The sequence below is a fragment of the Acinetobacter sichuanensis genome, from assembly GCF_003024515.2.
GTDB lineage: Bacteria > Pseudomonadota > Gammaproteobacteria > Pseudomonadales > Moraxellaceae > Acinetobacter > Acinetobacter sichuanensis.
The window spans coordinates 1-56,963 of the sequence record NZ_PYIX02000024.1 but is presented as its reverse complement, the minus strand read 5'-3'; the positions used below and the strand labels follow the sequence as shown (position 1 = coordinate 56,963).

The following is a 56,963-nucleotide window of genomic DNA, read 5'->3' as shown; positions in this document are numbered from 1 at the left end:
TGAATTGCCTGATTTACCTAAATATAAGCAATACGAAGGCAATCAGCCAAGTACTACATTGTTAATGAAAGAATTAAGTCCTTATAGTTTGGGAATGTTAATTGCTTTATATGAACATAAAGTTTTTGTGCAATCTGTAATATGGAATATTAATCCTTTTGATCAGTGGGGCGTTGAAAAAGGTAAGGAAATAGCTAATCAACTATTGCCTATTTTAAATCAACAACAACATGACTTATCAGCCTTAGATGCTTCGACACAAGGTTTAATCAAAATCCTTCTTCAAAAATAACAGAGTTTTATTATGGCAAACATTTTAGTGACAGGCGGCGCAGGCTATATCGGTTCACATACTTGTTTAGAAATTTTAAATGCAGGACACTCTGTTATTGTACTGGATAATTTATCTAATAGCTCTGAAGAAGCTTTGTTACGAGTACAAGAACTCACAGCAAAAAGTTTAACTTTTGTTGAGGGGGATATTCGGGATGCATCTGCTTTAGATCAAGTGTTTGCAGCACATCAAATTGATGCGGTGATCCATTTTGCAGGTTTAAAAGCTGTTGGCGAGAGTCAGCAAATTCCATTGACTTATTTTGATAATAATATTGCGGGTTCAATTAGCTTGGTGCAAGCTATGGAACGTGCTGAAGTCTTTCATTTAGTCTTCAGTTCATCTGCCACCGTCTATGGTGAAAGTAATCCTTCGCCTTATCAAGAAAATATGCCACTGGGTATGCCTACAAATAACTATGGCTATACAAAGCTTATCGTTGAACAAATGCTAGAAAAATTATCTTTAGCAGATGAGCGTTGGTCAATTGCATTATTGCGTTATTTTAATCCTATTGGTGCACATAAAAGTGGTCGTATTGGTGAAGATCCGCAAGGGATTCCTAATAATTTGATGCCATTTATTACCCAAGTTGCTGTAGGTCGTCGCGAAAAGCTTTCAATTTTTGGTCAAGATTATGCAACCCAAGATGGAACGTGTGAGCGTGATTATATTCATGTCGTAGATTTAGCTAAGGCACATTTATTAGCACTTGATCATCGGTTAAAGTCAAAAGGTTGTAGAGCTTGGAATATTGGTACTGGGCAGCCTATTTCTGTATTACAAATGAAAAATACTTTTGAAAAAGTGAATGACAGAAAAATTCCTTTTGAATTTGTTGAAAGACGTTTTGGTGATTTGGCGAGTTTTTATGCAGATAGTACACGAGCTCAAACGGAACTTGGTTGGATTGCAAAATATAGTTTAGAAGATATGCTTGTAGATAGTTGGAATTGGCAAAAGCAAAATCCTGAGGGATATAAAAAATAATTTTTAAGTATTTAAAAATGGGAGCTGATCGCTCCCATTTTTTAGTAAAATTTTTGATGAAAATCAGATTAGCCCTGAATTAAAGCTGTTAATTCATCTACATAAGCTTGCATTGGTTTTGGATTTTTATCTTTACGACTTTCAATGTTTAGTCGTAATAAAGGCTCTGTATTTGAAGCGCGAACATTTAAACGCCAAGCGCCAAAATCTAAACTCACACCGTCAGTTTGATCAATTTTTGGATTTTGATCCGTAAAATAGTCAAATATTTTTTGAATCGTCTGTTGAGTATCAGCGACTTTAAAGTTGATTTCACCACTACAAGGGAATTTTTCAATCATATCTTCAACCAGTGTGGATAAAGATTGATTGGTTTCTGAAACTACTGAAATTGCCAATAACCAAGGAATCATACCGCTATCACAATATGAAAAATCGCGGAAATAATGGTGTGCACTCATTTCTCCACCATAAACCGCATTATGTTCACGCATAACATCTTTAATAAAAGCATGCCCTGATTTAGATTGAATAGCTGTTCCTTGATATTTTTCAACAATATCAAACGTATTCCAAACTAAACGAGGATCGTGCACAATTTTTTCGCCTGACTGTTTCAGTAAAAATGCTTGAGCAAGTAAACCTACAATGTAATAGCCTTCGATAAATTGACCTTTTTCATCAAAAAGGAAGCAACGATCAAAATCACCATCCCATGCGATCCCCATATCTGCTTGATGTTCAATTACAGCATTACGGGTACTATCGCGGTTTTCCACTAAAATTGGGTTGGGAATCCCGTTAGGAAAGTGACCATCTGCATCATTGTGAATTTTAATGAATTCAACAGGAATATTGAGTTGTTTGAATTGTGCTTCAATGGCATCAACCACATGACCTGCTGCACCGTTGCCTGCATTCATGACTAATTTTAATGGGCGAATTTTACTTGGATCAATATAGGTGATTAAATGCTCAATGAACTCAGGTAAAATATTGTATTGTTGAGTTTTACCTTTTTGAGCAACATCTTTAAACTGTTCTGTTTCAGCTAAGGCTTGAATGTCTTTTAAACCAGTATCTGCACTGATTGGTCGTGCATTTTCACGCACCAATTTCATGCCATTATAATCCATTGGATTATGACTTGCTGTGATTTCAATCCCACCCTGAACATCTAAATGAAAAGCACCAAAATAAACCTCTTCCGTACCTGTCATACCTAAGTCAAGGACATCAACACCTGCATCATTTAAACCACGGATGGTGGCTTGTTTGAGTTCTTCACTGGTTAAGCGAACATCACAACCGACGACTACAGTTTTTGGTTGATAAATTTGCCCATAAGCACGACCGATTTTATATGCAATATCATTATTGAGTTCTGTGCCGAGTTTTCCACGGATATCATAAGCTTTAAAGCAAGTGAGTTGGCTCATATCTTCTCTCGTTTAGAAAGAAAAGGGCTGGTTAATCCAGCCCTTTCTAAGTATTTTCTATATTATTCTACAGTGACAGATTTTGCCAAGTTACGAGGTTGATCTACATCAGTACCACGTAATACTGCAACATGATAAGATAAAAGCTGCACTGGAATACTATAAACAATAGGGGCTAACCAATGATTTGTTGTTGGAATATGAACAACATGTTGGCGCTCTTTTTCTACAATACCACTGTTTTCATCTGCAAAGACAAAGAGTTCACCACCACGCGCTTGAACTTCTTCCATATTAGATTTTAACTTATCTAACATATCATCATTTGGAGCGAGAATAACCACAGGCATATCATTATCCACTAAAGCAAGTGGACCATGTTTAAGTTCGCCCGCAGCATAACCTTCAGCATGAATATATGAAATCTCTTTGAGCTTTAAAGCACCTTCAAGTGCAATTGGGAACTGAGTACCACGACCTAAGAATAAACAATGTTGTTTTTCTTTAAAGAGTTCTGACAAGCGTAAAATTGCTTTATCACCTTGTAAAGTATCTAAAATAACTTTTGGTGTATGCCATAAAGCTGCTGTAATTTCTGCTATGTTTTCAGCAGAAATGCTCTGTTTTACTTGCCCAATTTTTAAGATCAACAACATTAACGCAGCAAGCTGAGTGGTAAATGCTTTTGTTGAAGCAACCCCGATTTCAGGACCAGCAAGTGTAAGTAAATGGTGATTAGTTTCACGTACCATCGATGATGTTGCAACGTTACAAATCGTCATGGTTGAAATTGATAGATTTTTTGCTGCTGCACGTTTTTGAGTATCACGTAATGCAGCTAAAGTATCTGCTGTTTCGCCTGATTGAGAAATACATACATATAGTGTATTGCCTACAATGACAGGTGAGCGATAGCGGAATTCGCTTGCAATTTCAACTTGGCAAGGTAAATCAATAATTTGCTCAAACCAATATTTAGCAATCATGCCTGCATGGTAACTCGTACCACAAGCAATGATTTGAATTTGTTGAATATTGTTGAAATCAACTTCTGCATTTTTTAGGAAGTCATCACGCAGTGCATTACCATTAAGTGCTTGAGAAATGGTTTGCTGAATCGCTTCAGGTTGCTCATAAATTTCTTTGAGCATGTAGTGTTTGTATTCACCTTTTGATGCATTGCTGACAGTTGCATCTAGTTCTTTAACTGGGCGGTCAACCAACTGTCCATTTACAAATACTTCAATGCTATTGCGTGTTAAACGTGCAATATCACCTTCTTCAAGGTACATAAAGCGATTGGTAATCGGAAGTAATGCCAATTGATCAGAGCTAATAAAGTTCTCACCAATACCGACACCAATCACAAGTGGTGAACCTTCACGAACTGTGATCAATTCATCAGGATGTGCAGTATGTACAATACCTAAGGCATAAGCACCTTTCAGTTGAGGTACGATGCTCTCTACAGCTTTTAATAAATCTGGAATTGTTTTGAGTGCTTCATGGACTAAATGAGCAACAACTTCAGTATCTGTTTGTGAGGTAAATACATAACCTAAAGCTTCTAAGTCGTTTTTAAGTTCTTGATAATTTTCAATAATACCATTGTGAACGACTGCTACATCACCAGAAATATGCGGATGCGCATTATTTTCAGTTGGTTTGCCATGTGTTGCCCAACGTGTATGAGCAATACCAAGGGAACCTAAAATATTAGACTCATTAACTGCTTGTTCAAGATTAGCAACTTTACCAACACGACGTTCACGTAAAATTTGACCGTGATCAACGAGTGCGACACCCGCAGAGTCATAACCACGATATTCGAGGCGTTTTAGACCTTCGATTAAAATATTTGTAATACTACGTTCTGCAACGCCGCCAACAATTCCGCACATAGTTATATCCTCTTATTTCGTAGTCTTTTGGGGACGTTGATAATTTTCTTTAGAAATTTGTTTTGCACGCTCAAAGGCAAGGCTGTTGTCTGCTACATCATGTGTAATGACTGAACCTGCACCTGTCGTTGCACCATTGCCAATCGTTACAGGTGCAACCAATGAGTTATTTGTACCCACAAAGGCATGATTACCAATAATGGTTTTATGTTTATTGGCACCATCATAGTTACAAGTAATTGTACCTGCACCAATATTCGATTCAGCACCAATTTCAGCATCACCAAGATAAGCAAAATGATTTGCTTTAGATGCAAAACCAATAGACGTATTTTTTACTTCAACAAAGTTACCAATATGCACTTCATTTGCCAATTTTGCACCTGGGCGTAAACGTGCAAATGGTCCAATTTGAACGTGTTCTCCAACAATGGCATTGTCGAAAATGCTATACGGTTGAACTTTCGTGCCAGCAGCAATTTTAGTATTTTTAATGATACAGCCCGCACCAATTTCTACATTGTCACCAAATTCACAGTCACCTTCGATAATGACATTGATATCAATACGAACATCATTGCCTGTTTTGAGTTTTCCACGAAGGTCAAAACGCTGTGGATCAATAATATGCACGCCTTGTTGCATCAATAATTTTGCTTGGTGATTTTGGAATTCACGTTCTAATGCAGCAAGTTGTAGACGGTCATTTACACCTTCAACTTCAAAAGCGAGTTCTGGTTGAATTGAGGCGATTTCCATGCCATCTGCCAAAGCCATAGCAACAATATCAGTGAGATAGTATTCACCTTGAGCATTTTCATTGCTAAGTTTTGGTAACCATTCATGCAATTTAGCATTGCTTACACAGTAAATTCCTGTGTTAATTTCTTTGATTTGGCGTTGTTCGTCAGAAGCATCTTTATGTTCAACAATGGCTTGGATTTTTCCATCTTGGCGAACAATACGACCATAACCTGTAGAGTCTGCTAAAGTCAGTGTCACTAAACCAATGCCAGATATAGCAGAAGCATCAATAAGACGTTGCAAAGTACTTTGTTGTACGCAAGGTACATCACCTGACAAAATTAAAGACATACCTTCTGTAGGAAGTACGGGTAAAGTTACTTTTACCGCATGTCCTGTACCGAGTTGTTCAGTTTGTTCAACCCATTGTACATTTTCGTCAGCAAACGCATTTTGGACTAAGTTACCGCCATGTCCAAAAATTGTAATTATATTTTTTGCTTGTAATTGTTTCGCTGTTTCAATCACATGACCCAGTAAAGGACGTCCTGCTAAAGGTTGTAACACTTTAGGCAGGCTAGAACGCATACGTGTTCCTTTACCAGCAGCAAGAATGATTACAGTCGTTGACATATAACACCTGATAATAAATTTAAATCACATAAAATAAAAATAAATCACAATACACAACGCAGCCCAAATTCCAGCAATGATATCGTCAAACATGATACCGAAGCCGCCATCAACTCGACGGTCAATGACACGAATAGGCCAAGGTTTCCAAACATCAAACAAACGGAATAAAGCAAAGCCGATCAATGCCCATAACCAATCCATAGCTCCTAAATAAATCAGAGGTAGAAAAGTGATGGATTGACCTGCAAATTCATCCCAAACAATGCGTCCATCATCATGTACATGAATAATCTTTGCGGTTTGACCACAAATATAAATTCCAACGAGTGACATAACGATGATTGCAGCCAATGAAGCATAAAAGCCAAGCATTAGCCAAATGGGAATGAATAATAAAGCAAAGGCTGAACCGAAAGTACCCGGTGCTTTAGGTGCTAAACCTGAGCCAAAACCAACACCGCAGAACACAATAAAGCGTTCAGACCAAGTCATCTCTTTAAAGATAATAGGGGGGTTATGCAAAATGTTGATATCCGTGAAAGTGAAGAGGATGATCTAAGCCATCTTTTTCAAAAGTTAGTCCGTGTTGTGCCTTAATTTTCCCGATGATTGTAGTTTGTACATTGGGTTGTAATTGCAAAAGTTTTTGATAGTTTTGCGTGCTTATTGTAAAGCATAACTCATAATCATCGCCACCTGAAAGCGCATATTGCCATTGTTTTTCAGGTTTTAAAGTGTGAATTGTTGTGTTTATTGGTAAGTTATTGAGACTTATGACAGCGCCTACTTGTGATGCTTTTAAAATATGTCCTAAATCTTGTGCTAATCCATCAGAGATATCAATCATGCTGGATGCTAAGTCTTTTAGCATTTGACCCAGTTCACAACGCGGTGTTGGATAGTCCAAGCGTTGTTGTAAGGGATGCCCTAAATGCTCGAGTGCAAAAGCTGCATCACCGACAGTACCACTGACCACGATCAGATCATCAGGTTGTGCGCCAGAGCGTGCAATGGCTTTACCTTTTTCAATCCAACCCAGAGCTGTGACAGAGAGTGTCAAATGTGGGCTCTGTGTGGTATCACCACCGATTAAACGTACACCAAATTGATCGCAACAATCATATAAACCCTGACTAAAATCTTTTAACCAGTCATGATCAATTTGGGGTAGGCTCAATGCAAGTAAAATACTATGGGGCTTTGCACCCATTGCAGCAATATCAGAAAGGTTGACCGCAACACATTTCCAACCAATCGCATGAGGAGAAGTATCTAAAGGAAAATGTCGACCCGCAACTAAAGTGTCTGCACAAATCACCAGTTGGTGATCAGGTGGGGGAGTGAGCAGAGCTGAGTCATCACCCACACCTAAGTCAACATCATCTTGTTGACGGTTGAAATAGGTTTGGATAATTGAGAACTCAGCCATAATCAAACAACTTATTTCGCTTGTTGTTTTTCTGCTGCACGTAAGGTTGTTGCAAGACGATCTAATACACCATTGATGTATTTATGGCTGTCTGCACCACCAAAGTGTTTTGCCAATTCAATGGCTTCATCTAGTACGACGCGATATGGGATCTCAAGATGATCTTTAAGCTCGTATGCGCCTAAACGTAACGTCGCAAGCTCGACACCATCCAAAGCTTCAATTTCACGGTCAAGTACTGGAATAAGTAAAGCATCCAATGCTTCATGGTTTGCGATCACTTCTGTGAGCAACTCATGGTAATAGCCGAGATCCACTTTATGCATAGCGTTATCTGCACGCGTACGTGCTTCAATTTCATGCACAGGGTTGTGGCTCATTTGCCATTCATAAATCCCTTGTACAGCAAAACGACGTGCTTTGCGTTTTGCTGCATAAGTAGCTTGGAGTGTTTGCGACATGCTTTAAATTGCCTTTAACAGGTTAACCATTTCAATAGCAGTAAGGGCAGCTTCACCACCTTTATTACCTGCTTTTGTACCAGAGCGTTCAATCGCCTGTTCAATACTGTCCGTAGTCAATACACCATTAATTACAGGTAAGCCAGTATCTAAACCAACCACACCTAAACCTTTGGCACATTCACCTGCAACGAAGTCAAAATGTGGTGTACTACCACGAATAACTGCGCCAAGTGCAATGACTGCATCAAACTTACCTGAATTTGCGAGTTTTTTAGCAACAACAGGAAGTTCCCATGCGCCCGGTGCATGAACGACAGTGATATTATCGTCGCTAACACCATGACGATGCAACGTATCAATTGCACCTTCAAGTAAATGTTCAACAACAAAGCTGTTAAAACGACCAACTAAAATCGCGTAACGGTCTTCGCTCGCGAGATGTAATAAACCTTCAATTCGGCGAATCGCCATAGCAACCTCGATGATTTAACAGATAATTTATTTGTTTGAAAATAATAACTTAAACTTGATCAGCAGTGATGTATTCAACCACTTCCAAGTGAAAACCAGACAATGCATTGAAACGTAATGGAGAGCTAAGCAGCTTCATTTTTTCAACACCTAAATCACGTAAAATTTGTGCACCTACACCAATGGTTTGGTATTGTTGTGACAATGCTGCGTTTGATTTAGTTGGTTTTGGTTTAGCTAAAGCTTCTAAAGCAGGACCCAAGTCAGATAAATGACGTTGACCAATCCAGACTAAAACACCACGATCACTATTGGCAATCGTTTTAAGTGCTTTATCTAAGTTCCAAGCTGCTTCACCCTCTTGTTTGTTTAACTTGAGTAGATCGCGAGTTGGATTAAAACCATGTACACGAACAGTGGTAACACCTTCTTTCGGTTCACCTTTGACTAAAGCTAAGTGAATATCTGGATTACCAATTTCACGATAACGATAAAGTTCAAACGTACCATATTCAGTGTTAATACTTTGTTGATCTAGACGTTCAACAGTCTGTTCATTGGTCATACGATAATGAATCAGGTCTGCAATGGTACCCATTTTTAAGCCATGCTTTTCAGCAAAAACTTCAAGGTCTGGGCGGCGTGCCATCGTGCCATCTTCATTAATGATTTCACAAATCACAGAAGCAGGTTCTAAGCCAGCCAAACGTGATAAATCACAACCAGCTTCAGTATGTCCAGCACGGTGCAGTACGCCACCTGGCTGTGCCATAAGTGGGAAAATATGCCCAGGTTGTACAATATCAGTCGGTTTAGCGTGTGCAGCAACCGCTGTTTGAATGGTATGCGCACGTTCAGCCGCTGAAATACCTGTGGTAATCCCTTCAGCAGCTTCGATAGATAAGGTGAAGTTCGTACCATGCTGTGCGCCATTGGCGTCAACCATCAGCGGCAGATCGAGTTGTTTACAACGATCACGACTTAAGGTTAAACATACTAAGCCACGCGCATGAGTAATCATAAAGTTGATGTCTTCAGGGCGTACGTGGGTTGCAGCAATGACTAAATCGCCTTCATTTTCACGATCTTCATCATCCATCAGGATAACCATTTTCCCTGCACGGATATCTGCTACAAGCTCTTCAACTGTATTGATCGGCATCAAGCTTCACCTTTTTGTTCTGTCGTATGACATTTTCATTTAATTCATTGTGACATAGTCTACCGTGTTTTGTGGCAGTTTGCCTATGCTTATCACATTCCATTGAGAAACATAGTTATACACAAGCTCTAAGGTAAATGAAAAGCTAGATCTGTCATTTTTCGGTAGAATTCGCTTAATATTTCCACATTTGCTTAGCTTGATTTTATAATACATATTCAAAAAATATGATTTTTATAAAAAAAGCACTTTAAAAAAAGTGCTTTTAAAATATTGGGATGGATGGGATATTTTAATCTGCTGAAATTACTTCTTTCTTTTTACCTTTTAAAATTTCAGTACGAATAGTTTGAGCTAATTCTGCAGATTCAGCATTCATTCCGTTGATCATAAATGCATGACGCGTGAGTAAACTTGTTGGATTTGGCATAGCAACTAATTGATAGTTCTCACCAATTTGTTTAAGCAGCTCATTGCTGAGGTATAAAGCCATTTCTTTAGCAATTAAATGATTGGATAAGCGTTCTGCCGCTTGTAAGGCATCAAGCTGCATTGCTTCAACCTCAGTTGTTACAGCACAGCGTGTTTGTAAAACAAAGCGTTTGTCTTCACGGTAACGTTTATACAGAACTTCAGATAATAATTGAAAAACAGAACCAATCATTAAAATACAAGGTAAAGCATTGGGTTTTTCTGTAGGAACAGTAATTGTTGCCCCTTGTTGGCTAAACTCTTGATGTACTGTGAAATCTTTCGAGTTGAGTTTGAAATGTTGTGCTGATAATTCAATACTCTTATTTAAGAAAATTTGACATAAATTAAAATAAGGAACAGAAACAGATTGATTGACTGTATTCATCAATTGTTTAGGGTCATAATATTGAATGTTAAGCGCTATCGCTGATTGATTTTTATCAAACTCAACAGGTTTCTCAACTTTCATTGGTTTTGGTTTTGCTTGTTGTTTTGCTTGCGCAATTGCCAACATTTTATCGGCTTTTTCTGCTTCTAATGCTTCCATTAGTTGTTGAATTTCATGTTTTAAACGCGCTTCTTTGTTTAAACGTGCCAAAAATTCACTACGTGTAGGACGTGCAATGGCGCGATATGCTAGCCAAATTAAACTATGAATGATGAGTGAAATTAAAATCGCCAACCATTGGGTACGTAAAATTTCACCAATACTTGGTTTAATTAAAGTAATTTCGATGCTGCCAACTTTTTTCTCATTTTGTAATGCATCACGTACAAAAACTTCGCCTTGACGTGTTTTTGCTAAGCCACTGGTTGCGAGCACTTGTTTCTGTGCATCTAAAATGCGAATCGAAGCGACGCTAGGATTAGTCGCATAACGATTTGCCAACAGGGCTAAAGATACTGTATTGGCAGGTTCAAGCTCAGAAAGACTATCTGCAACCAACTGGCTGGTCATGAGTTGACCTTGGTTTGCGCGGTTTGCATTGAGTTGATGAGTTGTTGCAATTACCATCAAAAAAGTGTGTAAAGCAAAACTTATAATCAGTAGGCTAGCAAATAGCCCTTGTCTTGGCGCATTCAACTTAAACTTCCAAAGAAAAAATATTCGATTTCGATTATGATTCTAACAATAGTTGTAGCTCAGACCCGAGTCAATTCATGCGAGAAATCATTCTTATATCATTTTTAGGACCTGACCAACCCAATCAGTTTACTCGATTAATGCAAGTGTTGTCCGTACATTCTTTGCAAATATTAGATGTAGGGCAGGCAGTCATTCATAACCAGTTGACTTTAGGGATTGTAGTTTCGTCAGATGACCAAACCGCCACGGCTTTAGCCATGAAAGATATCCTTATTTTAGCACACGATATTGGACTCACTGTTCGATTTAAACCAATTACAGGTGCGGAATATGATCAATGGGTAAGTGAAGGTGGCAGAACACGTTATATTGTAACGGCTTTAGCACCTGAGCTTACGGCTGCTCATTTACAAGCAGTAACAAATATTGTGTCGAGTCAAGGTTTTAATATTGAAACTGTTACTCGTCTTTCGGGACGTCCTGAAAGAGAAGCACAAGACCATGAGCCAAAACGTTCATGTGTACAATTTGGCTTAAGTGGGCAAATGTTAGACGCTGCTGCCATGCGTGCGGCATGTCTTCGACTTTCAGCCGAGTCAAGCATTGATGTTGCTGTACAAGAAGACAATGCTTATCGCCGTAATCGTCGTTTGGTTTGTTTTGATATGGACTCCACTTTAATTGAACAAGAAGTCATTGATGAACTGGCAATAGAAGCAGGTGTTGGCGCGCAAGTCGCTGAAATTACTGAGCGTGCCATGCAAGGTGAATTGGACTTTCAACAAAGCTTCCGTGCGCGTGTTGCGTTATTAAAAGGTCTAGATGCTTCTGTTCTGCCTAAAATTGCAGAACGCCTGACTGTTACAGAAGGCGCAGAACGTTTAATTAAAACCTTAAAATCATTGGGTTATAAAACAGCAATTTTATCAGGTGGCTTCCAGTATTTTGCTGAATATTTACAAGCAAAACTTGGTATTGATGAAGTACATGCCAATATTTTGGATGTGCAAGATGGCATTGTGACAGGTGAAGTAAAAGGTCATATTGTTGATGGTGCACGTAAAGCATTGTTATTGACTGAATTGGCTGAAAAAATGGGCATTTCTCTAGAGCAAGCAATTGCAGTTGGGGATGGTGCAAATGATTTGCCAATGCTTTCAATAGCAGGTTTAGGCGTTGCTTTCCGTGCAAAACCCTTAGTTCGTCAAAATGCAAATCAGGCGATTTCTAGTGTTGGTTTAGATGGTGTTTTATATTTACTTGGTGTACATGATAAAGATTTAAACCGAGCTTAAGCACACAACAAAATTGCTATTTTTTAAAAGAAGAGTAACGCTAAGTTGCTCTTTTTTATTGATAAAATATATTTACATATGTGAATTACATCACACTTTATTTGGTTTTAAATTGTACAGTTGAAAAAAAACCTCATTTGTACAAAAAGTCACTTGATTTTTTTGTAATGACACGCAAAAGCTGAGTTTGATTAGAGTCGCTGAAAATAATCATGGTGAAAAGTGTAATGACAAAATACTATGACGACAAAGTGTGTCGTCTTACCTAAAAACAGGTATTTTCTTCTAAAAAAAATACGCCATAATGCAGCATATAAGCTTTGGTAAAATTGCAAAGAAAAAATATTGGCTTGATAAAAGTGGTTGTGTAAACGCCTCTATGAGGTTCACGTATCATTTTGATGGAGGTTTCTATGGTATCAGCGACATGGGCAACATTGATTGGATTTAGTCTAATTGCCGTAGCGTTGGCTACTGTGTTTTTTTCTCCTTATCGTCATTGGTTGGGATTTATGTTTGCTGGAATGGTCTTCTGGGGCATATTGGAGACGATACGGTTTAACGTACAGAATTTTTTTGATTTATCGGTTCCCTATAGTTATTTAACCGCAATTATTATTGCCATGAGTGCATTGATTGTTTTGCTGTTAAGAGCAGATCGTTTGGCACAAAAAACTTTGCAAAATCGTCAATATATTGAACATACCCCAGTATATGAAGAGGATTAGCAAAACTAAATGACTGACTTTAGAGTTCAATAAAATAATGAAAAAAGACATTTCAAAGGTATAGTGAATGATATACCTTTTTCTGAGTATAGTTTTGTTAGAAGTCTTGTATTGCAAATAACAAGTTATGCTAGGATGGTGAATAGATTTTTTTATATTAAAACAACAGGCTTAAATGTCATGAAACTTTCTTCAATTCCAGTTGTGAAGTTACCAATCGTAGATGCAAGTACAGATCCACTCGATCTACTCGTATTAGGTTTAGCACTTCGTATGAAGCAATTGGCACGTACGAGTCCAAAATTTATTGAGTTGACCCATGATCGTCAATTCCGTATTCAAATAGGGACAGATTTAGGAGTTGCACGTCAAATCCTTGTAAATAATGGTCAAATTGATACGGTTTCAGGTGCTGAGGAAAAGGCTGATTTCATTTTACAATTTGCTGATAGTGAGCAAGGTGTAAAAACTTTAATGAAAGGCGATCCAAGTGCATTTATGACAGGCATGCAAAACGGCACAATTAAAATGGAAGGTGATTTCAGCTTATTGGTTTGGTTTAACCAAGTGGCTAAATTGATTCCACCTAAAGTGCCAAAACCTGTCAAAGAGAAAATTGCATTGGCACGTCAGTTTCTTAAAGAAAAGACAGGTCGCTAATTTTGCTTGAAGTATAGAGACTGATGAATAAAACGCATCAGTTTCTTGCTATATAAAAGAATGAAAATAAAAAATATAAAAATACTGATTTTAAGTTTATTGGTGAGTAGCTTATTCAACGGATGTACTCAGTTAAAACCAACACCTGCCACAACTTTTATTGATCTCTATATTTTGAATAAAACCGTAACACGAGTTGTTGAAGTCAAAGTGACTTATAAACAAGGTCAGTTGTGCTTTAAACAGTTACCTGCATTTTCGACACTGCATCAGTATTTACCAAGTTCACAAGACACCGACCTCATGATTGATGTGATAGATCAACAAGGACAGGCGCATCGAACGCATATGGACTTTGTGATTGAAAAGGGCACAGTAGGTCAACTTCAACTGGAAATTGACCCAACATTGGAGGTGATGGCTTCAGGTAATTTTTCTATGCAATCGAAATAATATGAGTTACTCAACTTCTAAATTAAAGGTCACGGGTCCATCATTGACCAACTGAACTTTCATATCGGCAGCGAAAATACCCGTTTGTACATGTTCAAATTGTGTTTTGGCATACTCAACCAGTTGATTATAGAGTGCTTCAGCCTCACTTGGCGGCATCGCAGGACCAAAATCAGGACGTAGACCTTTTTGAGTCTGTGCCATGAGGGTAAATTGTGAAACCAGTAAAATACCACCACCAGCTTGACTAACATTCCAGCCCATTTTGCCTTGTTCATCATCAAAAAAACGATATTTCAAAATTTTATCAATCAGCTTTTTGCCTTTTTCAAAATTATCATCTTTGCCTAGACCTAAAAAAACCAAGATACCCGTTTGGATTTCACCTGTGATTTGACCATCAACAACTACTTTTGCTTCTAAAACTCGTTGTAATAACGCGCGCATATTTGAACCATGACTGATATTTTTTAACCATATGAATTTTATCAAATTTAGAGCTTAGATAATTGAAATGACTGAAAAAATATAATGTATTGAAAAATATGAGAATTATAGAAAGTAGATTTATTAATCTATTTATCCGATTATTTTTATAATAATAAGCGGTTTTATCAATTAACGATAAATGTGTAATTTAAGTATAGCAGGAAAGGTAGATATTTGAGAGATTAACATGTTTAAGCGTTCATTACTTGTTGCCATGCTCGCAGCAGCAACAGCAGTAGTTCAAGCAGCACCGCTAACAAAAGACAACGGTGCGCCAGTGGGCGATAACCAAAACTCAATTACAGCAGGTGAGTATGGTTCAGTTCTTTTACAAGATGTACAGTTAGTTCAAAAATTACAACGTTTCGGACGTGAGCGTATTCCTGAGCGTGTTGTACATGCACGTGGTACAGGGGCATACGGTGAGTTTGTTGCAACGAAAGATTTATCTGATTTAACCATTGCGTCATTGTTTAAAGCAGGAACAAAAACACCTGTATTTTTGCGTTTTTCAACGGTCATTCATCCTAAAGGTTCACCTGAAACATTGCGTGACCCGCATGGTTTTGGTCTGAAATTTTATACGCAGGAAGGTAACTGGGACTTAGTAGGTAACAACTTACCTGTCTTCTTTATCCGTGATGCGATTAAATTCCCTGATTTTATCCACGCAATGAAGCCAAGCCCAGTATCTAATGTTCAAGATGCCAATCGCGTTTTTGACTTCTTACAAAGTCAGCCTTGGGCAGTGAATATGCTGACTTATGTGTATTCAAACTTGGGTACACCAGCAAGCTATCGTAACTTGGATGGTTTCGGGGTACATGCTTTCAAATTGTACAATGCCAAAGGTGAGTATAAATATGTGAAATTTAATTTCCGTACTCAGCAAGGTTTAAAAGGCATGAACATGGAAGAAACCCAAGCGATGCAAGCGAAGGATTTCAACCATTTAACCAACGATCTTTACAATACAATCAATGCAGGTAAGTTCCCGAAATGGGACTTGTATATTCAGGTACTTGATCCAAAAGATCTAGATAATTTTGACTTCAATCCACTCGATGCAACCAAAATCTGGCCAAGTAATTTAATTCCTGAAACTAAAGTGGGTACGTTAACTTTAAACCGTATGCCAAAGAATTTCTTCAATGAAACTGAGCAATCTGCATTTGCGCCAGGCAACTTGGTACCAGGTATTGAACCGTCAGAAGATCGTTTGTTACAAGGTCGTATTTTCTCTTATTCAGATACTCAAATGTATCGTTTAGGTGCAAATCACCAGCAAATTCCAGTGAACCGTCCATTGGTTAAAGTGAATAACAACAACCAAGAAGGTTTTATGAACATATCTGAGCGTGATTCAGATGTGAACTATGAACCAAGCTTGAAATCACCTAAACCTGCAACTGAGCATGCTAAAGCAATCAATACACCATTGGGTGACAAAGTGCTTCAGCAAGCGATTCAGAAAGAGCAACCTTTTAAACAGGCAGGTGAGTTGTACCGTTCATATTCAGCCTTAGAAAAAACGGACTTGATTCGTAACCTTGCTGCGGACTTGGGTCAGGTTAAAGATGCTGAAACTAAGCATATCATGCTGTCTTATTTCTATAAAGCTGATGCTGATTATGGAACACGTTTAACGAAAGCGGTAAATGGTGATCTTAAACAAGTACAAGCAAAAGCAGCGAAATTGAAAGATTAATTTGGTCTAGTTGTGCGTATTGGTGACTAGGGCATCAAGGATGTCACCTCCGAAAAGTCCTGTAAAACTCGAATCCTTTCCTGCAACCCTAGGGGAGTTTTACAGGCATTGGTTATATTGATGAGGAGTGTTTGAAATGAAAATATATTTACAAGGGATCATGCTATCTTTGTTGAGTATTGTAATGATGACATTACTCACCTTAGGAATAAGTGCAGTTTCTGCACAAGAGATAGAGCAGGAACAAGCTAAAGTCACACAGCATGCACAAAATGAACTCATTGATTTATTTTTTGCAGCCGCACGTACAGGTAATAATGAAGTCATCAAAGAGTTTCTAGAGCATGGTTTTCCTGTTGATGTGCAAAATCAGCAAGGTTTTACTGCTTTGATGATGGCAACATATTATGGGCATCAAAATACGGTCACGACTTTATTGGAACATGGTGCAAATCGTTGTGTGCGAGATCAAAAAGGGCATACTGCGCTGATGGGCGCAATTGTTAAAGCAGAGTGGTTAATTGCGAAACAATTAAAAAAAGTCGATTGTGATGTTCAAGCTAAACAAACAGGTTTATTAACGATAGAAGAATTTGCAAAAGTGTTTGGGCAACTTGACCAACTGAAAAAACTGGATCGCTAACACTTTATTTCTGGTTTAGGGTCATGCTTTGGGTCTCGGCTATATGCAAAAAATGCAAAAAAAAATCCCTCAAGCCGAGTCAAGAGGGAAAGTGGATCAACTTTTTAAGGCGAATATCATCTGTTTTATGCAGATTTAGCAGTAATCGTTTGTTGTTGATTGGCTTCTAGTTCACGAACCAAAGGTAGTACTTTTTCACCAAAATATTCAACTTCTTCAATGAAGTGTAAAAAACCTGAAAGCACTAAATCAACACCGACATTTTTCAGCTCAAGAATACGTTCAGCAATTTGTTGCGGAGTTCCAATTAAGTTGGTTTTAAAGCCATCATTGTATTGGACTAAATCTTCAAAAGTAGATTTTGCCCAGTTTCCTTCACCTTCTTTAGATGCCGCACCTGCCTCACGTGTTGCATCGCCAAAGGCATGAACAGCTTCAACATTTGCTTTATCAACAATTTCTTGTAAAACAGCTTGAGCTTCTTCTTCTGTATCACGAGCAATAATAAAAGCATTCACACCAATTTTGACATGATGACCATTTAATTTCGCTTTTTCACGGATATCATCGATTTGCTTTTTCAGTTCTTCAGGACTATTCCCATTGGTAAAATACCAATCTGATACACGAGATGCCATATCTCGCGCAGCACGAGAACTTCCGCCTTGAAAAATCTCAATATGTGGTTTTTGAACAGGTTTTGGTGAAAGCGTGTAGTCTTTAAACTGATAATATTTACCATCAAAACTATAATTATTGGTTGTCCAAATTCCTTTTAAGGTACGAATAAATTCCTCTGAGCGCACATAGCGCTCATCATGCTCGGGCCAAGGCTCACCAATGGCATCAAACTCACCTCTAAACCAACCACTGACCACATTAATGGCAATACGCCCATTTGTGAGATGATCAATCGTTGCTAATTGTTTAGCGGCAAGCGCAGGTTTCCATGGACCAGGTAAAATAGCCGCGATCACTTTGAGTTTTTCTGTTTTTGCTAAAATTGCATGACTAAAGCTGACAGACTCATGTTGATTTTCAGCGTTATAACCTGCTGTAAAACGAATTTGTGTGAGTGCATATTCAAAACCACTTTTTTCAGCGGCTTGTGCCAAACGTACATTGTATTCATAGCTCCAATCTGTACGTTGTTCAATATTACTGACCACTAAACCGCCACTTACATTAGGTACCCAGTAAGCAAACGTGATATTTTGATTTTTTGACATGTTGCTTGCCCTCGCATTTTTAATACTTAAATTTTTAATAATAGATTTAAGCCACTTGTGTTTTTGGCTTTTTATGATGAAGTCGAGCTTCAGCAGCATCTAGGCTTGGCACTGCTGCGGATGGTAATACATCCTCTTGTTCAATTTGTTTATTAATACCAAGATTTTGTGCTGCTTGTTGAGACTTTTCTTTAATGACATTTGCACGTTGCCCTTTAGCAGGTGCCCATTCTAAAATTGGTAAGGCACGTGCAATTGCTAAGGTGATACGATCACGTAATAATTCACTATGAATGGTGTATTCAGGTGTAAAGTCGCGATCCGTGGCATAAACGCCAATAGGCAAAGTTTGTGCTTGAAAAAAACTAAACAATGGGCGTAGTTGATGTTCAAGTACCAGTGCATGACGGTCACTACCACCTGATGCTGCCAATAAAACAGGTACATCAACTAAAGCAGTTTGTTCTACAAAATCAAAAAAATGCTTAAATAATCCTGTGAAAGAAGCTCGATAAACAGGTGTACCAACAATGAGTGCATCAGCGGCTTCAACGGCAGCAAGATCATCTTGTACCCGTTGCGGAAGTTGATTACGGTAAATTGCACCTCCTAGTAGATGTGCAATTTCACTAAATTTAATGAAATGTACATTAATAGGCGTTGCTTCACTGAGCTCATTTAAAATTGCTTGGACTAAACTTTCTGTTTTTGATGGATTATTCAAACCACCTGATACAGCGACAATATTTAAGGGTTTCTGCGGGCTTAATGACATTTTAACGACCTAAAATTTTTAATCTCGGAATAATTCTTATTGAATCAATCTTTGTTTAAGTCTGTAAAATAAGCAAAAACATATTGTTTATCATAATTTTATATATAATAAAAAATAAACATTTTATCGAAGATTTTAAATATTAACTGACTGATATGCATAGATAGTTTTTTAGATTATAAGCAAAGCAACTTTAAGTATTTAATTTATATTTAAAAACGATAATGAAATACAAAAAATGATAAATAACATAAAATTTGTAGGGAATTTTCGTTTAAAACGACAAAACAGTTAAAAATTCGTTATATTTAATTATCTTTAACAGCAAGAGTGCGGTTAGAATGAAAGACTGTGCTAGAGAGCTCTCGCTTCGCTTATGAATATTTTAATCGTTGATGATCATCCACTGTTTCGCCATGCTCTAATTCAAGCGGTACGTTATAGTTTGCCGCAAGCTCAGATTCATGAAACTGCTGCAGTAAATGAATTTTATGAGCGTTTAGAAAATGGTCCTGAACCTGATTTAGTTTTATTGGATTTAAATTTACCTGGTGCATCTGGGTTCTCTGCACTAGTACATGTACGAGCGCAATATCCATTACTGCCAATCATTGTTGTTTCAGCACATGAAGAAACTTCAATTATTCAACGTGCAATTGCGCATGGTGCTATGGGGTATATTCCTAAATCAGCGCATCCGAGCCATATTGGTGAAGCAATTCGTCAAGTATTAGAGGGCGAAATTTGGTTACCACCAAATTTACCTGCCAATATGAGTTTTGATCCACGTGCAGCAGATGAAGCAGCCTTAGCTGAACGAATTCAGTCATTAACGCCGCAGCAGTTCCGTGTCTTGATGATGGTCGCGGAAGGTTTGTTAAATAAACAAATTGCGTATGAACTGGAAGTTTCTGAAGCAACCATTAAAGCGCATGTCACTGCAATTTTCCGTAAATTGGGCGTGCAAAATCGTACCCAAGCAGTATTGGCGATTAGTGCTTTAAATATTGAAGAAAAGAAAGTTTAAAACGATCTATCATAAAAATATATGTGATAAAAATGGATGCTTGAGCATCCATTTTTTTGATCATAAAAGAGGTGCTTTTAACGCTTCACAACAATTGAATCAATACCACTATGTTGCAAGGTTTGCTGTGCAATCACGGCAGCATTTTGTGATTCATAAGGTCCTGAAATAACACGATACCAAGTTTGATTTCCTTCAGTCGCTTGAACGACATCTGCGGATAAGCCATTCAAAATGATTTCAGCACGACGTGCGTCAGCACTATCTGGGTCTGGGTAGCTACGTACTTGTAAAATATATTCAGGCGCTGTTGGTGCAGGTGCTTGTTCAGATACATCTAAACCCGTATTCACCTCATTTGTAGCAGGTTTTTCAGGTGCTTCTACAATCACAGTTTGACTTTGAACACGAGTTTCAGGTACAGCCTGATCGGGAATAGGCGTTACTTGTTGATTTGGTAAAAGGTCATAAAAACGGTAGTCTTTATTGGTATCTTCTTGATAATGCTCAGAAGTGACTTCATTACTACGTGTTTTTACAGGAGCCCACGGTTTCCAGAGCATAAGTGCTACACCAAAACTGAGCACGATTAAAATAACCACAAGCATCCCTAGCCATTTTGGAACTAAGGGCTTTTTAGGCTTATTTGGTCGTTCAGACACGCCGCGTTGCGTTTTTCCAAACACGTGGAATTCCTCTTACTAAATAGTAACGTTATATGTGACAACGTCTTTGAGTACCGCTACGGTGAACGATACTCAATAGATTTTGAAAATAGATGGCTACTTTACATTGTCTCTGGTGCAGAAACACCAAGAAGCTCTAAACCATTATGTATAACTTGTTGAACATTTTGAGAAAGTAATAAACGTGCTTGAGTTAATTCAGCATCATCACCTAATACTTTATGTTCGTTGTACCAACCATGGAATAAAGCAGCGAGTTCTTTTAAATAATTCCCCACTTGATGTGGTTCATAATTGTTCGCAGCACGAATCACAATTTCTGGATAAGCTGCGAGTTTTGCTAAAATTTCTGTTTCTGCGTCTAGTTCTAATTTTGCAGCAAATTGACGTGCATTTACTGTATCAAAATTGATACCAGTTGCAGCCGCTTTTTCTAGCATACGACAAATACGTGCATGTGCATATTGAATGTAATACACCGCATTGTCTTTGCTTTGTGAAACAGCAAGGTCTAAGTCAAAGTCAATATGTTGTTCAGACTTACGCATGACGTAATAAAAACGAGCAGCATCATTGCCAACTTCTTTACGCAAATCACGTAAAGTTACAAACTGACCTGAACGAGATGACATTTGCACCATCTCACCGCTACGCCATAAGCTGACAAACTGTACTAACAATACAGTCAGTTTTTTCGAGTCATAGCCCATTGCATCAATCGCAGCTTTTACACGAGAAATATAACCGTGGTGGTCTGAACCCCAGATATCAATAATTTCGGTATAGCCACGTTGTAATTTATTTAAATGATATGCAATGTCAGACGCAAAATAAGTGGTTTGACCATTACGACGTTTAACCACACGGTCTTTTTCATCGCCAAATTCAGTCGATTTAAACCAGATGTTACCGTCTTTTTCATAGAGGAAGCCACGTTGATCAAGGGTTTGTAAGGCTTCATCAATTTTTTCAGTCAATGATGCTTCACTGAACCATTGGTCGAAAGTGACACCAAACTCGGCAAGGTCATCTTTAATGTCATCCAAAATGGCATGTAAAGCCGCCTGATGGAAAACACGATAACCTTCACCCAACGCATTTTGTGAATTGTGGATTAAGCCATCAATGTGTTTTTCTTTATCACCAGAAAGGATAACTTTGTTGCCGTCTGCATCAAGTTCTTCAGCATATTGCACATCTTCAGGAACATCCTGATAAATGTCAGCAACAGGGCGTACATATGCATCAGCATCTTGATCAATAATGCTCTGAGCAATTTCTTTGACATAGTCACCCTGATAAGCATTTTTAGGGAAAACCAAGGTTTGTCCTGTCAGCTCAAGGTAACGCAAATAAGTTGAAGTTGCGAGAATATCCATCTGACGACCTGCGTCATTGACATAATATTCACGGTCAACCGTTGCACCTGTTGCCTCAAGTAAATTTGCAACAGTCATACCGTAGGCTGCACCACGACCATGACCCACATGTAGACTTGATGTTGGATTTGCTGAAACAAATTCGATTTGGATTTTTTTTGCAGCATTTGCTTGGGTTTTACCAAATTGGTCTTTTTGAGCTTGAATGCGATCAAGAATTGCAAAACGTTGATCTGCATTTAAAAAGAAATTGATAAAGCCAGGACCTGCAATTTCAGCTTTGCTGATATCTGCAACTTCAGGTAAGTTCGCTAAAATTTTTTCTGCAAGATCACGAGGTTTCATTCCCGCAGCCTTAGAACTGATCATTGCGATATTTGACGCAAAGTCACCATGGCTTCGGTCTTTAGTTCGGGTCAAATGACCTGTGTTGTTCCAGTCGGAAGGAAGTACGCCTTCAGCTTGAAGGGCTTGTACCGCATGATCGAGAGCTGCTTGGATTGCCGTATTCATAATCAGTCGAAAAATAAATGTCGCAGAAAAACAACGAATATAGCAAATTTCCGCGTCTTTAGGTAAAACCATTTGTATGGATTCATCAAAGAGTGATGAATAACTTGATGAATGAAGTCTGTACGCTTAAGCGAAGTGTTTGATGTGGTCAAAATATAAAAAAATAAGGAGGTGTTCTAAATTGTGTACTGATTATGATGATACTGAAATGAATGAAAAAAATATTCAAGTACAGCCTCATTTATATTACAAAGTTTGTACTTCTTTTCGTAGGCGATGCCTTACTTTTTAAGGATAAAAAGTAATAAAAATCCTTTGTTGGACATGAGAAGCTAAGCTTCGCAAGATATCCGCCCTTGTCCAACGGCGACATCCATGTCGCCCTGCGATAGCACCACCACGTTAATTTTTAATTTTGGATAAGATCTACTACAAATTGGTGTGAAACTGCTCAGCATACTTTTGAAACATCGCCAAAACAATAATTGTTTAACGCATCAATATAACGCAAAAGCTTTTAAAAAAGCTGAGTTTCAATTATGGTGTGGTGCTTTAAAATGAAAGTCTGTCGTTGTCTATTATGCATCATAAACCAGCCATGATTGTTGGCAATATTCCTAAGCTTCCAGCTAAATACGCTGCTTGGATTTTACCTTTATTTTTATCTGGATTAATGAGTGGCATCATTTCATTGATAAATACTGTAAAGAACTTAGGCTGGACTGAAAATTTATTTTCAATTTTCTTATCTGCTTGGATGTTATCTTGGTTGGTTGCATATCCTATGATACTGATCATATTACCAATTGTGAAAAAAATAACCGCTTTATTTGTAGATATGTCGCCACCTTAAGCATCGAAATAAGCTGATCTATTGTTTTTTAAGCTCTATTAAATGTCTAAATCTATTTAATATCATTATAAATTTGCTAAATACCCCAAAGCCCTAAAAAAGGGCTAATCTATAGCCCGATATAGATGAAACTCTACTATTTTTGTCTAGATTTACATCTAAATCTACACATAATGAGATGGGATATGACCGCAGAAAACTTGAAAGCTAAAAAACCGTTATATACACCCTATGCAGGGAATACTTTACTTGAGCTTCCCCTTTTGAATAAAGGTTCAGCCTTTACCGAAGAAGAACGCAAAGACTTCAATCTGTATGGCTTAATTCCGCATGTTATTGAAACAATAGAAGAGCAAAGTCAGCGCTCTTATCAACAATATTGTGATTTTAATGATGCGATTAACAAACATATTTATTTAAGAAATATTCAGGACACCAATGAGACCCTGTTTTATCACCTGATAGAAAATCATTTAAGCGAAATGATGCCAATCATTTATACGCCAACCGTTGGTGAGGCTTGCCAACGTTTTTCAGATATTTATCGTCGTCATCGTGGCACATTTATCTCTTATCCTGATCGTGAAAATATCGATGACATTTTACATAATGTAAATAAAAAGAATGTCAAAGTGATTGTGATCACTGATGGTGAACGGATTTTAGGTTTAGGTGACCAAGGTATTGGTGGAATGGGGATTCCAATCGGTAAGCTATCCTTGTATACCGCATGTGGTGGTATTAGTCCTGCTTATACTCTGCCAATTACTTTAGATGTTGGAACAAATAATCAACAATTATTGAATGATCCAATTTATTTAGGTTGGAACCAACCTCGAATTAGTGGCGAAGAATATTATAACTTTGTTGATGAAGTGATTGCTGCTGTTCAGCGTCGTTGGCCAAAAGCATTGATTCAGTTTGAAGACTTTGCTCAAAAAAATGCGATGCCTTTACTTGAAAAATATCGTAATCAAATTTGTTGTTTTAATGATGATATTCAAGGTACAGCCGCAGTTTCAGTTGGTAGCTTAATTGCAGCAAGTCGTGCAGCAGGCAAGCAGCTTAAGGATCAGAAAGTTGCATTTTTAGGTGCAGGTTCAGCAGGGTGTGGTATTGCTGAGCAAATTGTAGCGCAAATGATTGCAGAAGGTTTAACTGATACTGAGGCTCGCGCGCGTGTCTTTATGGTTGATCGTTTTGGTTTAATTACTGAAAATCAGCCAAATCTTCTTGATTTTCAGCGTAAGTTGGCGCAAAAAACCGATGAGGTTGCACATTGGGGCAATGCTGATGAAGTCATTTCTTTACTTGATGTCGTTAAAAATGCCAAGCCAACAGTTCTCATTGGTGTATCTGGGCAACCTGGTTTATTTACTGAAGAAATTATTCGCACTTTGGCTGCCAATTGCGAGCATCCGATTGTTTTACCATTGTCAAATCCGACCTCTCGTGTAGAAGCTGTACCTTCAGATATTATTGAATGGACAGAAGGGCGTGCATTAATTGCAACAGGTAGCCCATTTACTCCAGTAAATTATCAAGGCAAGATTTTTAATATTTCACAATGTAATAACTCTTACATTTTCCCTGGCATTGGTTTGGGAATCGTGGCAGTACAAGCAACCCGTGTAACAGATAATATGTTGATGGCTTCAAGTAATGCTTTGGCAGATTGTTCGCCAAAACTACATGATATTGAAGCAGATTTATTACCTGATTTAGATGAGTTGCAAAGCGTATCTAAAATCATTGCTTTTAAAGTGGCTCAAGCTGCGATTGCAGATGGTGTTGCTCCTGCAATTAGTGATGAGCAATTGCAGCAAAATATTGAAAATAATTTCTGGAAGCCTGAATATCGCCGTTATAAACGCGTTCCTTTTTAATTTAAATTTTCAGTAAAATTACATAAAATGGAGTCTAATGAGGCTCCATTTTTTATATTTTAAGTGATCCCACAATGAAAAAAATAATCTTTGGCTTTTTAAGTTGTTTTTTAATATCTACAACACTCACTCATGCAAATGTATGTGAAAAGCAGTGGCAAGAGGAGAAGAAAAACACAGTTCAAATCAAAAAGTTAAAAAGTCAACAATGTGCTTATATTTGGGATGATGCCAAAGTGATTGCATTGCTCAAAAAGATGAATTTGAAGCCGAAAAATGGTCAATGGATGGCAATTGATGAGTGTGATGCGATCCAAGTGGGACAGCAAAAATATATTTTATATCAAGCTTATTATAAAAATGATTTGAGTGATTTATATGTGATTCGAGATTCGAACAATAACCTGTATGGGTTTTTTAGAGATTTAGGTAAATACTCTTTTGTAGATGATAAATTTATCCCGACAGCAACAGCAAATCAACATGGAGTCGACTTGAAATGCGCTGCTTTGGGCAATAATCCGAAATTATCGAATATTTTGATCCAAAATCTTTTCCAAAGAAAGATAGACTTAACCCATTATTCTTATGAAGATAGAAATAAATAAACAGAGACCATTCCCGTAAAATGAAAAAGTATTTAGGGTTATTTTTATTGCTGAGTAGTACACATGCTTCAGCACAAACGATGTATTGTGTACAAACGAGCCGTGATCTGATTTCTGAACTGTATCGAGATTATCCTGTGCAATCAACGAAAGATCTTGCAGGTGCAAGTCGACAAGTTTTGCGTCAGTATTTTGATAGCCATCTGGTGCAGCTTTTGTTACGCGAGCAAAAATGTGCGGCAAAAGTACATGGGCAATGCAATTTGGACTTTAATATTTTAAGTAATTCACAAGATGTGGCTGATGATGTGGCGATTCGTGTTTTAGCAGCGAACGAGCATCAGGCAAAACTAAAAGTGGGCGAACAAATCCTCAATTTTAAAATGCGGATGGAAAACAATTGTATGCGGATTCAAGATATTGAATATCAAGAAATAGGTCGCTTAAAACAAATTTTGAGTAGAAAATGAAAAAATATACGCTCTCAACAGTTGCTTGTTTGTTGTATGCCCATACTTAACGCTGAAAGCACAGCTCAAGCAGAGTTTAAGAAAGTTATGGTCAATGAATGGAAAGATCACGGAAGTTAAATGATAAAACTCAATAAATTAGCTCTCATTGTTGTAATGGTTTTAGGAATTGTGGCGTGTGATGATCAGTCAGAAAGAACAAGAGATGAGCAGTCAAAAGTCATACCACATACAGAAACTAAAGTAGAACAAATCAAACATTCAGAAAAAATATTACAAAAAGAAGCGCCACTAGATGCACAAAGTTTTTGTAAAACGATGAGTGTTGAAACATGGTTTGCTTTTGATGAAGCAAGTGCTGAACCAATTTGTCATCAAGTCAAGTTTTATCAACTCAAAGACTATCAATGTGATATTTCAAAACATGCTTTTGGTCTGCACGAAGATGCAATTTATATTGAAAAAGGTGCGCATCGCATTTTTGCTTATCCAATAGAAAAGCGATGTTTGGATGCCTTAGAGGTTCGTGATTCTAATGCACCTTAAAAGTATGAAAATAAGATCAAAGTGAGAAAATCTTTGATCTTATTTTTTGTGTATTACTCTGTTTCTAAAATTTGTGCCAATAAATCTTCACTAGGCGCAAAATAATAAGCACCATCGAGTGGTGTAACAAAGTGCAGTAAACGGTCATGAACACCATCACCACTCGTACCAAACATACGCTCTAACATACGATCAATACGCGTTAAGTCTTTGGTATAGGCAATGAAAAATAATCCTTGATCGCCTTTGCCATCACCATAAGGTAAAGAATGACGTAGGATTTCGAGTTCTTCGCCTTCATCATCTTCAATGACTGTTCTTGCAATATGCGCATTTTCAGGTTTTTGGTCATCTTCAAGCTCAATTGATTCAAGTTTAGTACGTCCCATAACTTGTTCTTGTGCATCAACTTTAAGGCGTTTCCATTTTTCTAAATCATGGGCATAGCGTTGTGCAAAAATAAACGAACCATCTTGGAAAATACCTGTCTCTTCACCTAATAAAGCTGTTTCCGCGCGATCATCCTTAAATTGTGGATTTTCAGTTCCATCAATAAAACCTGTGATATCACGACCATCAAAATAACGGAAACATACACGCTCATCTAAGACTTCAACACGTTCTTGAATACCTTCAAAAAAGGATTGGCTCAGTGCAAAACAAATATCAGCACGTGCACTTGCTAAGTGAATAAGAACGTCTGCTTGAACAGCGGGCATTGGAAAAGTGCCATCAATTGCTTCAAGAGAAGAAAAACCTTCAGGTGTATCAGCATAAAGTTGCTGCCAAAGATCTAATCCAAATGCGACAGCGGTTTTAATTTGGGCATCAGGATGTTGTGTGATAAGACGATCACGTGTTGAAAATAGATCATCTAGTTTTTCTTTTAATTCAGCGATGGCTAAATCTTTTAAACGTAAAACAATAAAACGGGCATGGTCTGATGGTAGGGGCAAAATTACAGATTGTGCTGTCATTTTAAAGATGGCTCCTCAATTATTGTTTATGCAATGAATCTATTGTGCATGATGGAAAAGTATCTCGGTAGAGCTTCGCTTATATTTTTTAGCGATAAAATAAATCACGAGAAAAGGCAATGAAATGTCTATAATAACGTCTTTCTGATTGTCTCCCCAATTTTATGTCTTATCAAGTTTGGTTTGCATTTATGCTTGCGTGTTGGGTGATTAGTATTTCACCCGGTGCAGGTGCGATCGCATCGATGTCAAGCGGTTTAAATTATGGCTTTCGTCGCGGTTATTGGAATGCACTAGGGCTGCAATTGGCTTTGCTTGTACAAATTGGCATTGTTGCTGCTGGAGTAGGAGTACTATTTGCGACGACTCCTTGGGCATTTCTAGTGGTGAAATGGTTCGGTGTTTTATATTTACTTTATTTAGCCTATATGCAATGGAGAGCACCAATTCAGAATATTGAAATTAAATCGGAAAATAAACCTAAAACCATTCCTATGCTCATTTTGCATGGTTTTTTGATTAATATGAGTAATCCTAAAGCGATTGTATTTTTGTTAGCGGTTTTACCTCAGTTTTTGGATGTAAACAAGGCACAACCGATTCAATATGTGACGATGGCTGTAACCATGATTACGATTGATTTAATTGTTATGGCAGCTTACACGGGTTTGGCTGCTAAAGTGTTACGCTTATTGAAGTCGCCTCAGCAACAGAAATATATGAATCGTACCTTTGCTATATTATTTAGTTGTGCCGCAGCTTTGTTGAGTTTGGTGCATCAGTGATCGAATAGATTTCAATTGTTATTTTGCTCTGGATTAATTGGTCTTGGTGTCAAAACTTCAGTCGATCATAATTTTTGATTGAGGCATAGATTGTAAAAGAAAAAAATAAAATCAAAAAACTACTTAACAATCTTACAGATCTTGCCCAATAGATTTGGTATTCAAGTTGACTGACTTCAGTTATAAAACGATTTCTTTCAAATAGATAATAAGTATTGGTAGCTTTTTCAACTCGAAAGTTCCCAACTAGTGTATAGAAAATAAAAAATTGAAGCAGTGCATAAATGAATAAAATTATAAATATAGATTGAAAATTTTTAGACCAAGTTGCAAAAGCCCAAGACTGATTTTGATTACTTTTCTGCTTCAGAATGAGCCAAAAGGTATTTAAAAATAAAGGTAAAACTAAACTGATGAGAATCTCAAAGGAAAAGGGGAGATAACTCAAAAAACTATACAGATGAATCAATACACAAATCATGAAACAGACAATATTGAATATTGCAAACAGGTTCAATGATTTAAAATCAGACATTCTCAACTCATTTTTTTAATTTTCTGAATGGTAAATACTGAAGCAAACAAAATCGACATGGTTAAAACAATACTTAAACCTGTTGAAATGTTTAAACCTGCACTTGACCACAAGCCAATACTGACACCAAGTTGAGCAATAATAAAAGCAGCAATGACCATTTGCTTAGGAGAATGCGAAACTAGACGAGCTGTCAAAGCTGGGATCACCAATAATGCCCCCATCAATAACGAACCGACGGCACGTAATGCCAAAACTGTAAATAATGCCAATAACAACATAAAAATCAAGCGTTGCCATTTAGCATTTACACCCTCACTCACGGCAATATCAGGGTCAATGGCGATTTGAATTTGCGCTTGCCAATGCCTAAACAATACAATCAATGCTGCAAAAATAATACCAACAAATACAGGCAAGTCCGACCATTCTATTGTCAGTAAATCACCAAAAAGATAGCTTAATAACTCAGGACGCAAGGCTGGTAAGTGTTGAATAACCAATAAGCCTGAACAAAGTAGAGTCGCAGAGCATAAAGCAAGCAATGCGTCATTTGGTAAACGAGGATCATGTAAAATCCATAATACGCCAACCAACAAAATTGCAGTAAAACTTACACCTACCCAAAGAGGTAAACTCACAACAGCGGCTAAAGCCACACCCAAGAGCGTACCATGCGCCATTGTGTCGGCAAAAAAAGACATACGACGCCACAACATGAGACAACCTAAGGGCGCGGTTAGAAAAACTAACAACGTTCCCATAATCCATGCAGGTAATAGGAGTTGTAACCATTCCATCATGGCTTAGGCTTCCGGTTCAGGGTGAATGTGTGGACGAGAATCATGTTCACAGGTTTTAGCTGAGTCACCATGCGCACAATGATCATGATGATGTTGATAAAGAACGCGGTTCGTTCCAAAAATTGCTTGATACTCAGGATGTTGCTGAATGTTTTCAGGTAAGCCACTACAACAAATGTGCTTATTTAAACATACAACACGTTGAGTACCTTGCATGACCCATTGCAGATCATGCGAAACGATTAAAATAGAACAACCATAACGTTCAGGTAAACTTCTAACATAGTCATACAGTTCAGCTTCAGATTGAATATCTAAGCCTTGCATCGGTTCATCAAGCACTAAAACATCAGGTTGGCGTAATAAGGCACGTGCCAATAAAACACGCTGACGTTCACCACCTGAAAGTTGTTGCACTTTCGAATGATTAAGCTGTGCAATACCTGTATCTCTGATAATTTCAGCTTTAATTGCTTTATCACATTTTTCTAAATTTAATAAATCTTTAACACGTAGAGGTAAACTATGTGAAGGATTAAATTTTTGCGGTACATAAGCTAATTTAAGCTTTTTAGTACTGATAATGCGCCCAGAACTTGGTTTAACAATGCCCAGTAACACTTTAATGAGTGTAGATTTACCCGCACCATTTGGACCAATAAGCGTGACAATTTCTTTTTCATGCAAAGAAAAATCGACATTTTTTAAAATATCACGCTCATCAATACGAACATTAATCTGCTGTAATTGAACCAATGATGGCGTTAGACCTTGTTCGAGCACTGCTGACATAGTCCTGAAATCTCAATAATACTGTGATGGGCTTTAAAATGGTCAGAGTCAGCCAACTGATCTAATTGTTCAATTAAGCCTTTTGCTGAAGCTTCTTTGACAGTTTGACATTGCGAGCAAATTAGAAAAGCAGCTTGGTGCCCTTCACGAGGGTGGCAACAAGGAATATAAGAATTAATCGAAGTTAAGCGATGAATAAAACCTTTCTCTAATAAAAAGTCTAAAGTTCTATATACAGTAGGTGGGGCAGCAGGGCGGTCAGATGTACCTTTTAACTTGGCTAATAAGTCATAAGCACCCACAGGACCTGTCGCATTTAAAATTAATTCTAAAACCTCTTTACGTAAGGGTGTGAGACGAGCACCGCCAGCAGTACAAATATTTTCTGCTTCTAATAGGCGAGCTTTGACATTTTTATGGTCATGTACGCCATGTAAAGTATCATGATGCTCGTGTGAACATAGGTTCATTGCACACCTCAAAAGACGTTTAAAATAATAAGACGATCGCAAATAGTAACATGAAGCCAGATCATGTTACGAATAGCATAGGTTTTTTTTAAATTTTGTTATATTATAACATTTAAATTATTTGGGTAAAATACTCTCCATGAAACGCTTCATTGCTTTGTGCTTTAGTGCATTATTTATCAGTGCAACTTGGGCACAATCGCCATTAGTAGTCTCAACACATGCCATCTATTTAATTTCTAAAAAAGTAACACAAGGAGTTGAAGAGCCTGTTTTACTTTTAGATAACCAAAGTGGACATGATGTACAACTCACCCCAATGAACCGTAAGACCATTAAAGATGCGTCATTGGTTATTTGGTTGGGCAAGGCGCATGAAGCACCTTTAGAAAAGGCATTGGAAGGAAATGCAAATGCAATTTCGATTTTAGATTCGGGCATTATTCAAGCATTGCCTTTGAGAAATACGCGCGGCGTTGCACTCAACAATACAATTGATACCCATGTTTGGCTTGATCCAAACAATGCTGTACGTATTGGTTTCTTTATTGCAGCATTACGCTCACAACAATATCCAGAAAATAAAACTGCTTATTGGAATAATGCGAAAAAATTTGCAAATGAAATGCTCTTGGTATCACAAAAATATATAGGTATAGGTGCAACACGACCATACTGGTCATATCATGATGCATATCAATATCTAGAGCGCTCTTTAAACTTAAAATTTGCAGGTGCAATGACTGATGATCCGCATGTTGCACCCACTATTGCACAGATTAAGTATTTGAATGATACACGTCCTTACAAAAAAATGTGTTTACTTGCAGAGGCGAATGCGAGCCCAAGTCAATATAAAAAGTTAGGTGAACTTTCATTTCAAACAGTTGATGAATCCTTAGCGAAACAACAAGATTTTGTGGTTGCATGGCAAGCTTTAGCAAGAGAAACACAAGATTGCGTACTAAATGCACGGAAATGATGCAAAAAATAAGCAACAATTGTATATATGAAAAGCAACGCTAATATTGAAAAAAACACGACTAAGGTCGGGAAAAGATTGCATGTTCAGGGGTGTAACTCTATAATGCCTGCGATTAAAAACGATCATCAGCTAAACTTGTCAAGCATTTGTGTTGTGAGTGGATAAAAAATGAGCCGAACTAGTCGCTTGATTGACCGACGATTAGCAAAAGCTTTGGTCTATTTACAAGCATTAATGATTCCTGTTTCAGCCTTGATAGCGTGGGTCTTGAAAGACTCAACTGCGGCTTTAAGTGCAGCATTAGGTGCATTTATTTGTTGGCTTGCCAGTTGTTATTTTTCTTGGCAGTCGTTTCGAGCAGCAGGTGCACGAGCTTCCAAGCAAGTTCTTTCGAACATGTATCGGGGCATGATGGGCAAATTTGCGATTGTGATTGTTGGATTCATTTTAATTCTAAGCAATGTGAAGCCATTGTCAGCGGTTGCATTGTTTTGTGGTTTCATTCTTGTTCAGTGTATGACGTGGTTCGCGCCGTTTCTGGCAGCACGTTTACAAAAATAAGTTTAGAAGCAACAAAAATGAAGTTTTTTTAGAACTTTAACGAGATATCAAGCAGCACGCGATGTTCGTTAAATTTCTAATTTAGTATTTGACATTAACCAGGTGTGATTTATGGCTGCTGAAGAACATACCCTTACATCGACTGAGTATATTCAGCATCACTTGACCAATATGACCTATGGCAAAATGCCAGATGGTACATGGAAGTTGGCTGAGACTGCTGCTGAAGCCAAAGAGATGGGGTTCACTGCTATTCACTTGGATTCAATGGGTTGGTCTATTGGACTTGGTCTGATTTTCTGTTTGTTGTTCTGGACGGTGGCGAAAGCTGCAAATGCTGGTATTCCAGGCAAGCTCCAGTCTGTAATCGAAATGATTATCGAGTTTGTTGACTCAAGCGTGCGTGATACTTTCCACGGAAAGTCACGCTTAATTGCACCTTTGGCATTAACCATTTTCGTGTGGATTTTCCTCATGAACTTGATGGACTTAATCCCTGTTGACTTTATCCCGTATACAGCTCAACAAGTGATTGGTTCTATGCTCGGTGTAGATCCGCATCATGTTTACTTTAAAATTGTTCCAACTACTGACCCTAACGTAACTTTAGGTATGGCGTTGTCAGTATTTGCATTAACTATTTTCTATAGTATTCGTGAGAAAGGACTTGCTGGCTTTGGTGCAGAATTTGCACTTAACCCATTTAACCCAAGTAACCCGATTGCGAAAGCGTTACTGATTCCTGTAAATATTTTACTTGAACTTGTAACCTTTATTGCACGTCCAATCTCATTGGCACTCCGACTGTTCGGTAACATGTATGCAGGTGAATTAATCTTCATTCTAATTGCATTATTACCATTCTGGATCCAATGGGCGTTGTCTGTGCCTTGGGCTATTTTCCATATTCTTATTATTACCTTACAAGCATTCATTTTCATGATGTTGACTATCGTATATATGAGTATGGCTACCGAAAAGCATTAATTAATTTGCTCAACTGCAACAGGGCAGTTGGGCTAAAGTTTTTTTGTTTGATTTAAACTCAACCTCTGAGGATTGTTTCATGGATTTAGTAGTTGGCTTATCTGCTGTCGCAGCTGCTCTTTTAATCGCGTTTGGCGCATTAGGTACTGCAATTGGTTTTGGTCTTTTGGGTGGTCGCTTCCTTGAAGCTGTAGCTCGTCAACCAGAATTAGCTCCACAACTTCAAACTCGTATGTTCTTAATCGCGGGTCTTCTTGATGCTGTGCCTATGATCGGTGTGGGTATCGGCTTATTCATCATCTTCGCTAACCCGTTCATCGGCTTATTGGGTTAATTCGCTACATTCCGAAATCAACTATTTGAGGAATAGCAATGAATATCAACCTCACATTGATTGGCCAAGCGATTGCATTTGCGATGTTTGTCGCATTCTGCATGAAGTTTGTATGGCCACCACTAATCAATGCGATTAGTGAGCGTCAGCGTAAAATCGCTGATGGCTTAAATGCTGCTGAAAAAGCGAAAGCTGATCTTGCTGATGCACAATCGCAAGTAAAGCAAGAAATTGATGCAGCAAAAGCACAAGCGGCTCAATTGATCGAACAAGCGAACCGTCGTGCGGCACAATTGGTCGAAGAAGCGCGTACTCAAGCATCTGCTGAAGGTGAGCGTATTCGTCAACAAGCGAAAGATGCTGTTGACCAAGACATCAATTCTGCTCGTGAAGAATTACGTCAACAAGTTGCTGCTCTTGCAGTTGCTGGTGCAGAGAAAATTCTGAACCAACAAGTTGACGCAGAAGCTCATAATGCCATGCTGAATCAGCTGGCTGCTAAACTTTAAGAGAGGCGAATATGGCTGAACTCTTGACGTTGGCACGCCCATACGCTAAAGCAGCATTTGCTTATGCATCTGAGCAAAATGCAACTGACACTTGGTCAAATGCATTACAACTGCTCAGTGCTGCGGTGCAAGATGAAGCATTCTCCGCTTATTTAAATCGCCCTGAGTTGACACCTGCTGAGCAGGTTGCACTTTTTGCGAAAGTTTTAGGTAATGAACAAACTGTAGCTGTGTCAAACTTTTTGACACTCCTTGCAGACAATGGTCGTTTGACATTGTTACCTGAAGTTGAAGCAGAATTTGAACAACTCAAATCGCAAAATAACAACACTGTAGATGTTGTAATTGAATCAGCTTTTCCGCTTGATTCAGTACAAGAACAGAAGTTGGCTCATGCGTTAGAAAAACGTTTGAACAGCGCTGTTAAAGTTACAGTTGAAGTAAATCCAGCACTTATTGCTGGTGTTGTTATTCGTGCAGGCGACCAAGTGATAGATGATTCTGCGCTTAGCAAGCTTGAAAAAATGCGTACTCGTCTTTTAGCATAATTGTAAACAATAATTGCATAAGACGAAGACTGAACTAATAAAAGATTGAGGTATAGCGCAATGCAACAACTGAATCCATCCGAGATCAGTGCGCTCATTAAACAGCGTATCGGCGATCTGGACACCAGCGCGACCGCTAAGAACGAAGGAACCATTGTTATGGTTTCCGACGGTATTGTGCGTATTCACGGCCTTGCTGATGCAATGTACGGTGAAATGATCGAATTCGACGGCGGCTTATACGGTATGGCACTGAACCTAGAACAGGATTCAGTGGGCGTCGTTGTTTTAGGTAACTACTTAAGCCTTCAAGAAGGTCAAAAAGCGCGTTGCACAGGTCGTGTATTAGAAGTTCCGGTTGGTCCAGAACTTTTAGGCCGTGTAGTAGATGCTTTAGGTAATCCAATTGACGGTAAAGGTCCAATTGATGCGAAATTGACTGATAAAGTCGAAAAAGTTGCACCTGGTGTAATTTGGCGTCAATCAGTGGATGAGCCTGTACAAACTGGTTATAAATCAGTTGATACAATGATTCCTGTAGGCCGTGGTCAGCGTGAGTTGATCATTGGTGACCGTCAAACTGGTAAAACAGCGATGGCGATCGATGCGATTATCGCTCAGAAGAATTCTGGTATTAAATGTGTTTACGTTGCAGTTGGTCAAAAGCAATCAACTATCGCAAACGTAGTACGTAAGCTAGAAGAAACTGGTGCTATGGCGTATACAACTGTTGTAGCAGCAGCGGCGGCGGATCCAGCAGCAATGCTTTTCCTTGCTCCGTATTCTGGCTGTACAATGGGTGAATACTTCCGTGACCGCGGTGAAGATGCGTTAATTATTTATGATGATTTGTCTAAGCAAGCAGTTGCTTACCGTCAAATTTCATTGTTATTACGTCGTCCACCAGGTCGTGAAGCATATCCAGGTGACGTATTCTATCTTCACTCTCGTCTTCTTGAACGTGCTTCGCGCGTTTCTGCTGACTACGTTGAGCAATTCACGAAAGGTGAAGTTAAAGGTCAAACTGGTTCTTTAACTGCATTACCGATCATTGAAACTCAAGCGGGTGACGTATCTGCATTCGTACCAACAAACGTAATTTCGATTACTGATGGTCAGATCTTCCTTGAAACTTCATTGTTCAACGCAGGTATCCGTCCAGCAGTAAACGCAGGTATTTCGGTATCACGTGTTGGTGGTTCTGCTCAGACTAAGATCATTAAGAAATTGTCTGGTGGTATCCGTACTGCTTTAGCGCAATACCGTGAATTAGCAGCATTTGCTCAGTTCGCTTCTGACCTTGATGAAGCAACTCGTAAGCAACTTGAACATGGTCAACGTGTAACTGAATTAATGAAGCAAAAACAATATGCTCCATATTCAATTGCTGACCAAGCTGTTTCAGTTTATGCATCTAACGAAGGTTATATGACTGACGTTGACGTGAAGAAAATCGTAGACTTTGATGCTGCATTGATTTCTTACTTCCGTTCAGAGCATGCTGCATTAATGCAAAAAATCGATGAAACTGGTGATTGGAACAAAGACATCGAAGCTGCATTTAAAGCGGGTATTGAAAGCTTTAAAGCGACTCAAACTTACTAAGATTCAACGATGTTGAATCTAGTTATGGTTTGGTTCACGGATCAACCTTCGAAGGCTCGAAAGGGCTTTCGAATACTAGGTTAAGCGTATGGCAAATTTAAAAGAAATTCGCGCCAAAGTAGCTAGTATCAAAAGCACGCAGAAAATTACTCGCGCGATGCAGATGGTAGCAGCTTCTAAGATGCGTCGTGCGCAAGAGCGCATGGCTCAGGGCCGTCCGTATGCCGAAAATATGCACCGTGTAATTGCTCATTTGGTACAAGCGAATCCTGAATATAAACATCGTTATATGGTTGAACGCCCTGTAAAACGCGTTGGCTATATTATTGTTTCTTCAGATCGTGGTCTTGCTGGTGGTTTGAACATTAACTTGTTCAAAAAAGTGGTTAAACACGTACAGCAGCAACAAGAGCAGTCAATTGAAGTTCAATTTGCTTTAATTGGTCAAAAAGCGGTTTCGTTTTTTAAAAACTACGGCGGTAAAGTACTGGGTGCAACAACCAATTTAGGTGATGCTCCAAGTCTTGAACAGTTAACTGGTTCTGTACAGGTGATGTTAGATGCATTTGATAAAGGCGAATTAGATCGTATTTATCTTGTGTCAAACGGCTTTGTCAATGCCATGACTCAAAACCAAAAGGTTGAGCAACTTGTTCCTTTAGCTGCGGCTGAGACACAAGAAGGTCTAAACCGTCAATACGGTTGGGATTACCTCTATGAACCAGAAGCTGAAGAGCTGTTAAATGGTTTATTGGTTCGTTATATCGAGTCTATGGTATATCAAGGTGTGATTGAAAACATCGCATGTGAACAATCTGCGCGTATGGTAGCAATGAAAGCTGCAACTGATAACGCAGGTGAGATCATCAAGAGCCTACAACTTATTTATAACAAGCTGCGTCAAGCCGCGATTACTCAGGAAATTTCTGAAATCGTTGGTGGTGCCGCTGCCGTTTAACATTATTTTGAATTGAGGAGACAGCAATGAGTAGCGGTCGTATCATTCAGATCATCGGCGCGGTTATCGACGTCGAGTTTGAACGCAACAGCGTTCCTAAGATCTATGACGCTCTACAGGTTGATGGCACTGAAACTACTTTAGAAGTTCAGCAACAACTTGGTGATGGCGTAGTTCGTACTATTGCAATGGGTTCTACTGAAGGCCTTAAGCGTGGTTTGAACGCAACGAATACTGGCGCTCCAATCTCTGTACCTGTAGGTACTGCATGTTTGGGTCGTATCATGGACGTTCTTGGTCGCCCAATCGACGAAGCTGGTCCAGTTGCAACTGAAGCGCGTTTACCGATTCACCGTCAAGCGCCTTCTTATGCTGAACAAGCAGCTTCTACTGACCTTTTAGAAACTGGTATTAAAGTCATCGACTTACTTTGCCCGTTTGCTAAAGGTGGTAAAGTTGGTCTGTTCGGTGGTGCGGGTGTTGGTAAAACCGTAAACATGATGGAATTGATCAACAACATCGCGAAAGCTCACTCAGGTTTATCTGTGTTTGCTGGTGTTGGTGAGCGTACTCGTGAAGGTAACGACTTCTATCACGAGATGAAAGATTCTAACGTTCTTGACAAAGTAGCAATGGTCTACGGTCAGATGAACGAGCCACCAGGTAACCGTTTACGCGTAGCGTTGACTGGTTTGACGATGGCTGAATATTTCCGTGACGAGAAAGACGAAAACGGCAAAGGTCGTGACGTATTATTGTTCGTAGATAACATCTACCGTTATACACTTGCGGGTACTGAAGTATCAGCATTGTTAGGTCGTATGCCGTCTGCTGTAGGTTACCAGCCAACTCTTGCAGAAGAGATGGGTGTTCTACAAGAACGTATTACTTCTACTAAGTCTGGTTCGATTACATCTATCCAAGCGGTATATGTACCTGCCGATGACTTAACAGATCCATCGCCTGCAACTACATTTGCTCACTTGGACGCAACTGTTGTATTGAGCCGTGACATCGCGTCGAGTGGTATTTACCCAGCGATCGATCCACTTGACTCAACTTCACGTCAGTTAGATCCGCTTGTAGTAGGTGCTGAGCATTACGAAATCGCTCGTTCAGTTCAAAACGTTCTTCAACGTTATAAAGAATTGAAAGACATTATCGCAATTCTTGGTATGGACGAATTGGCTGAAGAAGACAAATTGACTGTTTACCGTGCGCGTAAAATTCAACGTTTCTTCTCTCAACCGTTCCACGTAGCTGAAGTATTTACTGGTGCTCCTGGTAAACTTGTACCGCTTAAAGAAACGATTCGTGGCTTTAAAGGTCTTCTAGCTGGTGAATACGATCACATCCCAGAACAAGCGTTCTATATGGTTGGTGGTATTGACGAAGTGATTGCTAAAGCTGAGAAACTTTAATTAGTTCCCTAATTTAGGAGATTCTCATGTCTACGATGCAATGTGATGTTGTCAGTGTTAAAGAGTCTTTGTACTCAGGCACTGTAACAATGCTAATCGCTAAAGGTGCTGGCGGTGAACTGGGTATTATGCCTGGTCATGCTCCGTTGGTAACTTTACTTAAGCCGGGCGCGATTCGCGTTCTGCTTGAGAACGGTACAGAAGAGTTAATCTATGTATCTGGTGGTGTACTTGAAGTTCAACCGCATGTTGTTACGGTTCTAGCAGATACTGCTGTCCGTGCAGAAAACTTAGATGAAGCTGCAATTATTGAAGCACGTAAAAATGCTGAAAACTTGCTTGCAAATCAAAAGAGCGATTTGGACGCTGCTGCTGCTTTGGCTGCTCTTGCAGAAACTGCTGCTCAGTTGGAAACCATCCGCAAAATCAAAAACCGCGCTCAATAAGACGCAGTTGGAGATTGAAGAACCGTCCGAAAGGGCGGTTTTTTATTTATAAAAATTGTGTTTTTATAAACTGACTATACTCATCCCCTAAAGCCAATTCATAGTCTTTAAAAATTTTCCGACGAGTCGATACTGTTGGCTGTTTAGTTTTTGGATTAAATCCTACTTTTTCAACTTCTTGCCAATATAGACCAGTCCCTCTTTTTTGCCACGATGGCAATTCATTAAAATTAATATCTCGGTTAAACAGAAGATCATGCTTTTCTTGGCGAGATAAGCCTTTGACTTGATGGGTTGCTTTTTTAATAGTCTCACCTTCTTTACGTAACATCCAATAACAATGTGCATTTAAAGCATTACGATGAGCATCTTCATGTCGCCAACGAAAATAGTCTTCAACAATTTTTGCATTGGGTAAAATACAAATTCGAGCATCAAAAGTTGCCATTTGCCCATGTGAAATACTGAATTTTGCACTGGCTTCGGCTGCAAGAATAGAGATGATTTTGCGTGTTTTACGGTTGAAACTGTCATCCTTAAGATGAAAAAGCAGTGAAATTTCATCACTTTGTGTATAGCCATAAATAATGTTGAAACCACATTGCATTAAATGTGCAGTAGTTTCGACCATCAAATCTCTAAAGCGAATGTCAAAAGGTGCTTCAAATTGCCAAATTTCTTTAGTCAATCGTGTAAAACCCTTTCCATCAAGCCGTACCACAATATATTGTTCAGGAGGTACACAAAAATCATAAGCTGTTTCATATACACGTAAGCGAGTATCTAAATCATCAAATCTCATGAGGTTGTTCTCGAATTGCTAAAAGTTGTATGGAAAATTGCTGATTTTCTATAATTTTAACTTTATAAAGTTCATCAAAACCTTCCTGAAGTGAAGGCAGTTCAAATTTTTTAGCTGTTGCAAGTACACCTTGATCAGGAATTCGTTCTTTACCTAATCGTTGTCGGTTGCGTTCTAATGCGCTATCTAGCGATGTTTCAAAATAATAATTCACAATATGAAAACCTGCATTTTTCGCTTTTTCAATATAACGATGACGATCTATTTGGCTCATGTTGGTATTATCAATGACACATTTACTTTTACTTTCAAGACAGGCTTCAAATAGTATTTTTTCACGATGACGCGTTTTTAGCATGTCTAAATTTAGACGTAAGTGGGTTTTATAAAAATATTCTTTATAAAATGTCGATTTACCAGATGCTTGTAAACCTGTAAAAATAATCAGTTGCATATTTAAGTAGATAATTTTCAATATTTTTGATTAGAACATGCATTTCTGAATAAATATAGCGCAATATTTTAAGCACAAAAATGAATACAGCTAAAGTTGCATTCATTGCTGTTCTATTTTGCAGTATGTTAATGATCAAAATAAATTTTAGAATATTCACCATGAAAATGATTGAACAACAAGCCCATTTTTGGGAGCTTTATCAGGATAATGAACATTATTATCTCAGTGTTGCTATTGATATGAGCTCTGTTGTCTCTTGTTGGTACTTGTATTTAAGTCAAATAGAAGCCAACTTATATCAAAATGAAGGTCGGCAAATGGTCGATGATTTAGTGCAAAAAATTGTGCAAGAAACATATAGGGGTGATTTTTCATATGTAGAGATGAGACAAGTCTCAGATGTCACTCAACAAGCAATGCTAAATGCTTATAAAACCCAAAGCTAATTTGATGTTAAGAAAATTTTAGGACTTTCTTAACATCATGAGGCGTTGAGTTTGCTTGGAGCTTATTCGCTATTTTGTTCGTTATTGTTTGATGTACCTTTAGGAATCATCATTCCTGCAAGTTTGATCATTTCAGATTGGATTGTTCCCATTTGTTTTTCAATTTTATCAAAATCAATTTTTGTAAAATCAACTTCGCCATTGAGTAATGCTGAGTTTAAGACCTGTTTATTGGCTGCTAAAACTTGTTGGCGCATCTGGTCAATTTCTTGGCTTTTTAAATCTAAAGAAATCAAAGCAGTATTAAAACCTTGTAATTCACGACTTAGATTTTTAGCTGTTTCTTGCAGTTGTGTTTGGTCTTTTTGTTGAATTGCTGTTTCTAAATCAGTTTGTGCTTGTTGGAGTTTAGCGATGTAATCCCCAGTTTTTAACTGAACATTGGCAACATCACGTGCAATATAAAACATATTGCCACTTTTTAAATTTTCATTGTTTTTCGTTGTTTCAGAAGCAATGATTGCTTCTTCTTGTGAAGATTTTTGTTGGTTTTCCTCAGTATCATATTTGGATGAAACCTGTTCGGATGAGTCCGCATTTTGTTCAGGTTCAGCCGCTTGATTACACCCTAGCAATGTCATGCCAGAAGCAAAAATAAAAAAGGGGAGAATTGCACCTTGTAATAGCTTTTTCATTGCATCCAAATTCAAAAAATCTTATGAATTTCAATATAAGGCTGAAATATGGATAAATGTAGGATTGTTGCAAAGTGACAACAGTTTTCTTGGTTCAGCAATCATTTTTAAATAATAAAAAGAGATGAATATCGTCATCTCTAATGTAGAGCAGTATTTTAAATGATTGAACTTAGGCTTTGGCAAGTTCAGCTTCGATTGCCTGTAAGATACGAGGGTCATCAGCCGTAATATCAGGCGCAAAACGAGCGACCACTTCGCCATGTTTATTGACTAAGAATTTTTCAAAATTCCATAAAACTTCAGGTTTTGCATTTGGGGTTAAACCATAATCGACAAGGTCTTTCCACCATGGACCTTCACCAATACGTTCAGGAATAGCATGAATCAGTGTTTCATAGAGCGGATGTTTATCATCACCTGCGACTGAAATTTTAGCAAATAATGGAAAATGCACATCATAAGTGAGTGAGCAAAATTGTTGAATTTCTTCATTCGTTCCTGGTTCTTGTGCCAAGAAATTGTTTGCTGGGAAGCCTAAAATTTCTAAACCTTGATCTTTTTTACTTTGATACAGTTTTTCTAAGCCTTCATATTGTGGTGTTAAACCACATTTTGAGGCAACATTGACCAAGAGTAAAACCTTACCTTCATATTGGTTTAAACTGAGATCATTACCATCAATCGTTTTCACTGGAATGTCATAAACCGATGTGCTCATTTTATTGTCCTAATGTCATTTTAAAGAAATAGTCTTGTTTAATGTTGTAGCGATTATTCACATTTTCAGCAAGCTCTAATTTAGAGAATCTTACAATTTAAGACAAATAGATCAGATGATGATCTATATGGGTTAAGTCAAAATATTTATTTAAAATAAGCTTTTAACTTAAGCTGGCATTGAGCATAAAGTTTTTACCTCTCAAGTAGTTGAGTCGGTGTTTGTCCTGTATAACGCTTAAAAAATTCAATAAAACTTGAACTTTGCTTATATCCTAACTCTAAACTAATTTTTTTAATCGACTGTCCATGATGTAACTGCATGATGGCATAGACAATTTTACTGCGATTACGCCATTCTGAAATTGACATCGACAGTTCACGTTGACTTAGTCTTAAAATATGCCGTTCACTCAGCTCAAATTCTGCCAAAATTTGCTGTAGTGTTTCAGAAAATCGAGCCGAATCTGCTAGTTTTTTTAAAATCGGCTCTAAAATAGGATGATGACTTTGAGGTAAATATTGATCATAACATGGTGCAAAAGTCAGTTGATCTAACAGTACTTGTAATAAATGTTGATGATAATGTTCAAAATATTGCGAACTCTTTTGATGAGTTAAAATTTCATGAACAGTTTGCCTTAAAAATGGTTGTACAGTTAAGGTCTGGCAGCGTGTTGAAAATTGATCACATAACTGTGGATGCAAACGAATACAAATATAATGCATCACGTGTTGATCAAGCGCAATTGAACAATGCTCAGTTTGTGGTGGAATCCAAATGCCATAACTGGGTGGCGATAAATAGATTTTCCCATTGATAGAAAACTCTAATAAGCCATTGAGGCTAAAGTTGAAATCTCCCCATAAACAACTATGGGGAGTAATTACATCATTTTTTTTATAATGAAACTCTTCAATTTCAATCCATTGACTGAGCTGAAACATATTTTCAAGCACAAGTATATTTTCCAAAGTTATGAGTTTTCACAGCTAATTTTAGGATTGTTTAATCCACGTGACCAAGTGAAAATTGAAATGAGCGCTAAAATGATAAAACTCAGTACACTATATAATAAAATGTTGGCATTGAAATGATCGACAATATAACCACCAAACAAAGAACCTGTTGCGATCATAACTTGAAAGAAACCAACAAATAAAGGCATACCTTTTTCGACAGCCTGAGGTGCGTGTACAAACATCCAAATATTGGCTGTCGTTGGAAATGCGCCAAAAGAGAAACCCCATAATGCAGTAAAAATAATCGCCCCTATTTTATAGATGGCAAAAACAGGGAAGCAGAAATAAACAATAGCAAAACATAGGCTGACAAAAGCAAAGGTATAACGTACGTTAATATTGCTGCTATAACCTGCAAAGGCATTACCAAAAATACCTGCCACACCATAAAGTAATAACAAATAACTGATGGTTGAGCCGTCAAAGCCTGCTACATTTTTAAAGAAGGGTGCTAAGTAACTATAAGACGAAAAATGAGCTAAGCCGACTAAAAGTATAATAATTAAACCTTTACGTGCTTTGGGTTCTCGTAATAATGCAGGTAGGTCACGAAAATGGATAGCTGAGCTTGGTTTAAGTTGTGGTAAGAAAAAGATTTCTAAGGCTAAAACGACAGCTCCGACTATAGCGGTTAACAAAAATGCAGTTCGCCAACCAAAAAACTCGCTAAGCCATGTCCCAATAGGCACACCTAAAACTGTAGCCAAAGTGACACCTGCCATGACAACAGCATTGGCTTTGGCAATTGGTAAATGCAAAGGAGCTAATTTTCCACTGAGCGCAATTGCCGTTGCCCAAAAGCCACCAATGGCAATACCTAAAATAAAACGACTGATTAATAAGAGTTCAAAACTATGTGAAATTGCTGTTATTAAGTTAGCAATGACCATAATTGCGGTCAGCCCAATGAGTAAATAACGTCGATCTAAGGTTTTGACAGAAATAGGAACAAGAGGGGCGGCTAAAGCAGCCATAATACCGGGTAAGGTGATCACTAAACCTGCTGTACCTACTGAAATGTTGAGATCAGTAGCAATTGCATTTAAAACACCAATAGGTAAAAACTCACTGGTTACAAGAGCAAAAGCAGTGACAGCAACTGTAATTAAAGCAAGCCAACTCCCATTAGAGTGTGTGGCGGGAGAGTCCTGAGAGTTAGAGAGAGAAGGATGTGTAGATTGCGGCATGGTCGTAACTCCTATGCGATTTATTATTAGCTATTTAATAGTGATCATTACAAAAATAAAATATTTGATTGAAAATACGATGTCAATTAATTTAATAATGATCGTTATAAAAAAATGTGGGAAGTTTATGAGCGAGATGAAAATTGAAAAAGATCAATCACAGGAAGATTTGACGGCAAAGCGCAAACGTGGTCGACCAAAATGTTTTAATGAGCAAGAGGCGTTACAAAAAGCGATGTTATTGTTTTGGGAATATGGCTATGAAGCCACCTCCATGAGTGATTTAACTCAAGCTTTAAATCTATCAGCACCCAGCATTTACAGTACTTTTGGCGATAAAGCACAATTATTTCAACATTGTTTAGAATATTATTTGCAACATGAAGCTTGTCCTATTGAGCCGATTTTTCAAACTGCAAAAACTGCAAAAATTGCTATAGAGTTATATCTATATGAAACGGTAAAACGCTTAGTACAAGATCATAAGCCAACAGGTTGTATGTTGGTCGTTGCTGCGATGAATTGTTCCGAAGAAAATCAATCTTTACAACAAGATTTATTACTCAAACGTCAACAAGTAAAAGAGAAGATTTATCAACATTTACAACAAGGAAAAGCTACGGGTGATTTATCGATACATGCAAATGTACAGGAAATGACAGATTTTTATAGTACAGTGATTCAAGGTTTGACCATGCAAGCTAGAGATGGCGTCAGTAAGCAACAGTTAAACCAAGTCGTGGATTATGCCATGCAAACATGGCATGTCTTGATCAAAGAAAATTGATCTTGAGTAGGAATCGAAACGAAATTAGAGGCTAGTTGTCTAAATTTAGGTATAAATGTCTGAAATACGATATTTAAAACTTTTTAGACTTATCTACAATAAACCTTGCCTAACTTAGATAAGCTGAAGTGATGAACACAAAAACCACAACGATTTGGTGGGCATTTAGTTTGCCTATACTCGCTGTATTAATCTGGTCTATGAATATCGCAGTAACACGCTATGTTGCTGATTATATTACGCCTGTCAGTATTAGTTTTTATCGCTGGTTGGTTGCATTTATTATTTTAACTCCTTTTATGGCTAAAAAGGTGTGGCAAAACCGACATTTGATTCAGCAGCATTTTTGGCAATTTGCCATTTTAAGTGCTTTTGGTATGGTGTTATATCAAGGGCTTGCTTATTCTGCGGCACATCATACCTCTGCTACAAATATGGGAATTATCAATGCATTTATTCCCGTATTTACCATTTTTGTTTCTATGTTTATTTTACGAGAAATTCCAAATCGTTTCGCAGTGATTGGAAGTATCTTGTCATTTTTTGGCTTAATTTATGTCATGGCACAAGGTGATTTTGCGAGTTTGCTCGGTTTAAGCGGGCATTCTGGTGATTTTGTCATGATTTTAGCCGTTTTTTTCTATGCTTTTTATGGGGTTTTTCTCAAAAAATGGCAACTCAAAGTACCGCTTTTAATTAGTTTATACGTTCAAATTGGTTTTGCCTTGGTGTATCACTTACCTTTTATTTTTTGGTTTGGTTTACAAGGCATTGATGCAAACAACGTGGCGAGCGTGTTATATGCTGGCATGTTCCCATCTTTAGTTGCACCGTTCTTTTGGATGTTGGCGGTTCAGTATCTTGGACCGAATAGAACCAGTATTTTTATGAATCTAATGCCTGTCTTTACTGCAATTATTGCATTCTTTTGGCTTAATGAAGCATGGACGATATATCACAGTATTGGTGGAGTGATTATTTTATTGGGTATTGTGTTAGCACAGAAAAAGACTGCTGTTGTAAATCCAATGCAATCTGCAAAATAATGAGTGAAAAGTGGTCAATTGTTTAAGTTTTTTTAATACTATTTTTGTATTACTTGATACCTAAAAAGTATGATTTGAGGAGATATTAAACTTTCACTTTGCTGTTTTAATAAAATTTGGAGCAAATATAACCATTTAATTTTATTGAAGCCCTCGTGTTTTTGTCAAATTCATTTTGTATATAAGTCTCGTAAAATAAAGATGAAATTTGTATTAAATGGTGATTTGTAGCATAATAACTACATAGACAAGATATAGTGATTTTTCATTCATTATTGAATTGAGCTAAACAAATTTGTAATACCCTCTGGATGTGACAAACATCCTTTTTCATACTCAGCCTACCCTATATGGCTGAGTTTTTTTTTGCTTAATTTTGACCATGACTTAAATAAGAGCGCTTTTAAAAACGCTCCATTTGATACATTTATACGATAGGGCAAGACCAATTTAGGCGCGAATAACTTCACCTGTGATTGCATCTAAAATACGACTTGGTTCTTGGCTTAAGCCTAAGTCACCGTTGAGATAATTTGGTTCAGAACCAAAGTAACGGTTCACTTCTTGTAATGAGCGAGCTGGTTCTGCACCAGCAGCATTAGCGCTAGTCGACACAATAAACCCACCAAAAGCATTGCATAACGCGATACATAACGGATGTGTTGTAACACGAACAGCCACTTTAGGATGACTACCTTTGATCCATTGTGGAATATTATGATCAGCAGGAAGTAGCCAAGTTGTTGCGCGTTCATTTTGACTGCGATGTGTCCAAGTTTCAATGATTTGTGTACGAATTTTGGGGTCTAAGTTTTGCAATAAATGTTCTACTTGTGAAATTTGTCCTGCAAGTAAAATGACACCTTTTTCAATTGGGCGTTGTTTTAAACGTAAAATTTCTGAAAATGCTTGTTCATTCATTGGGTCGCAACCTAAGCCCCACACTGCTTCTGTTGGATAGGCAAGGACTTGACCTTGACGTAAAACTTGTGCAGCTTCAGCAACTGAGGTTGTAATCATGGATATTCACCTTGTCCTAGAGAAAGAACTATTGTGAACCTTAATGGCTAACTCGGCAACGTAAGTATAAACCTGATTGTTGAATACACATTCCTAATAGCTCTAATTCCATTAAATATCCAGTCAAAATAGCGACATCTAAATTTAATTTTTGATGCAAAGTATCGAGATCCTGCCCAATCCAATCAAGTTGTTGGTAAAGTTGAAAGAGATGTTCTTCTAAAATAGGATCTTGTTCAACTGTAGATTTTGGTTGATTATTTTGACAATGCCATTGAGTTGGAAGTGCTAAATCTTCAATAATTTGCTCAGGATGATCAACTAAAATAGCACCTTCACGAATGAGTTGATGACAACCTTGATGGTAGTCACTATAAATATGTCCTGGAATAGCAAAGATGACTTTTCCTTGTTCCGCCGCAGCTTGAGCAGTAATGAGCGAACCACTTTGTAGGGCAGCTTCTGCAACTAAAACGCCTAAACTCAACCCACTCACAAGACGATTTCTTCTTGGGAAATTTGCTTTTAATGGAGGCGTATTAGGTAAGAAAAGTGAAATAACTGTGCCTGAATTTTCTAAAATGTGGCTGTGTAACTGACGATTTTGGCTTGGGTAAATTTGCTCTAAACCTGTGCCAATCACCGCAATGGTACGTGAATTTTTGAGTGCGCCAGTGTGTGCGGCTGCATCTATTCCTTCGGCTAAACCACTGGTAATAAAAAATCCTTTTTCACTTAAATAATAAGCAAAATCATAAGCAACTTGTTTGCCATGTGGGCTAGGTTTGCGACTACCAACGATCGCAACTTGTGGTTGTGTTAAATTTTGCCAAACACCTTGACCAAATAAAATAGGTGGATGATCTGAATAGGGGAGTAACTGTTGAGGATAGTGGTGATCTGTATCTAGAAGAATAAAATCACAATATTGTTTTAATTTTTCTAAGCATTGTTCAAACGTAATTTGTCCTGAGTGTGTTAAAAAATCTGTGGCACGTTGAATATGATTTTTATGAATATGTGTTTCAGACCAACGCACCAGATTTTCAGGCGCAACCGCTTGAGAAATAGAACCAAAGAATATTTCTAATTTTCTAAAAGCGAGATTTGAATGTTGAACTAAATACCATAATTTGATGGTATCTAATTGCTCATCAGATATAAAGTTCAACATGGTCAAATCACATTTTTAGTTTTTATTAGTCTTCGGCAATAGCAGGTGTTTGAATTGCTGCACCGACTTTAATTGGTAAAGCACTGTCTAACACATAAGCATAGCTAAAACGGTCAAATGTTTTAAATATCATCACTGTTGCGACATTTTGGTTAGGTAGCTTCACTGTTTCTTTGGTTTTAGGATCACGAACAAGTTCACCTTGTTGGTATACACTAAACACTTGTCCAGCTTTTGCACCATCTTGACTACCACGATCAAGAGTGACTACACCATGTACTGCTGCTGTTCCAATAGAACCTTGAACACGTACAACTTTACCGCCTGTAAGCACTTCATTTTTTGCAGTTGGATAAAAAATAGTTGGCAAGCTAGCATCGTAAACAGGTAATACATAATCACCATTACGAACTTCAGCATTATAACTATCTGTTAATTCTAAGGTAGTAACATCATTTTCACCTGCAACAGCAACAGCTGAAGCAACCTCTGTGAGTTCTTGACCGGCATTATATTTTTTACCATTTGCATCTACAAATAGATAAGGTTCAGCTTGACGGTAAACACCATAACGTTGCCCAACATTTAAGCCATTTCCTCGTGCGTAAACAGTTTGCCCTGCGCCTGTGATCATACGATTATCAGCTGCACCTAAGATGTAAGGCACACCAACTAAGGATTCAGGAGAAATAATAATACTATGTTCTAACCAAGGTTTAATATCCGCACCTGAAATCACTGGAATTGTATTGCCAATAGATTCAACACGAACTTGTGGACGTATAGATCCTCCACCTTGATGGCGACGAATAATCCCTTCACAACCATCACCTTCATCTACGCCAATCAATGGGCGACCATTGAGTGTACAGAGAAGTAATTTATCACCAGGGTAAATCCAATGAGGATTTTTTACATGACGGTTGCTTGCCCAAATCTCACGCCAACGCCAAGGCTTGCTGAGAAAACGTCCCGAAATATCCCACAGTGTATCACCACGTTTCACCACATAAACATGTGGTGCATTGGCTTTAAGTGAAGGCGGATTTTGGTTTGGACTTGGTGCTGCGTGTGCAACATCTACTATAGCAACACCTGCGCTGACGCAGAGAGCCATAGCCAAAACCTGCTTTTTAAACCCCGTGGCATTAAACTTAGTGCCGTTGAAAAACTTTATCATTATCATAATTCCTGAAATTATGCGTATAAATACGTTATAATATGCATCTTACACATTTTTATTTGATGAAGCATATTCTTCATTTAGTATTTTAGATCAATGGCATAGCAAGTGAGGATAAGTATGGCCTTATTACCTATTTTAAGTTTTCCTGATCCCCGTTTGCGCACCATTGCAAAACCTGTCAATGAAGTGACGGAGGAAATCCGTCAGCTTGCAGCGGATATGTTTGAAACCATGTATGCAGCACCAGGTATTGGCTTAGCTGCAACACAAGTAGATCATCACATTCAGCTTATCGTTATGGATTTGTCTGAAAATAAAGATCAACCGATGGTATTCATTAACCCCAAAGTGACTCCGCTCACAGAAGACACTCTTCCTTATGAGGAAGGATGTTTATCTGTGCCCCAAATATACGATAAAGTTGAACGCCCGTCACGTGTCAAAATCGAAGCACTCAATTTAGAAGGTGAAACTTTTGAAATTGAGGCAGATGATTTGCTCGCTGTGTGTATCCAACATGAAATCGACCATTTAAATGGTAAATTATTTGTAGATTATTTGTCACCATTAAAACGTCAACGTGCACGTGAAAAAGTTGAAAAAGTGCTCCGTCAACGTGAAAAACAGAAAGTTCCTGCACGTCGCTAGTTGAAAGAATAGTGATTGATGAATAAAAACCCAATTTCGATTGGGTTTTGTTATACTGAGTAAGAGAAAATGTTGGGATAAACATGTTGTTGCGAAATGGGTTGCTGCTGAGTGCTTTAGCAGTATGTTTACAGATTGCTGTATTTCTACAGCCTTTATTGCCGAAGCAATATCAAATTGCACCGGTCTGTGAAACAATTTCGCAATTACTATTACAACCTGTTGCTCAGCAAAAGCATATAACTGCTCATTCTTCTTCTACACATCATCATATTTTACAGGTTGAACAACCTGTCCATGCGCATGATCACCATGATCCAAATCATCAATGCCAATACTGCACAGTATTTGGTAATTTGGTTTTGCCGCCTAATTTAGAAATTAAAGAAGTGCTTGTGCGTATACAAGTACGTTTAGTTGCATTTCAAAAAACATTTCGACATGTTTATTTTGTTTTACAACGTTTATTTCTGATTCCACAAGGTCGAGCCCCGCCACTTCTCGCTTAAATCTAATATTTTTTCTGGGTCTTTGTAGGCTCCAGTTTAGTTTTATTTAAAATTTAAGTGAGAAATTAAGATGGCTCAGCCAAAATTCTTTTTACAGCCTTTGACGGCTGCGATTTGTGTTGCGTGTTATTCTGGAAGTATTCAGGCACAACAAATAGATACTGAAGATAATGTCCAACAATTAGCCCCTGTTGTGATGACTGCACAAAAAGCCAATGATGCAAATGGTCTGATTGTCCGTGCAGATCCTAAACAGCCGATTCAGCCTGTGCCTGCAACAGATGGAGCAGACTATTTACAAAGTATTGCAGGCTTTAGTTCAGTTAAAAATGGTGGAACAAATGGCGATGTGACTTTCCGCGGTATGTTTGGGTCACGTATTAAAATCTTAACTGACGGAACAGAAAATTTAGGTGCATGCCCATCACGTATGGATGCGCCAACATCTTATATTCAGCCTGAAAGTTTTGACCGTATTACCGTCACTAAAGGTCCTCAAACAGTTCAATATGCAAATACAGGTTCTGCTGCAACGGTTATTTTTGAGCGCCAAAAACCTAAATTATCTGAAGATCAGTCTTATTTCGGGCAAGCGAGTGTATTGCTAGGTTCATATGGTCGTTTAGATCAAAATATTGAAGCAGTTGCAGGGGATGAGCAAAAATATATTCGCCTGAATGCAAATCGTTCAGAATCTAATAGTTATGAAGATGGAAATGGCGATAAAGTTCCTTCGGCATGGGAGCGTTGGAATACAGACTTGGCTTTAGGTTGGACGCCTGATGCAAATACATGGCTTGAGCTGAGTGCAGGTAAGTCAGATGGTGAAGCACTTTACGCTGGGCGTGATATGGACGGCTCACAATTTGCCCGTGAAAGTTTGGGATTGCGTTTTGAAAAGAAAAACTTGACTGATGTGATTAAAAAAGTCGAAGGGCAGGTGAACTATAGTTATAACGACCATGTGATGGATAACTTTAGACTACGTACTCCACCATTGATGGAAATGGAGCATGATGGGCATAAAATGAATATGCCGAATCCTTCTGAAATGCAAGTGACACGCCGTACGCTAAATTCACGACTTGCAGTAACGTCTGAATGGGACAAACTGAGTTTAATTACAGGTGTAGATACGCAACAAAATCATCATGCAGGCAGTATGAAGTCGATGATGATGAATATGCCTTTAACAACCAACATGAAATTTAACTCTTATGGTGCTTTTGGTGAACTTGGTTATAAGTTGAATGACCGCTATAAATTGGTGTCTGGTGTGCGTATTGACCAAGTTAAAATCGAGGCATTACAGTTAAATGAGGATCGTAAAGAGACTTTACCAAGTGCATTTATCCGTTTAGAAAGTCAACATCCTGAACATGATGCTAAAACTTATATTGGTTTAGGTTATGTTGAGCGTGTTCCTGATTATTGGGAGTTGTTTAGTACTGCGCATGGTAATTCAGGCATGCCAACACCAACTTTTAATGATTTGGATACTGAAAAAACCTTGCAATTAGATCTCGGTTATCAACATCAACATGGTGCATTAAAGTCATGGGCATCGGCTTATGCAGGCTTGGTCAATGACTATATCTTAATGAGCTATCATAATCATGCAACAGGTGGACATGGGCATGGATCATCATTTAGTGCCAGTGCTAAAAATGTTGATGCAACCATTGCAGGTGCAGAAGCAGGTATCGGTTATGACTTTACTGATGCGATCCAAGCAGATGTAAGTGCTATGTATGCATGGGGTGAAAATACCGATACGCATAAGCCATTACCACAAATTGCACCTTTAGAAGGGCGTTTAAATGTTCGCTATGTACAAGATAAATATACATTTGGACTACTTTGGCGAGTTGTTGCAAAACAGGATCGTATCAGTCTACACCAAGGTAATATCGTCGGTTATGATATGAATGAAAGCAAAAGTTTTAATACACTTGCCCTCAATGCCTCTTATAACCTTGCTAAAGACATTAATATCGCTGTAGGTGTAGATAATGTTTTTGATAAAGCCTATACAGAACATTTAAATAAAGCTGGAAGTTCAGGTTTTGGTTTTGCCAGTGAAGAGCAGTTCAATAATATTGGACGTAATTATTGGGCACGTATGAGTATGAAATTTTAAATCAGTTTTTCCTAAACGCTAGAAAAAGAAGCCATTGTTTTTAAATGATGGCTTCTGTCACAATAGATAAAATAAAGTATTCAAGTAAAAATATGACGATCAATATTGATGAAATCGCACGTGTACTCGCATCTTGTAAAGAATATGAAATTTTAGAATTACATTGGGATGAACATCGTAAACAGCAATTAAAGATCGCTTTACAACAATATACTTCAGAACCTTTTTGTGTTTATCGCCTAATTCGCAAAGAACAGGGCAATACAATTTATTTATTATGCTTGGCATCATATCAGCCTACAAAAGCTTGCGAGTCAGAATATAGTCCAGTCAGTTTTTTTAGGCGAAGTGTGCCTTTTCTTTTATTATTTGCTATTTTTTTAATGACAGCATTTTTTGCCAGATACAAAGATTCATTTTTATCCGCGACCTTTTTGATTAGCCTGCCTTTTGTGATGGGCGCTTTATTTGAATATCTACGCAGCATAAGTAGTAAACGTGTTGCAAGCATTAAAAATGTCTTAAAAACTCAATTGTGGGTTATGTTTATTTTATTGATCACCAGTGTTTTTGTCCTGAAAGAAGGGACGATTTGTGTGATCATGGCATTTCCATTGCTTTTTTTGGCTCTTGTAAGTGGTGCATTACTCATGCGAAGTGTGTGTAATTATCTCTGGCAGCCAACAAAAAAAATCTATTCTTTGGCTTTGCTGCCATTTTTATTGCTTTATTTTTTACCACAACATGCCAGTGATCATTTTGGAACTGTTGAACGGGAAATGATTATTTATGCGCCTCAAACAGAGGTTTTTCGTGCAATTCATCAGATTGGTCAGATTAAAGCTGAAGAAGTTCCTAAAAGCTTTATTTTTACCATGGGATTTCCAAAACCGATTTTCGGTAAGACGGAACAAAAAGCTGAAGGAATTGTACGTACGATCGAATGGGAGCGTGGCGTTAAATTTGAAGAAAAAGTATTAGCAAATTATCCACCTTATTTACTGAGTTGGGATTACACATTTAACAAAGATTCATTTCCTAAAGGTTCTTTGGATGATCATGTTGAAGTTGGTGGACAATATTTTGATTTGCTTAAAACAGATTATCAGCTTGAAAAAATTGATGATCAAACAACCAAACTCATTTTAACAATAGATTATCGAGTTTCAACTGAGTTTAATTGGTATAGCAAAGTTTGGATTGATTATGTTTTAGCTGAATTTAGTGATGTGGTGATGACCATTCATAAAAATAGATTGGAGCATCGTTAATTCAGTCATACGACTGTAGTAGAAAACTTACAGTCGTATCATTACCTAAAACGATTCACTATTGATGCATACTTGCAAGTTGTTTGCTTTGTTCTTGATAAAACTCAAGACCGACTTTTTGCATTGTGCGACCATGATGACGTAAGAAGTGATCTAAGCGTTTAGATTTCTTAGCGCCTGTATAAAGTAAAACATTTTTAATCAACAGATAATAAGCAAACCAAGAAGCTGAACGTGGTTTCAAACCTAAACTTTGCATTTTATTTCGACCAATAAAAAATTGGGTTAATTGAAGATGCTGTCGATATGCCAGCTTTTGTTGTAAAAGCGGAAAATAACGATATTGACGTTCAAACGGTTCTTTGGACAGACTAGACCCTAAAGCACGGCTTGATTCATCTGCTTGAGGATGGGCGAAACGCATCCAGTACATCAATTTCCAACCTTGGTATTCCTGATCAACCAACCATTTTTCATCTATGCCCATTAACCAACCTGCATATTTCCAAAAATGTAGAAAACTTTCTTTCTCTTCTTGATTTGGAAATATACCTAAAGCACGAATACCAATTAATACGACACCACTAAATGCAATATTCGTCATGGCTTGATCATACTGATTAATCGGAGTCCCCCAAGTTTTTGCATCCCATTTTTCTGACTGACTTAAGTGATAACGGACTAAAGCGTGAATAAAACGCACATAAATTGTAGAAGTAAAGCCTGCATTAAAACGTTCAAAGGCATGAGGTTCTGTAATATCAATCCACCATTTATTGGTTTCAGCCAATCGTTTACCTGCATATTTTTTTAATGCACCTGTTAAAATCAACGGTTGATTAAATCCAGGATATAAATAACCTGTCATTAAAGCCAAATCACGCAAGATAAAACTATTGTTGACTCCAAGACGATAAGTAAACTCTAAAGCCTGATCTATTTTCTTTTGATCATACCAAGAGGGTTTTGCTTGAACTATATCAAAAAAATGAGTGAGCTCAGGGATCTCGTGAGGTAAATGATCCAAACCTTGATATAGAGCAGTTTCAAAATATTGACGATGTTGATGAGGTTTTAATATGACCCATTTTATTAGGTGATCCATCTCTACATCACCTGTATGCAAGGCTTTCGCTAAAGACAGATACTCTTGGTATGACGGTTCTACTTTTTCACCGATCAAATAACTTATCATTTTAGCTTTTAAATGAGGTGTTACCATTGCTTGAAATGGCATTAAACGTTTAGGAATTGTTATTGTTTGCATTTTCTCAGAATTCCACTTATTGTTTGATTTAACTCTAATATGAATAATTATTCGCATTCAATTCGCATTTGGAAAATGTGTTTATGAGAAAAAGACCACAACAACAACGAGCTAAAATTATTGTTGAGACGATTCTTGAAGCAACACAATTATGTATTGCTGAGCAAGGTTTACTACAAGTTACAACACCTAAAATTGCTGAAAGATCAGGTGTGAGTGTTGGTTCGATTTATCAATATTTTGAAAACAAAGATGAGATTATCCAAGAATTATTAAGTCGAAAAAGTGAAAGTTTAGGTTTAGCGTTAAAGCAAATTGCGATGTCACAAAAAGGGCAAGTCTTAGAAGAAATCATTCCTCTTAGTATTCAATTCGGTTTTGACATGATGAAAGCCGATAATGGCTTTTTTATGGAAATTTTGAAAAATTGGCATGGTTACAACAATTCAGAGGCCTCACAAATTTTAGAAAAACACTTCTATGAGGTAGGACTTTATGTGTTTAGCCGTTTTTTTACTCATTGGGATTTCGAAACTTTAAAAAATAAATCCTTTATCATCATTAATAGTACGCTTTTTACCATGATGAGATATGCAAGTCACAATAATTTTTTAATTACAGAACAACAACTTAAGCAAGAATTAGCCTTAATGATTTTGGCATATTTAAAAGAAAAATAACGAAAATAAAATTTTAAAATATATTTTCTATATAAAACAATGACTTATATTTTTGTTGGTTTGAAATATAAACACATAGAAAATTAAATTTCCAAAAGGGGTTGCGTCTC

General features: G+C 37.8%; 61 protein-coding genes (1 of these 61 running past the window's edge). 33 read left to right on the top strand and 28 right to left on the bottom strand.

Annotated elements, in window-relative coordinates; all coding sequences use genetic code 11:
* Together pgi and galE are read left to right on the top strand one after the other, a co-directional pair.
* Nucleotides 1-292: the 3' end of a glucose-6-phosphate isomerase gene (gene pgi, locus C9E89_RS13985; protein ID WP_107008952.1), read on the top strand. The gene continues 1,364 nt to the left of window position 1, outside the view; the window shows 292 of its 1,656 coding nt (coding positions 1,365-1,656); its start codon lies beyond the left edge, outside the window; it ends in the stop codon at nt 290-292.
* A gap of 12 nt (nt 293-304) precedes the next feature.
* Nucleotides 305-1,324: a UDP-glucose 4-epimerase GalE gene (galE, locus tag C9E89_RS13980; protein ID WP_107008951.1), complete on the top strand. Its 1,020-nt coding sequence runs from the start codon at nt 305-307 to the stop codon at nt 1,322-1,324.
* A gap of 68 nt (nt 1,325-1,392) precedes the next feature.
* On the opposite strand, the gene C9E89_RS13975 is transcribed toward galE, so the two are convergent.
* The 9 genes from C9E89_RS13975 to C9E89_RS13935 all read right to left on the bottom strand — a co-directional run bounded on the left by C9E89_RS13975 (nt 1,393) and on the right by C9E89_RS13935 (nt 11,128).
* Nucleotides 1,393-2,763: a phosphohexomutase domain-containing protein gene (locus C9E89_RS13975; RefSeq protein ID WP_107008950.1), complete on the bottom strand. Its 1,371-nt coding sequence runs from the start codon at nt 2,761-2,763 to the stop codon at nt 1,393-1,395.
* 62 nt (nt 2,764-2,825) lie between these two features.
* Entirely contained in the window at nt 2,826-4,664 is a 1,839-nt protein-coding gene (gene glmS, locus C9E89_RS13970; RefSeq protein ID WP_107008949.1) for a glutamine--fructose-6-phosphate transaminase (isomerizing), read from the bottom strand.
* A gap of 12 nt (nt 4,665-4,676) precedes the next feature.
* Nucleotides 4,677-6,041 carry a bifunctional UDP-N-acetylglucosamine diphosphorylase/glucosamine-1-phosphate N-acetyltransferase GlmU gene (glmU, locus tag C9E89_RS13965; protein ID WP_107008948.1) on the bottom strand — a complete coding sequence of 455 codons (1,365 nt, stop codon included), beginning with the start codon at nt 6,039-6,041 and terminating at the stop codon, nt 4,677-4,679.
* 24 nt (nt 6,042-6,065) lie between these two features.
* Nucleotides 6,066-6,536, bottom strand: coding sequence for a phosphatidylglycerophosphatase A family protein (locus tag C9E89_RS13960; protein WP_107008947.1), 471 nt, complete (start codon nt 6,534-6,536; stop codon nt 6,066-6,068).
* A gap of 22 nt (nt 6,537-6,558) precedes the next feature.
* Nucleotides 6,559-7,473 carry a thiamine-phosphate kinase gene (gene thiL, locus C9E89_RS13955; RefSeq protein ID WP_107008946.1) on the bottom strand — a complete coding sequence of 305 codons (915 nt, stop codon included), beginning with the start codon at nt 7,471-7,473 and terminating at the stop codon, nt 6,559-6,561.
* Between the two features lie 11 nt (nt 7,474-7,484).
* Nucleotides 7,485-7,934: a transcription antitermination factor NusB gene (gene nusB, locus C9E89_RS13950; RefSeq protein ID WP_107008945.1), complete on the bottom strand. Its 450-nt coding sequence runs from the start codon at nt 7,932-7,934 to the stop codon at nt 7,485-7,487.
* A gap of 3 nt (nt 7,935-7,937) precedes the next feature.
* Entirely contained in the window at nt 7,938-8,408 is a 471-nt protein-coding gene (gene ribH, locus C9E89_RS13945) for a 6,7-dimethyl-8-ribityllumazine synthase (RefSeq protein WP_107008944.1), read from the bottom strand.
* Nucleotides 8,409-8,457: 49 nt separating this feature from the next.
* On the bottom strand, nt 8,458-9,570 hold the full coding sequence (gene ribBA, locus C9E89_RS13940; protein ID WP_107008943.1) for a bifunctional 3,4-dihydroxy-2-butanone-4-phosphate synthase/GTP cyclohydrolase II: 1,113 nt from the start codon (nt 9,568-9,570) through the stop codon (nt 8,458-8,460).
* Nucleotides 9,571-9,862: 292 nt separating this feature from the next.
* On the bottom strand, nt 9,863-11,128 hold the full coding sequence (locus C9E89_RS13935; protein ID WP_107008942.1) for a hypothetical protein: 1,266 nt from the start codon (nt 11,126-11,128) through the stop codon (nt 9,863-9,865).
* A 77-nt stretch (nt 11,129-11,205) separates the two neighbouring features.
* Here C9E89_RS13935 and serB point away from each other — a divergent pair, with 77 nt between their 5' ends.
* From serB to C9E89_RS13915, 4 genes are all read left to right on the top strand, one after another.
* Nucleotides 11,206-12,426, top strand: a complete 1,221-nt coding sequence (serB, locus tag C9E89_RS13930; protein WP_107008941.1) for a phosphoserine phosphatase SerB — start codon at nt 11,206-11,208, stop codon at nt 12,424-12,426.
* 413 nt (nt 12,427-12,839) lie between these two features.
* The gene (gene aciT / locus C9E89_RS13925; protein WP_107008940.1) at nt 12,840-13,154 is read left to right on the top strand and encodes a ciprofloxacin tolerance protein AciT; all 315 of its coding nucleotides are present in this window, start codon (nt 12,840-12,842) and stop codon (nt 13,152-13,154) included.
* Between the two features lie 180 nt (nt 13,155-13,334).
* The gene (locus tag C9E89_RS13920; protein ID WP_107008968.1) at nt 13,335-13,814 is read left to right on the top strand and encodes an SCP2 sterol-binding domain-containing protein; all 480 of its coding nucleotides are present in this window, start codon (nt 13,335-13,337) and stop codon (nt 13,812-13,814) included.
* A gap of 60 nt (nt 13,815-13,874) precedes the next feature.
* Nucleotides 13,875-14,267 (top strand): hypothetical protein, encoded by a 393-nt coding sequence (locus C9E89_RS13915; protein ID WP_107008939.1) that lies wholly within the window; start codon nt 13,875-13,877, stop codon nt 14,265-14,267.
* A gap of 6 nt (nt 14,268-14,273) precedes the next feature.
* Here the strand turns inward: C9E89_RS13915 and dtd are convergent, their stop codons facing one another.
* Complete coding sequence (gene dtd, locus C9E89_RS13910; RefSeq protein ID WP_107008938.1) at nt 14,274-14,714, bottom strand: D-aminoacyl-tRNA deacylase; 441 nt, start codon at nt 14,712-14,714, stop codon at nt 14,274-14,276.
* A 229-nt stretch (nt 14,715-14,943) separates the two neighbouring features.
* On the opposite strand from dtd, the gene C9E89_RS13905 reads away from it, so the two are divergent.
* Nucleotides 14,944-16,464: a catalase gene (locus C9E89_RS13905; protein WP_107008937.1), complete on the top strand. Its 1,521-nt coding sequence runs from the start codon at nt 14,944-14,946 to the stop codon at nt 16,462-16,464.
* 136 nt (nt 16,465-16,600) lie between these two features.
* The gene (locus tag C9E89_RS13900; protein WP_378227070.1) at nt 16,601-17,107 is read left to right on the top strand and encodes an ankyrin repeat domain-containing protein; all 507 of its coding nucleotides are present in this window, start codon (nt 16,601-16,603) and stop codon (nt 17,105-17,107) included.
* A 125-nt stretch (nt 17,108-17,232) separates the two neighbouring features.
* On the opposite strand, the gene sfnG is transcribed toward C9E89_RS13900, so the two are convergent.
* Both sfnG and msuE read right to left on the bottom strand, forming a co-directional pair.
* A complete protein-coding gene (gene sfnG, locus C9E89_RS13895) occupies nt 17,233-18,336 on the bottom strand; it encodes a dimethylsulfone monooxygenase SfnG (protein ID WP_107008936.1) in 1,104 nt (367 codons plus the stop codon).
* Between the two features lie 46 nt (nt 18,337-18,382).
* Nucleotides 18,383-19,111 carry an FMN reductase gene (gene msuE, locus C9E89_RS13890; RefSeq protein WP_107008935.1) on the bottom strand — a complete coding sequence of 243 codons (729 nt, stop codon included), beginning with the start codon at nt 19,109-19,111 and terminating at the stop codon, nt 18,383-18,385.
* A gap of 376 nt (nt 19,112-19,487) precedes the next feature.
* Here msuE and C9E89_RS13885 point away from each other — a divergent pair, with 376 nt between their 5' ends.
* The gene (locus C9E89_RS13885) at nt 19,488-20,138 is read left to right on the top strand and encodes a response regulator (protein WP_107008934.1); all 651 of its coding nucleotides are present in this window, start codon (nt 19,488-19,490) and stop codon (nt 20,136-20,138) included.
* 77 nt (nt 20,139-20,215) lie between these two features.
* Here C9E89_RS13885 and C9E89_RS13880 read toward each other — a convergent pair whose 3' ends face one another.
* Complete coding sequence (locus C9E89_RS13880; RefSeq protein WP_107008933.1) at nt 20,216-20,824, bottom strand: SPOR domain-containing protein; 609 nt, start codon at nt 20,822-20,824, stop codon at nt 20,216-20,218.
* Nucleotides 20,825-20,925: 101 nt separating this feature from the next.
* Nucleotides 20,926-22,716, bottom strand: a complete 1,791-nt coding sequence (argS, locus tag C9E89_RS13875) for an arginine--tRNA ligase (RefSeq protein WP_107008966.1) — start codon at nt 22,714-22,716, stop codon at nt 20,926-20,928.
* A gap of 580 nt (nt 22,717-23,296) precedes the next feature.
* Here argS and C9E89_RS13870 point away from each other — a divergent pair.
* The 5 genes from C9E89_RS13870 to C9E89_RS13850 all read left to right on the top strand — a co-directional run bounded on the left by C9E89_RS13870 (nt 23,297) and on the right by C9E89_RS13850 (nt 27,079).
* Nucleotides 23,297-23,569, top strand: a complete 273-nt coding sequence (locus tag C9E89_RS13870) for a DUF2798 domain-containing protein (protein ID WP_107008932.1) — start codon at nt 23,297-23,299, stop codon at nt 23,567-23,569.
* A gap of 185 nt (nt 23,570-23,754) precedes the next feature.
* Nucleotides 23,755-25,455, top strand: a complete 1,701-nt coding sequence (locus C9E89_RS13865; RefSeq protein WP_107008931.1) for an NAD-dependent malic enzyme — start codon at nt 23,755-23,757, stop codon at nt 25,453-25,455.
* Between the two features lie 74 nt (nt 25,456-25,529).
* Nucleotides 25,530-26,063 carry a hypothetical protein gene (locus C9E89_RS13860; protein ID WP_107008930.1) on the top strand — a complete coding sequence of 178 codons (534 nt, stop codon included), beginning with the start codon at nt 25,530-25,532 and terminating at the stop codon, nt 26,061-26,063.
* Between the two features lie 20 nt (nt 26,064-26,083).
* On the top strand, nt 26,084-26,533 hold the full coding sequence (locus C9E89_RS13855; RefSeq protein WP_107008929.1) for a hypothetical protein: 450 nt from the start codon (nt 26,084-26,086) through the stop codon (nt 26,531-26,533).
* 120 nt (nt 26,534-26,653) lie between these two features.
* Nucleotides 26,654-27,079, top strand: a complete 426-nt coding sequence (locus tag C9E89_RS13850) for a hypothetical protein (protein WP_107008928.1) — start codon at nt 26,654-26,656, stop codon at nt 27,077-27,079.
* A 53-nt stretch (nt 27,080-27,132) separates the two neighbouring features.
* Here C9E89_RS13850 and C9E89_RS13845 read toward each other — a convergent pair whose 3' ends face one another.
* Complete coding sequence (locus C9E89_RS13845) at nt 27,133-28,056, bottom strand: Dyp-type peroxidase (RefSeq protein WP_107008927.1); 924 nt, start codon at nt 28,054-28,056, stop codon at nt 27,133-27,135.
* Between the two features lie 164 nt (nt 28,057-28,220).
* Between C9E89_RS13845 and C9E89_RS13840 the strand changes: the two genes are divergently transcribed.
* Complete coding sequence (locus tag C9E89_RS13840; protein ID WP_107008926.1) at nt 28,221-28,841, top strand: LysE family transporter; 621 nt, start codon at nt 28,221-28,223, stop codon at nt 28,839-28,841.
* A 537-nt stretch (nt 28,842-29,378) separates the two neighbouring features.
* On the opposite strand, the gene znuB is transcribed toward C9E89_RS13840, so the two are convergent.
* From znuB to C9E89_RS13820, 3 genes are read right to left on the bottom strand one after another with little or no spacing between them, the layout of a single operon-like run.
* Complete coding sequence (znuB, locus tag C9E89_RS13830; RefSeq protein ID WP_107008924.1) at nt 29,379-30,179, bottom strand: zinc ABC transporter permease subunit ZnuB; 801 nt, start codon at nt 30,177-30,179, stop codon at nt 29,379-29,381.
* Between the two features lie 3 nt (nt 30,180-30,182).
* Nucleotides 30,183-30,971 carry a zinc ABC transporter ATP-binding protein ZnuC gene (gene znuC / locus C9E89_RS13825; protein WP_107008923.1) on the bottom strand — a complete coding sequence of 263 codons (789 nt, stop codon included), beginning with the start codon at nt 30,969-30,971 and terminating at the stop codon, nt 30,183-30,185.
* The gene (locus tag C9E89_RS13820) at nt 30,944-31,441 is read right to left on the bottom strand and encodes a transcriptional repressor (protein WP_107008922.1); all 498 of its coding nucleotides are present in this window, start codon (nt 31,439-31,441) and stop codon (nt 30,944-30,946) included. The genes znuC and C9E89_RS13820 overlap by 28 nt, the downstream gene beginning before the upstream one ends.
* Before the next feature lie 139 nt (nt 31,442-31,580).
* Here C9E89_RS13820 and C9E89_RS13815 point away from each other — a divergent pair, with 139 nt between their 5' ends.
* The 10 genes from C9E89_RS13815 to C9E89_RS13770 all read left to right on the top strand — a co-directional run bounded on the left by C9E89_RS13815 (nt 31,581) and on the right by C9E89_RS13770 (nt 39,795).
* Nucleotides 31,581-32,423 carry a metal ABC transporter substrate-binding protein gene (locus C9E89_RS13815; RefSeq protein WP_107008921.1) on the top strand — a complete coding sequence of 281 codons (843 nt, stop codon included), beginning with the start codon at nt 31,581-31,583 and terminating at the stop codon, nt 32,421-32,423.
* A gap of 171 nt (nt 32,424-32,594) precedes the next feature.
* Entirely contained in the window at nt 32,595-32,987 is a 393-nt protein-coding gene (locus C9E89_RS13810; protein WP_107008920.1) for an ATP synthase subunit I, read from the top strand.
* 111 nt (nt 32,988-33,098) lie between these two features.
* Nucleotides 33,099-33,974: a F0F1 ATP synthase subunit A gene (gene atpB / locus C9E89_RS13805; protein ID WP_107008919.1), complete on the top strand. Its 876-nt coding sequence runs from the start codon at nt 33,099-33,101 to the stop codon at nt 33,972-33,974.
* 79 nt (nt 33,975-34,053) lie between these two features.
* On the top strand, nt 34,054-34,308 hold the full coding sequence (gene atpE / locus C9E89_RS13800; RefSeq protein WP_107008918.1) for a F0F1 ATP synthase subunit C: 255 nt from the start codon (nt 34,054-34,056) through the stop codon (nt 34,306-34,308).
* 38 nt (nt 34,309-34,346) lie between these two features.
* On the top strand, nt 34,347-34,817 hold the full coding sequence (locus C9E89_RS13795; protein WP_107008917.1) for a F0F1 ATP synthase subunit B: 471 nt from the start codon (nt 34,347-34,349) through the stop codon (nt 34,815-34,817).
* 11 nt (nt 34,818-34,828) lie between these two features.
* On the top strand, nt 34,829-35,365 hold the full coding sequence (locus tag C9E89_RS13790) for a F0F1 ATP synthase subunit delta (RefSeq protein WP_107008916.1): 537 nt from the start codon (nt 34,829-34,831) through the stop codon (nt 35,363-35,365).
* Nucleotides 35,366-35,425: 60 nt separating this feature from the next.
* Nucleotides 35,426-36,970, top strand: coding sequence for a F0F1 ATP synthase subunit alpha (gene atpA, locus C9E89_RS13785; protein WP_107008915.1), 1,545 nt, complete (start codon nt 35,426-35,428; stop codon nt 36,968-36,970).
* 88 nt (nt 36,971-37,058) lie between these two features.
* Entirely contained in the window at nt 37,059-37,928 is an 870-nt protein-coding gene (gene atpG, locus C9E89_RS13780; RefSeq protein ID WP_107008914.1) for a F0F1 ATP synthase subunit gamma, read from the top strand.
* Nucleotides 37,929-37,954: 26 nt separating this feature from the next.
* Entirely contained in the window at nt 37,955-39,349 is a 1,395-nt protein-coding gene (gene atpD, locus C9E89_RS13775; RefSeq protein ID WP_107008913.1) for a F0F1 ATP synthase subunit beta, read from the top strand.
* Between the two features lie 26 nt (nt 39,350-39,375).
* Entirely contained in the window at nt 39,376-39,795 is a 420-nt protein-coding gene (locus C9E89_RS13770; RefSeq protein WP_107008912.1) for a F0F1 ATP synthase subunit epsilon, read from the top strand.
* Between the two features lie 46 nt (nt 39,796-39,841).
* Here the strand turns inward: C9E89_RS13770 and C9E89_RS13765 are convergent, their stop codons facing one another.
* A complete protein-coding gene (locus C9E89_RS13765; RefSeq protein WP_107008911.1) occupies nt 39,842-40,597 on the bottom strand; it encodes a tRNA(His) guanylyltransferase Thg1 family protein in 756 nt (251 codons plus the stop codon).
* A complete protein-coding gene (locus C9E89_RS13760) occupies nt 40,587-41,051 on the bottom strand; it encodes an AAA family ATPase (protein ID WP_107008910.1) in 465 nt (154 codons plus the stop codon). Before C9E89_RS13760 ends, C9E89_RS13765 begins: the two co-directional genes overlap by 11 nt.
* A 161-nt stretch (nt 41,052-41,212) precedes the next feature.
* On the opposite strand from C9E89_RS13760, the gene C9E89_RS13755 reads away from it, so the two are divergent.
* On the top strand, nt 41,213-41,500 hold the full coding sequence (locus C9E89_RS13755; protein ID WP_107008909.1) for a hypothetical protein: 288 nt from the start codon (nt 41,213-41,215) through the stop codon (nt 41,498-41,500).
* 62 nt (nt 41,501-41,562) lie between these two features.
* Here the strand turns inward: C9E89_RS13755 and C9E89_RS13750 are convergent, their stop codons facing one another.
* The 4 genes from C9E89_RS13750 to C9E89_RS13735 form a co-directional block, all read right to left on the bottom strand.
* On the bottom strand, nt 41,563-42,195 hold the full coding sequence (locus tag C9E89_RS13750) for a hypothetical protein (RefSeq protein WP_107008908.1): 633 nt from the start codon (nt 42,193-42,195) through the stop codon (nt 41,563-41,565).
* 172 nt (nt 42,196-42,367) lie between these two features.
* Nucleotides 42,368-42,916, bottom strand: a complete 549-nt coding sequence (locus tag C9E89_RS13745) for a glutathione peroxidase (protein ID WP_107008907.1) — start codon at nt 42,914-42,916, stop codon at nt 42,368-42,370.
* Nucleotides 42,917-43,110: 194 nt separating this feature from the next.
* Complete coding sequence (locus tag C9E89_RS13740; protein WP_107008906.1) at nt 43,111-43,863, bottom strand: AraC family transcriptional regulator; 753 nt, start codon at nt 43,861-43,863, stop codon at nt 43,111-43,113.
* Nucleotides 43,864-43,892: 29 nt separating this feature from the next.
* A complete protein-coding gene (locus C9E89_RS13735) occupies nt 43,893-45,125 on the bottom strand; it encodes an MFS transporter (RefSeq protein ID WP_107008905.1) in 1,233 nt (410 codons plus the stop codon).
* 136 nt (nt 45,126-45,261) lie between these two features.
* Here C9E89_RS13735 and C9E89_RS13730 point away from each other — a divergent pair, with 136 nt between their 5' ends.
* Nucleotides 45,262-45,912: a TetR/AcrR family transcriptional regulator gene (locus C9E89_RS13730; protein WP_228199047.1), complete on the top strand. Its 651-nt coding sequence runs from the start codon at nt 45,262-45,264 to the stop codon at nt 45,910-45,912.
* 131 nt (nt 45,913-46,043) lie between these two features.
* Nucleotides 46,044-46,958 carry a DMT family transporter gene (locus tag C9E89_RS13725; protein ID WP_107008904.1) on the top strand — a complete coding sequence of 305 codons (915 nt, stop codon included), beginning with the start codon at nt 46,044-46,046 and terminating at the stop codon, nt 46,956-46,958.
* A 450-nt stretch (nt 46,959-47,408) separates the two neighbouring features.
* On the opposite strand, the gene C9E89_RS13720 is transcribed toward C9E89_RS13725, so the two are convergent.
* From C9E89_RS13720 to C9E89_RS13710, 3 genes are read right to left on the bottom strand one after another with little or no spacing between them, the layout of a single operon-like run.
* On the bottom strand, nt 47,409-47,978 hold the full coding sequence (locus C9E89_RS13720) for an L-threonylcarbamoyladenylate synthase (RefSeq protein ID WP_107008903.1): 570 nt from the start codon (nt 47,976-47,978) through the stop codon (nt 47,409-47,411).
* A 40-nt stretch (nt 47,979-48,018) separates the two neighbouring features.
* Nucleotides 48,019-49,152: a DNA-processing protein DprA gene (dprA, locus tag C9E89_RS13715; RefSeq protein WP_107008902.1), complete on the bottom strand. Its 1,134-nt coding sequence runs from the start codon at nt 49,150-49,152 to the stop codon at nt 48,019-48,021.
* 25 nt (nt 49,153-49,177) lie between these two features.
* Complete coding sequence (locus tag C9E89_RS13710; RefSeq protein WP_107008901.1) at nt 49,178-50,332, bottom strand: LysM peptidoglycan-binding domain-containing protein; 1,155 nt, start codon at nt 50,330-50,332, stop codon at nt 49,178-49,180.
* Nucleotides 50,333-50,455: 123 nt separating this feature from the next.
* On the opposite strand from C9E89_RS13710, the gene def reads away from it, so the two are divergent.
* From def to C9E89_RS13690, 4 genes are all read left to right on the top strand, one after another.
* Nucleotides 50,456-50,986, top strand: coding sequence for a peptide deformylase (gene def / locus C9E89_RS13705; protein WP_107008900.1), 531 nt, complete (start codon nt 50,456-50,458; stop codon nt 50,984-50,986).
* A gap of 83 nt (nt 50,987-51,069) precedes the next feature.
* On the top strand, nt 51,070-51,495 hold the full coding sequence (locus C9E89_RS13700) for a DUF2946 family protein (protein WP_228199046.1): 426 nt from the start codon (nt 51,070-51,072) through the stop codon (nt 51,493-51,495).
* A gap of 70 nt (nt 51,496-51,565) precedes the next feature.
* On the top strand, nt 51,566-53,635 hold the full coding sequence (locus tag C9E89_RS13695; protein ID WP_107008898.1) for a TonB-dependent copper receptor: 2,070 nt from the start codon (nt 51,566-51,568) through the stop codon (nt 53,633-53,635).
* A 92-nt stretch (nt 53,636-53,727) separates the two neighbouring features.
* On the top strand, nt 53,728-54,906 hold the full coding sequence (locus C9E89_RS13690; RefSeq protein WP_116746696.1) for a hypothetical protein: 1,179 nt from the start codon (nt 53,728-53,730) through the stop codon (nt 54,904-54,906).
* Between the two features lie 58 nt (nt 54,907-54,964).
* On the opposite strand, the gene C9E89_RS13685 is transcribed toward C9E89_RS13690, so the two are convergent.
* Complete coding sequence (locus C9E89_RS13685; RefSeq protein WP_107008896.1) at nt 54,965-56,173, bottom strand: oxygenase MpaB family protein; 1,209 nt, start codon at nt 56,171-56,173, stop codon at nt 54,965-54,967.
* Between the two features lie 83 nt (nt 56,174-56,256).
* Between C9E89_RS13685 and C9E89_RS13680 the strand changes: the two genes are divergently transcribed.
* The gene (locus C9E89_RS13680; RefSeq protein ID WP_107008895.1) at nt 56,257-56,853 is read left to right on the top strand and encodes a TetR/AcrR family transcriptional regulator; all 597 of its coding nucleotides are present in this window, start codon (nt 56,257-56,259) and stop codon (nt 56,851-56,853) included.
* Nucleotides 56,854-56,963 lie beyond the last annotated feature (110 nt).

What these genes read in the sequence shown, in the direction of transcription:
- C9E89_RS13680 (WP_107008895.1), top strand. Translation starts at nt 56,257, where the DNA reads ATGAGAAAAAGACCACAACAACAACGAGCTAAAATTATTGTTGAGACG.
- aciT (WP_107008940.1), top strand. Translation starts at nt 12,840, where the DNA reads ATGGTATCAGCGACATGGGCAACATTGATTGGATTTAGTCTAATTGCC.
- C9E89_RS13870 (WP_107008932.1), top strand. Translation starts at nt 23,297, where the DNA reads ATGCATCATAAACCAGCCATGATTGTTGGCAATATTCCTAAGCTTCCA.
- C9E89_RS13770 (WP_107008912.1), top strand. Translation starts at nt 39,376, where the DNA reads ATGTCTACGATGCAATGTGATGTTGTCAGTGTTAAAGAGTCTTTGTAC.
- atpE (WP_107008918.1), top strand. Translation starts at nt 34,054, where the DNA reads ATGGATTTAGTAGTTGGCTTATCTGCTGTCGCAGCTGCTCTTTTAATC.
- C9E89_RS13920 (WP_107008968.1), top strand. Translation starts at nt 13,335, where the DNA reads ATGAAACTTTCTTCAATTCCAGTTGTGAAGTTACCAATCGTAGATGCA.
- C9E89_RS13855 (WP_107008929.1), top strand. Translation starts at nt 26,084, where the DNA reads ATGAAAAAGTATTTAGGGTTATTTTTATTGCTGAGTAGTACACATGCT.
- C9E89_RS13735 (WP_107008905.1), bottom strand. Translation starts at nt 45,125, where the DNA reads ATGCCGCAATCTACACATCCTTCTCTCTCTAACTCTCAGGACTCTCCC.
- C9E89_RS13750 (WP_107008908.1), bottom strand. Translation starts at nt 42,195, where the DNA reads ATGAAAAAGCTATTACAAGGTGCAATTCTCCCCTTTTTTATTTTTGCT.
- C9E89_RS13745 (WP_107008907.1), bottom strand. Translation starts at nt 42,916, where the DNA reads ATGAGCACATCGGTTTATGACATTCCAGTGAAAACGATTGATGGTAAT.
- def (WP_107008900.1), top strand. Translation starts at nt 50,456, where the DNA reads ATGGCCTTATTACCTATTTTAAGTTTTCCTGATCCCCGTTTGCGCACC.
- argS (WP_107008966.1), bottom strand. Translation starts at nt 22,716, where the DNA reads ATGAATACGGCAATCCAAGCAGCTCTCGATCATGCGGTACAAGCCCTT.
- C9E89_RS13685 (WP_107008896.1), bottom strand. Translation starts at nt 56,173, where the DNA reads ATGCAAACAATAACAATTCCTAAACGTTTAATGCCATTTCAAGCAATG.
- znuB (WP_107008924.1), bottom strand. Translation starts at nt 30,179, where the DNA reads ATGATGGAATGGTTACAACTCCTATTACCTGCATGGATTATGGGAACG.
- C9E89_RS13960 (WP_107008947.1), bottom strand. Translation starts at nt 6,536, where the DNA reads ATGACTTGGTCTGAACGCTTTATTGTGTTCTGCGGTGTTGGTTTTGGC.
- C9E89_RS13730 (WP_228199047.1), top strand. Translation starts at nt 45,262, where the DNA reads ATGAAAATTGAAAAAGATCAATCACAGGAAGATTTGACGGCAAAGCGC.
- glmU (WP_107008948.1), bottom strand. Translation starts at nt 6,041, where the DNA reads ATGTCAACGACTGTAATCATTCTTGCTGCTGGTAAAGGAACACGTATG.
- C9E89_RS13860 (WP_107008930.1), top strand. Translation starts at nt 25,530, where the DNA reads ATGAAAAAAATAATCTTTGGCTTTTTAAGTTGTTTTTTAATATCTACA.
- C9E89_RS13760 (WP_107008910.1), bottom strand. Translation starts at nt 41,051, where the DNA reads ATGCAACTGATTATTTTTACAGGTTTACAAGCATCTGGTAAATCGACA.
- atpG (WP_107008914.1), top strand. Translation starts at nt 37,059, where the DNA reads ATGGCAAATTTAAAAGAAATTCGCGCCAAAGTAGCTAGTATCAAAAGC.
- sfnG (WP_107008936.1), bottom strand. Translation starts at nt 18,336, where the DNA reads ATGTCAAAAAATCAAAATATCACGTTTGCTTACTGGGTACCTAATGTA.
- C9E89_RS13815 (WP_107008921.1), top strand. Translation starts at nt 31,581, where the DNA reads ATGAAACGCTTCATTGCTTTGTGCTTTAGTGCATTATTTATCAGTGCA.
- C9E89_RS13755 (WP_107008909.1), top strand. Translation starts at nt 41,213, where the DNA reads ATGAAAATGATTGAACAACAAGCCCATTTTTGGGAGCTTTATCAGGAT.
- dprA (WP_107008902.1), bottom strand. Translation starts at nt 49,152, where the DNA reads ATGTTGAACTTTATATCTGATGAGCAATTAGATACCATCAAATTATGG.
- glmS (WP_107008949.1), bottom strand. Translation starts at nt 4,664, where the DNA reads ATGTGCGGAATTGTTGGCGGCGTTGCAGAACGTAGTATTACAAATATT.
- C9E89_RS13740 (WP_107008906.1), bottom strand. Translation starts at nt 43,863, where the DNA reads ATGTTTCAGCTCAGTCAATGGATTGAAATTGAAGAGTTTCATTATAAA.
- thiL (WP_107008946.1), bottom strand. Translation starts at nt 7,473, where the DNA reads ATGGCTGAGTTCTCAATTATCCAAACCTATTTCAACCGTCAACAAGAT.
- galE (WP_107008951.1), top strand. Translation starts at nt 305, where the DNA reads ATGGCAAACATTTTAGTGACAGGCGGCGCAGGCTATATCGGTTCACAT.
- dtd (WP_107008938.1), bottom strand. Translation starts at nt 14,714, where the DNA reads ATGCGCGCGTTATTACAACGAGTTTTAGAAGCAAAAGTAGTTGTTGAT.
- C9E89_RS13865 (WP_107008931.1), top strand. Translation starts at nt 23,755, where the DNA reads ATGACCGCAGAAAACTTGAAAGCTAAAAAACCGTTATATACACCCTAT.
- C9E89_RS13700 (WP_228199046.1), top strand. Translation starts at nt 51,070, where the DNA reads ATGTTGTTGCGAAATGGGTTGCTGCTGAGTGCTTTAGCAGTATGTTTA.
- C9E89_RS13695 (WP_107008898.1), top strand. Translation starts at nt 51,566, where the DNA reads ATGGCTCAGCCAAAATTCTTTTTACAGCCTTTGACGGCTGCGATTTGT.
- atpB (WP_107008919.1), top strand. Translation starts at nt 33,099, where the DNA reads ATGGCTGCTGAAGAACATACCCTTACATCGACTGAGTATATTCAGCAT.
- C9E89_RS13850 (WP_107008928.1), top strand. Translation starts at nt 26,654, where the DNA reads ATGATAAAACTCAATAAATTAGCTCTCATTGTTGTAATGGTTTTAGGA.
- C9E89_RS13975 (WP_107008950.1), bottom strand. Translation starts at nt 2,763, where the DNA reads ATGAGCCAACTCACTTGCTTTAAAGCTTATGATATCCGTGGAAAACTC.
- C9E89_RS13710 (WP_107008901.1), bottom strand. Translation starts at nt 50,332, where the DNA reads ATGATAAAGTTTTTCAACGGCACTAAGTTTAATGCCACGGGGTTTAAA.
- C9E89_RS13845 (WP_107008927.1), bottom strand. Translation starts at nt 28,056, where the DNA reads ATGACAGCACAATCTGTAATTTTGCCCCTACCATCAGACCATGCCCGT.
- C9E89_RS13720 (WP_107008903.1), bottom strand. Translation starts at nt 47,978, where the DNA reads ATGATTACAACCTCAGTTGCTGAAGCTGCACAAGTTTTACGTCAAGGT.
- C9E89_RS13885 (WP_107008934.1), top strand. Translation starts at nt 19,488, where the DNA reads ATGAATATTTTAATCGTTGATGATCATCCACTGTTTCGCCATGCTCTA.
- ribH (WP_107008944.1), bottom strand. Translation starts at nt 8,408, where the DNA reads ATGGCGATTCGCCGAATTGAAGGTTTATTACATCTCGCGAGCGAAGAC.
- C9E89_RS13810 (WP_107008920.1), top strand. Translation starts at nt 32,595, where the DNA reads ATGAGCCGAACTAGTCGCTTGATTGACCGACGATTAGCAAAAGCTTTG.
- msuE (WP_107008935.1), bottom strand. Translation starts at nt 19,111, where the DNA reads ATGTCATTAAGCCCGCAGAAACCCTTAAATATTGTCGCTGTATCAGGT.
- C9E89_RS13790 (WP_107008916.1), top strand. Translation starts at nt 34,829, where the DNA reads ATGGCTGAACTCTTGACGTTGGCACGCCCATACGCTAAAGCAGCATTT.
- C9E89_RS13900 (WP_378227070.1), top strand. Translation starts at nt 16,601, where the DNA reads ATGAAAATATATTTACAAGGGATCATGCTATCTTTGTTGAGTATTGTA.
- C9E89_RS13840 (WP_107008926.1), top strand. Translation starts at nt 28,221, where the DNA reads ATGTCTTATCAAGTTTGGTTTGCATTTATGCTTGCGTGTTGGGTGATT.
- serB (WP_107008941.1), top strand. Translation starts at nt 11,206, where the DNA reads ATGCGAGAAATCATTCTTATATCATTTTTAGGACCTGACCAACCCAAT.
- atpD (WP_107008913.1), top strand. Translation starts at nt 37,955, where the DNA reads ATGAGTAGCGGTCGTATCATTCAGATCATCGGCGCGGTTATCGACGTC.
- C9E89_RS13795 (WP_107008917.1), top strand. Translation starts at nt 34,347, where the DNA reads ATGAATATCAACCTCACATTGATTGGCCAAGCGATTGCATTTGCGATG.
- znuC (WP_107008923.1), bottom strand. Translation starts at nt 30,971, where the DNA reads ATGTCAGCAGTGCTCGAACAAGGTCTAACGCCATCATTGGTTCAATTA.
- atpA (WP_107008915.1), top strand. Translation starts at nt 35,426, where the DNA reads ATGCAACAACTGAATCCATCCGAGATCAGTGCGCTCATTAAACAGCGT.
- C9E89_RS13725 (WP_107008904.1), top strand. Translation starts at nt 46,044, where the DNA reads ATGAACACAAAAACCACAACGATTTGGTGGGCATTTAGTTTGCCTATA.
- C9E89_RS13765 (WP_107008911.1), bottom strand. Translation starts at nt 40,597, where the DNA reads ATGAGATTTGATGATTTAGATACTCGCTTACGTGTATATGAAACAGCT.
- ribBA (WP_107008943.1), bottom strand. Translation starts at nt 9,570, where the DNA reads ATGCCGATCAATACAGTTGAAGAGCTTGTAGCAGATATCCGTGCAGGG.
- C9E89_RS13820 (WP_107008922.1), bottom strand. Translation starts at nt 31,441, where the DNA reads ATGAACCTATGTTCACACGAGCATCATGATACTTTACATGGCGTACAT.
- C9E89_RS13690 (WP_116746696.1), top strand. Translation starts at nt 53,728, where the DNA reads ATGACGATCAATATTGATGAAATCGCACGTGTACTCGCATCTTGTAAA.
- C9E89_RS13905 (WP_107008937.1), top strand. Translation starts at nt 14,944, where the DNA reads ATGTTTAAGCGTTCATTACTTGTTGCCATGCTCGCAGCAGCAACAGCA.
- nusB (WP_107008945.1), bottom strand. Translation starts at nt 7,934, where the DNA reads ATGTCGCAAACACTCCAAGCTACTTATGCAGCAAAACGCAAAGCACGT.
- C9E89_RS13915 (WP_107008939.1), top strand. Translation starts at nt 13,875, where the DNA reads ATGAAAATAAAAAATATAAAAATACTGATTTTAAGTTTATTGGTGAGT.